General features: G+C 39.0%; 55 protein-coding genes, 2 tRNA genes and 3 pseudogenes (1 of these 60 running past the window's edge). 35 read left to right on the forward strand and 25 right to left on the reverse strand.

Annotated elements, in window-relative coordinates; genetic code table 11:
* Positions 1 to 371, forward strand: a pseudogene (locus tag C4E06_RS05480) (pyruvate kinase alpha/beta domain-containing protein); the annotation flags it as partial.
* On the opposite strand, the gene trxA reads toward C4E06_RS05480, so the two are convergent.
* Positions 368 to 685, reverse strand: coding sequence for a thioredoxin (trxA, locus tag C4E06_RS05485; RefSeq protein ID WP_107667140.1), 318 nt, complete (start codon positions 683 to 685; stop codon positions 368 to 370). The pseudogene C4E06_RS05480 and the gene trxA sit on opposite strands and share 4 nt — an antisense overlap.
* 494 nt (positions 686 to 1,179) lie before the next feature.
* Between trxA and ggpS the strand changes: the two genes are divergently transcribed.
* Both ggpS and C4E06_RS27655 read left to right on the forward strand, forming a co-directional pair.
* Positions 1,180 to 2,691, forward strand: coding sequence for a glucosylglycerol-phosphate synthase (gene ggpS, locus C4E06_RS05490; protein ID WP_107667141.1), 1,512 nt, complete (start codon positions 1,180 to 1,182; stop codon positions 2,689 to 2,691).
* A 108-nt stretch (positions 2,692 to 2,799) separates the two neighbouring features.
* Positions 2,800 to 2,967, forward strand: coding sequence for a hypothetical protein (locus C4E06_RS27655; RefSeq protein ID WP_198648350.1), 168 nt, complete (start codon positions 2,800 to 2,802; stop codon positions 2,965 to 2,967).
* A gap of 85 nt (positions 2,968 to 3,052) precedes the next feature.
* On the opposite strand, the gene C4E06_RS27275 is transcribed toward C4E06_RS27655, so the two are convergent.
* Positions 3,053 to 3,214 (reverse strand): hypothetical protein, encoded by a 162-nt coding sequence (locus C4E06_RS27275; protein WP_157951116.1) that lies wholly within the window; start codon positions 3,212 to 3,214, stop codon positions 3,053 to 3,055.
* A 10-nt stretch (positions 3,215 to 3,224) separates the two neighbouring features.
* Between C4E06_RS27275 and C4E06_RS05495 the strand changes: the two genes are divergently transcribed.
* The gene (locus C4E06_RS05495) at positions 3,225 to 3,431 is read left to right on the forward strand and encodes a hypothetical protein (protein ID WP_107667142.1); all 207 of its coding nucleotides are present in this window, start codon (positions 3,225 to 3,227) and stop codon (positions 3,429 to 3,431) included.
* Positions 3,421 to 3,588: pseudogene (locus C4E06_RS05500) on the forward strand (putative toxin-antitoxin system toxin component, PIN family); the annotation flags it as partial. The gene C4E06_RS05495 and the pseudogene C4E06_RS05500, both read left to right, overlap by 11 nt.
* A gap of 145 nt (positions 3,589 to 3,733) precedes the next feature.
* On the opposite strand, the gene C4E06_RS05505 reads toward C4E06_RS05500, so the two are convergent.
* Both C4E06_RS05505 and C4E06_RS05510 read right to left on the reverse strand, forming a co-directional pair.
* A complete protein-coding gene (locus C4E06_RS05505) occupies positions 3,734 to 5,236 on the reverse strand; it encodes an NAD(P)/FAD-dependent oxidoreductase (RefSeq protein ID WP_107667144.1) in 1,503 nt (500 codons plus the stop codon).
* A gap of 63 nt (positions 5,237 to 5,299) precedes the next feature.
* Entirely contained in the window at positions 5,300 to 5,635 is a 336-nt protein-coding gene (locus tag C4E06_RS05510; protein WP_107667145.1) for a hypothetical protein, read from the reverse strand.
* 165 nt (positions 5,636 to 5,800) lie between these two features.
* On the opposite strand from C4E06_RS05510, the gene C4E06_RS27660 reads away from it, so the two are divergent.
* Positions 5,801 to 5,944, forward strand: a complete 144-nt coding sequence (locus C4E06_RS27660) for a hypothetical protein (protein ID WP_198648351.1) — start codon at positions 5,801 to 5,803, stop codon at positions 5,942 to 5,944.
* Positions 5,945 to 6,163: 219 nt separating this feature from the next.
* Here C4E06_RS27660 and C4E06_RS05515 read toward each other — a convergent pair whose 3' ends face one another.
* Entirely contained in the window at positions 6,164 to 6,436 is a 273-nt protein-coding gene (locus C4E06_RS05515; RefSeq protein ID WP_107667146.1) for a glutaredoxin family protein, read from the reverse strand.
* Positions 6,437 to 6,554: 118 nt separating this feature from the next.
* Here C4E06_RS05515 and C4E06_RS05520 point away from each other — a divergent pair, with 118 nt between their 5' ends.
* The 5 genes and pseudogenes from C4E06_RS05520 to C4E06_RS05535 all read left to right on the forward strand — a co-directional run bounded on the left by C4E06_RS05520 (position 6,555) and on the right by C4E06_RS05535 (position 11,782).
* Entirely contained in the window at positions 6,555 to 7,820 is a 1,266-nt protein-coding gene (locus tag C4E06_RS05520; protein ID WP_107667147.1) for an MgtC/SapB family protein, read from the forward strand.
* Between the two features lie 114 nt (positions 7,821 to 7,934).
* A complete protein-coding gene (locus C4E06_RS27280; protein WP_157951117.1) occupies positions 7,935 to 8,117 on the forward strand; it encodes a hypothetical protein in 183 nt (60 codons plus the stop codon).
* Between the two features lie 58 nt (positions 8,118 to 8,175).
* Positions 8,176 to 8,770, forward strand: a pseudogene (locus C4E06_RS05525) (sulfite oxidase-like oxidoreductase).
* Positions 8,771 to 8,830: 60 nt separating this feature from the next.
* The gene (locus tag C4E06_RS05530; RefSeq protein ID WP_198648352.1) at positions 8,831 to 10,957 is read left to right on the forward strand and encodes an FkbM family methyltransferase; all 2,127 of its coding nucleotides are present in this window, start codon (positions 8,831 to 8,833) and stop codon (positions 10,955 to 10,957) included.
* A 216-nt stretch (positions 10,958 to 11,173) separates the two neighbouring features.
* The gene (locus C4E06_RS05535) at positions 11,174 to 11,782 is read left to right on the forward strand and encodes a type IV pilin-like G/H family protein (protein WP_107667148.1); all 609 of its coding nucleotides are present in this window, start codon (positions 11,174 to 11,176) and stop codon (positions 11,780 to 11,782) included.
* A gap of 283 nt (positions 11,783 to 12,065) precedes the next feature.
* Here the strand turns inward: C4E06_RS05535 and C4E06_RS05540 are convergent, their stop codons facing one another.
* Complete coding sequence (locus C4E06_RS05540) at positions 12,066 to 13,754, reverse strand: alpha/beta hydrolase (RefSeq protein WP_107667149.1); 1,689 nt, start codon at positions 13,752 to 13,754, stop codon at positions 12,066 to 12,068.
* A 39-nt stretch (positions 13,755 to 13,793) separates the two neighbouring features.
* Positions 13,794 to 14,834, reverse strand: a complete 1,041-nt coding sequence (locus tag C4E06_RS05545; protein WP_107667150.1) for a hypothetical protein — start codon at positions 14,832 to 14,834, stop codon at positions 13,794 to 13,796.
* Positions 14,835 to 15,074: 240 nt separating this feature from the next.
* On the opposite strand from C4E06_RS05545, the gene C4E06_RS05550 reads away from it, so the two are divergent.
* From C4E06_RS05550 to C4E06_RS05565, 4 genes are all read left to right on the forward strand, one after another.
* Positions 15,075 to 15,578 (forward strand): DNA recombination-mediator protein A, encoded by a 504-nt coding sequence (locus C4E06_RS05550; RefSeq protein WP_107667224.1) that lies wholly within the window; start codon positions 15,075 to 15,077, stop codon positions 15,576 to 15,578.
* A gap of 632 nt (positions 15,579 to 16,210) precedes the next feature.
* Positions 16,211 to 21,832 carry a type I polyketide synthase gene (locus tag C4E06_RS05555; RefSeq protein ID WP_107667151.1) on the forward strand — a complete coding sequence of 1,874 codons (5,622 nt, stop codon included), beginning with the start codon at positions 16,211 to 16,213 and terminating at the stop codon, positions 21,830 to 21,832.
* A gap of 21 nt (positions 21,833 to 21,853) precedes the next feature.
* The gene (locus C4E06_RS05560) at positions 21,854 to 23,185 is read left to right on the forward strand and encodes an aminotransferase class I/II-fold pyridoxal phosphate-dependent enzyme (protein WP_107667152.1); all 1,332 of its coding nucleotides are present in this window, start codon (positions 21,854 to 21,856) and stop codon (positions 23,183 to 23,185) included.
* A gap of 526 nt (positions 23,186 to 23,711) precedes the next feature.
* A complete protein-coding gene (locus C4E06_RS05565) occupies positions 23,712 to 24,524 on the forward strand; it encodes an SDR family oxidoreductase (protein WP_107667153.1) in 813 nt (270 codons plus the stop codon).
* Positions 24,525 to 24,529: 5 nt separating this feature from the next.
* On the opposite strand, the gene C4E06_RS05570 is transcribed toward C4E06_RS05565, so the two are convergent.
* The 4 genes from C4E06_RS05570 to C4E06_RS05585 all read right to left on the reverse strand — a co-directional run bounded on the left by C4E06_RS05570 (position 24,530) and on the right by C4E06_RS05585 (position 27,900).
* On the reverse strand, positions 24,530 to 25,303 hold the full coding sequence (locus C4E06_RS05570; protein WP_157951118.1) for a PEP-CTERM sorting domain-containing protein: 774 nt from the start codon (positions 25,301 to 25,303) through the stop codon (positions 24,530 to 24,532).
* 146 nt (positions 25,304 to 25,449) lie between these two features.
* A complete protein-coding gene (locus tag C4E06_RS05575) occupies positions 25,450 to 25,809 on the reverse strand; it encodes an NAD(P)H-quinone oxidoreductase subunit M (protein ID WP_107667154.1) in 360 nt (119 codons plus the stop codon).
* A 124-nt stretch (positions 25,810 to 25,933) separates the two neighbouring features.
* Positions 25,934 to 26,446 (reverse strand): inorganic diphosphatase, encoded by a 513-nt coding sequence (locus tag C4E06_RS05580; RefSeq protein WP_107667155.1) that lies wholly within the window; start codon positions 26,444 to 26,446, stop codon positions 25,934 to 25,936.
* A 455-nt stretch (positions 26,447 to 26,901) separates the two neighbouring features.
* Complete coding sequence (locus C4E06_RS05585; protein WP_107667156.1) at positions 26,902 to 27,900, reverse strand: Gfo/Idh/MocA family protein; 999 nt, start codon at positions 27,898 to 27,900, stop codon at positions 26,902 to 26,904.
* Between the two features lie 413 nt (positions 27,901 to 28,313).
* Between C4E06_RS05585 and C4E06_RS05590 the strand changes: the two genes are divergently transcribed.
* Positions 28,314 to 28,613, forward strand: coding sequence for a ferredoxin (locus C4E06_RS05590; RefSeq protein ID WP_107667157.1), 300 nt, complete (start codon positions 28,314 to 28,316; stop codon positions 28,611 to 28,613).
* Positions 28,614 to 28,715: 102 nt separating this feature from the next.
* Positions 28,716 to 29,015, forward strand: a complete 300-nt coding sequence (locus tag C4E06_RS05595) for a ferredoxin (RefSeq protein WP_107667226.1) — start codon at positions 28,716 to 28,718, stop codon at positions 29,013 to 29,015.
* A 219-nt stretch (positions 29,016 to 29,234) separates the two neighbouring features.
* Here the strand turns inward: C4E06_RS05595 and C4E06_RS05600 are convergent, their stop codons facing one another.
* Positions 29,235 to 30,626 carry a 2-succinylbenzoate--CoA ligase gene (locus C4E06_RS05600; RefSeq protein ID WP_107667158.1) on the reverse strand — a complete coding sequence of 464 codons (1,392 nt, stop codon included), beginning with the start codon at positions 30,624 to 30,626 and terminating at the stop codon, positions 29,235 to 29,237.
* 259 nt (positions 30,627 to 30,885) lie between these two features.
* Positions 30,886 to 32,385, reverse strand: coding sequence for a helicase C-terminal domain-containing protein (locus C4E06_RS05605; RefSeq protein WP_107667159.1), 1,500 nt, complete (start codon positions 32,383 to 32,385; stop codon positions 30,886 to 30,888).
* 110 nt (positions 32,386 to 32,495) lie between these two features.
* Here C4E06_RS05605 and psb28 point away from each other — a divergent pair, with 110 nt between their 5' ends.
* The 4 genes from psb28 to C4E06_RS05625 all read left to right on the forward strand — a co-directional run bounded on the left by psb28 (position 32,496) and on the right by C4E06_RS05625 (position 35,087).
* A complete protein-coding gene (gene psb28, locus C4E06_RS05610) occupies positions 32,496 to 32,831 on the forward strand; it encodes a photosystem II reaction center protein Psb28 (RefSeq protein ID WP_008274784.1) in 336 nt (111 codons plus the stop codon).
* 121 nt (positions 32,832 to 32,952) lie between these two features.
* Positions 32,953 to 33,453 carry a molybdenum cofactor biosynthesis protein B gene (locus C4E06_RS05615; RefSeq protein ID WP_107667160.1) on the forward strand — a complete coding sequence of 167 codons (501 nt, stop codon included), beginning with the start codon at positions 32,953 to 32,955 and terminating at the stop codon, positions 33,451 to 33,453.
* Between the two features lie 268 nt (positions 33,454 to 33,721).
* Positions 33,722 to 34,162 carry a helix-turn-helix domain-containing protein gene (locus C4E06_RS05620; RefSeq protein ID WP_107667161.1) on the forward strand — a complete coding sequence of 147 codons (441 nt, stop codon included), beginning with the start codon at positions 33,722 to 33,724 and terminating at the stop codon, positions 34,160 to 34,162.
* 460 nt (positions 34,163 to 34,622) lie between these two features.
* Positions 34,623 to 35,087 carry a hypothetical protein gene (locus tag C4E06_RS05625; RefSeq protein WP_107667162.1) on the forward strand — a complete coding sequence of 155 codons (465 nt, stop codon included), beginning with the start codon at positions 34,623 to 34,625 and terminating at the stop codon, positions 35,085 to 35,087.
* A gap of 37 nt (positions 35,088 to 35,124) precedes the next feature.
* Here C4E06_RS05625 and pruA read toward each other — a convergent pair whose 3' ends face one another.
* Positions 35,125 to 38,097: an L-glutamate gamma-semialdehyde dehydrogenase gene (pruA, locus tag C4E06_RS05630; protein ID WP_107667163.1), complete on the reverse strand. Its 2,973-nt coding sequence runs from the start codon at positions 38,095 to 38,097 to the stop codon at positions 35,125 to 35,127.
* Positions 38,098 to 38,287: 190 nt separating this feature from the next.
* Here pruA and C4E06_RS05635 point away from each other — a divergent pair, with 190 nt between their 5' ends.
* Entirely contained in the window at positions 38,288 to 39,181 is an 894-nt protein-coding gene (locus tag C4E06_RS05635) for a DUF6429 family protein (protein WP_198648353.1), read from the forward strand.
* 62 nt (positions 39,182 to 39,243) lie between these two features.
* Here C4E06_RS05635 and C4E06_RS05640 read toward each other — a convergent pair whose 3' ends face one another.
* Positions 39,244 to 39,408, reverse strand: a complete 165-nt coding sequence (locus tag C4E06_RS05640) for a type II toxin-antitoxin system HicB family antitoxin (RefSeq protein WP_198648354.1) — start codon at positions 39,406 to 39,408, stop codon at positions 39,244 to 39,246.
* A 545-nt stretch (positions 39,409 to 39,953) separates the two neighbouring features.
* On the reverse strand, positions 39,954 to 40,535 hold the full coding sequence (locus tag C4E06_RS05645; RefSeq protein WP_107667165.1) for a Uma2 family endonuclease: 582 nt from the start codon (positions 40,533 to 40,535) through the stop codon (positions 39,954 to 39,956).
* 320 nt (positions 40,536 to 40,855) lie between these two features.
* On the opposite strand from C4E06_RS05645, the gene C4E06_RS05650 reads away from it, so the two are divergent.
* Positions 40,856 to 42,535, forward strand: a complete 1,680-nt coding sequence (locus C4E06_RS05650; protein WP_107667166.1) for a transglutaminase domain-containing protein — start codon at positions 40,856 to 40,858, stop codon at positions 42,533 to 42,535.
* 4 nt (positions 42,536 to 42,539) lie between these two features.
* On the opposite strand, the gene C4E06_RS05655 is transcribed toward C4E06_RS05650, so the two are convergent.
* Both C4E06_RS05655 and map read right to left on the reverse strand, forming a co-directional pair.
* Positions 42,540 to 43,520, reverse strand: coding sequence for a DnaJ C-terminal domain-containing protein (locus C4E06_RS05655; protein ID WP_107667167.1), 981 nt, complete (start codon positions 43,518 to 43,520; stop codon positions 42,540 to 42,542).
* Positions 43,521 to 43,657: 137 nt separating this feature from the next.
* Positions 43,658 to 44,524: a type I methionyl aminopeptidase gene (map, locus tag C4E06_RS05660; protein WP_107667168.1), complete on the reverse strand. Its 867-nt coding sequence runs from the start codon at positions 44,522 to 44,524 to the stop codon at positions 43,658 to 43,660.
* 258 nt (positions 44,525 to 44,782) lie between these two features.
* Here map and plsX point away from each other — a divergent pair, with 258 nt between their 5' ends.
* The 4 genes from plsX to C4E06_RS05680 all read left to right on the forward strand — a co-directional run bounded on the left by plsX (position 44,783) and on the right by C4E06_RS05680 (position 48,003).
* Positions 44,783 to 45,823, forward strand: coding sequence for a phosphate acyltransferase PlsX (gene plsX / locus C4E06_RS05665; protein WP_107667169.1), 1,041 nt, complete (start codon positions 44,783 to 44,785; stop codon positions 45,821 to 45,823).
* Between the two features lie 149 nt (positions 45,824 to 45,972).
* Positions 45,973 to 46,980: a beta-ketoacyl-ACP synthase 3 gene (locus tag C4E06_RS05670; protein WP_107667170.1), complete on the forward strand. Its 1,008-nt coding sequence runs from the start codon at positions 45,973 to 45,975 to the stop codon at positions 46,978 to 46,980.
* Between the two features lie 40 nt (positions 46,981 to 47,020).
* Positions 47,021 to 47,893: an ACP S-malonyltransferase gene (gene fabD, locus C4E06_RS05675; RefSeq protein ID WP_107667171.1), complete on the forward strand. Its 873-nt coding sequence runs from the start codon at positions 47,021 to 47,023 to the stop codon at positions 47,891 to 47,893.
* A 36-nt stretch (positions 47,894 to 47,929) separates the two neighbouring features.
* Positions 47,930 to 48,003, forward strand: a tRNA-Pro gene (locus C4E06_RS05680).
* Positions 48,004 to 48,021: 18 nt separating this feature from the next.
* Here C4E06_RS05680 and C4E06_RS05685 read toward each other — a convergent pair.
* The 5 genes from C4E06_RS05685 to C4E06_RS05705 form a co-directional block, all read right to left on the reverse strand.
* Positions 48,022 to 48,684 (reverse strand): class I SAM-dependent methyltransferase, encoded by a 663-nt coding sequence (locus C4E06_RS05685; RefSeq protein WP_107667172.1) that lies wholly within the window; start codon positions 48,682 to 48,684, stop codon positions 48,022 to 48,024.
* Positions 48,674 to 48,901, reverse strand: coding sequence for a sulfur carrier protein ThiS (thiS, locus tag C4E06_RS05690; RefSeq protein WP_107667173.1), 228 nt, complete (start codon positions 48,899 to 48,901; stop codon positions 48,674 to 48,676). Before thiS ends, C4E06_RS05685 begins: the two co-directional genes overlap by 11 nt.
* Positions 48,902 to 48,904: 3 nt before the next feature.
* Positions 48,905 to 49,924, reverse strand: a complete 1,020-nt coding sequence (locus C4E06_RS05695; protein ID WP_107667174.1) for a thiamine phosphate synthase — start codon at positions 49,922 to 49,924, stop codon at positions 48,905 to 48,907.
* Positions 49,925 to 50,018: 94 nt separating this feature from the next.
* Positions 50,019 to 51,191: a transaldolase gene (locus C4E06_RS05700; RefSeq protein ID WP_107667175.1), complete on the reverse strand. Its 1,173-nt coding sequence runs from the start codon at positions 51,189 to 51,191 to the stop codon at positions 50,019 to 50,021.
* A gap of 403 nt (positions 51,192 to 51,594) precedes the next feature.
* A complete protein-coding gene (locus tag C4E06_RS05705; protein WP_107667176.1) occupies positions 51,595 to 51,981 on the reverse strand; it encodes a hypothetical protein in 387 nt (128 codons plus the stop codon).
* Positions 51,982 to 52,183: 202 nt separating this feature from the next.
* On the opposite strand from C4E06_RS05705, the gene C4E06_RS05710 reads away from it, so the two are divergent.
* Positions 52,184 to 52,549: a hypothetical protein gene (locus C4E06_RS05710; protein WP_107667177.1), complete on the forward strand. Its 366-nt coding sequence runs from the start codon at positions 52,184 to 52,186 to the stop codon at positions 52,547 to 52,549.
* Positions 52,550 to 52,713: 164 nt separating this feature from the next.
* Positions 52,714 to 52,845 carry a hypothetical protein gene (locus tag C4E06_RS29185; protein ID WP_255412130.1) on the forward strand — a complete coding sequence of 44 codons (132 nt, stop codon included), beginning with the start codon at positions 52,714 to 52,716 and terminating at the stop codon, positions 52,843 to 52,845.
* A gap of 10 nt (positions 52,846 to 52,855) precedes the next feature.
* Here C4E06_RS29185 and C4E06_RS05715 read toward each other — a convergent pair whose 3' ends face one another.
* On the reverse strand, positions 52,856 to 54,025 hold the full coding sequence (locus C4E06_RS05715; protein ID WP_107667228.1) for a lipid-A-disaccharide synthase-related protein: 1,170 nt from the start codon (positions 54,023 to 54,025) through the stop codon (positions 52,856 to 52,858).
* A gap of 176 nt (positions 54,026 to 54,201) precedes the next feature.
* Here C4E06_RS05715 and C4E06_RS05720 point away from each other — a divergent pair, with 176 nt between their 5' ends.
* The 6 genes from C4E06_RS05720 to C4E06_RS05745 all read left to right on the forward strand — a co-directional run bounded on the left by C4E06_RS05720 (position 54,202) and on the right by C4E06_RS05745 (position 57,361).
* Entirely contained in the window at positions 54,202 to 54,558 is a 357-nt protein-coding gene (locus C4E06_RS05720; protein WP_107667178.1) for an iron-sulfur cluster assembly accessory protein, read from the forward strand.
* A gap of 81 nt (positions 54,559 to 54,639) precedes the next feature.
* Positions 54,640 to 55,065 carry a M48 family metallopeptidase gene (locus C4E06_RS05725; protein WP_107667179.1) on the forward strand — a complete coding sequence of 142 codons (426 nt, stop codon included), beginning with the start codon at positions 54,640 to 54,642 and terminating at the stop codon, positions 55,063 to 55,065.
* A 2-nt stretch (positions 55,066 to 55,067) separates the two neighbouring features.
* Positions 55,068 to 55,943 (forward strand): M48 family metallopeptidase, encoded by an 876-nt coding sequence (locus C4E06_RS05730; protein WP_107667180.1) that lies wholly within the window; start codon positions 55,068 to 55,070, stop codon positions 55,941 to 55,943.
* A tRNA-Leu gene (locus C4E06_RS05735) sits at positions 55,922 to 56,003 on the forward strand. The genes C4E06_RS05730 and C4E06_RS05735 overlap by 22 nt, the downstream gene beginning before the upstream one ends.
* 253 nt (positions 56,004 to 56,256) lie before the next feature.
* On the forward strand, positions 56,257 to 56,625 hold the full coding sequence (locus C4E06_RS05740; protein WP_107667181.1) for a metalloregulator ArsR/SmtB family transcription factor: 369 nt from the start codon (positions 56,257 to 56,259) through the stop codon (positions 56,623 to 56,625).
* A gap of 124 nt (positions 56,626 to 56,749) precedes the next feature.
* On the forward strand, positions 56,750 to 57,361 hold the full coding sequence (locus tag C4E06_RS05745) for a cation transporter (protein WP_198648358.1): 612 nt from the start codon (positions 56,750 to 56,752) through the stop codon (positions 57,359 to 57,361).
* Between the two features lie 60 nt (positions 57,362 to 57,421).
* Here C4E06_RS05745 and fba read toward each other — a convergent pair whose 3' ends face one another.
* On the reverse strand, positions 57,422 to 57,671 hold the final stretch of the coding sequence (gene fba, locus C4E06_RS05750) for a class II fructose-bisphosphate aldolase (protein ID WP_107667182.1). It continues 830 nt past the right edge of the window; only the last 250 of its 1,080 coding nucleotides appear in the window; its start codon lies beyond the right edge, outside the window — the gene reads right to left on this strand; the stop codon is at positions 57,422 to 57,424.

Genomic DNA, 57,671 nt, shown 5'->3' on the forward strand with positions numbered 1-57,671 from the left:
AAAGCTAACGCGTTAGCAGAAGCCCTTAATGCGATTGATAAAGTGTTGACCTTCACTGTATTGTCGCTTTTACTGAAACAGGTTACTCAGCCAAATTAGCAGCAGCGGAACGGCCGGGGGTGCCAGTGGTGGCTTTAACCCCCAACTTAGAGGTATATCACCGTCTTAATTTAGTTTGGGGAATACGTCCTGTTTTGTTTAAGTACGATGGGTTAACCTTAGAACAATTACTTCAAGAAATGGAAGCGGTTTTATTAGAACGGAATTTCGTCATGAAAGGGGATCAAGTTTTAGTTTTGGGTGGATTACCCCTCAGACAAACTAGAAGCACCAGCTTTCTCAATATTCATACCATTGGAGAAGAAAATTAAACTAAAAGATTGAGATGCTGCACTAATTGAGATGCTTGCATCGCGCCTTCAATCCTTTCTACTGGTTGTCCTTGTTTGAATAAGACTAAAGTGGGTAAAGATTGAATGCCATACTTAGAGGCAATTCCAGGATACTTATCGGTATCGATTTTAACCACTTGTACCCGATTTCTCATCTGAGTTCCCACTTGTTCTAAAATAGGACTCATCATTTGACAAGGACCACACCAAGTTGCATAAAAATCCACGAGAACAGGAACCGTTGACGTAGATAACATTTCTTCAAAACTGGAAAATTGTTTTTTAATTGTCATGATTGTTGAGAGAGATTCAGTTAACAATAATTATCGGTAGGAAAATATATTCCTTTTGGCAGAGACAGATAACTTTTTTCATTAATAATAGGTCTTGCACAGATAATTAATGGATGTTACTATCCTCAAAGTAACCATAGATACTAAAGATAAAACCATAAAAGGGACAAGGTTTCTTGATTTCTTAACATAATCTTTAATATTGCCGATAAAAATTTGTGTCCTTATCCCTATTCTAGTCTACAATTAATTTCTGCTGAAACTAGAAAATTTCATCATTCAAGGCTTTTTGAAGTTAGAGGTTTTCTAGTCCCTTGAGACAAAACAGCTTAACTATGATAGAGTAACCCTGATATCTAAATCATATCTCAACATACTTATGTTAGTATCATAAACAAAAGAATCACTCTTTAATGAGTTAATTTTCCCCTTTGTCTTTGATTTAGCTCAGGTTAAATCAATCAACTCAAGCAAAAATCAACAAAAAACAGCTTATGAAATCTTCTCTGGTTATTTTATATCACCGTGAACCTTACGATGAAGTAGTAGAAAATGGACAAGTAAGATATCTGCCTAAGAAAAGTCCTAATGGGATTGTTCCTACCTTAAAGAGCTTTTTTGCTGATGATAATAATCAAGGAACTTGGATTGCCTGGAAACAAGTTTCACCAGAACAAAAACATGAGTTTAAGAAAAACGTTATCGTAGAAGACGATGGTAATTATCGAGTTTCCCGTATTCCTTTGACCGCCGAGCAAGTCAGGGACTTTTACCACGTTACCTCAAAAGAAGCATTTTGGCCGATTCTGCACTCATTTCCTTATCACTTTACCAGTGAATCATCAAATTGGGAAAATTTTGTTAAAATCAATCGCCTTTTTGCTGAAGCCGCTTGCGAAGAAGCGGCCGACGATGCCTTAATTTGGGTGCATGATTATAACCTTTGGCTTGCCCCTCAATTTATCCGAGAGAAAAAGCCGGACGCAAGAATTGCATTCTTCCATCATACTCCTTTCCCTTCGGTGGATATATTCAATATCTTACCTTGGCGAGAAGCCATTGTGGATAGTCTGTTGTGTTGTGATGTGGTTGGCTTCCACATTCCTCGTTACTCAGAAAACTTTGTTAATGTTGCCCGTAGTTTGCGGCCCATTGACATCGTTGAAACCACCAAAGTAACGGGACATCTGACTTCGGTGGGTATTGCCTTAGCCGAACCAGAAGTTAACACCAAGTTAAAATACAAAAACCAAATCGTCAAAGTCGATGCATTTCCTGTGGGAACGAGTCCCCAAAATATTTTAGATGTCTTGCATACCCCAGAAGCCGAGGCCAAAGTCGCAGAAATCAGAAAGACGATTGAGGGTCGTAAACTGATTATTGCAGCCGGTCGAGTAGATTATGTTAAAGGAAATAAGGAAAAATTAGAGGCGTTTGAGCGTTTATTAGAACGTCGCCCAGAAATACACGGTAAAGTTAACTTTGTTATGACTTGTGTACAAGCAGCCGCAGGAATGCAAGTCTATCAAGAAGCGCAACGAGAAATTGAGTATTTAGTGGGTAAAATTAACGGACGTTTTGCTGAGTTTGACTGGCTTCCCGTTCGTCTATTTACTCAACCCATTCCTTTACTGGATTTATTCTGTTACTATAAAGCAGCCGATATTTGCTGGACAACGCCTTTACGGGATGGCTTAAATTTAGTGGCCAAAGAGTATATTGTTGCCCATGAAGGAAAAGACGGAGTATTAGTTTTATCTGAGTTTGTTGGGGCAGCCGTTGAACTTCCTCAAGCGATTTTAACTAATCCTTACTCCGTTAAATTAATGGATGAAGCCATTGATAAAGCTTTAGATATGTCCCCTGAAGAACAACAGGAAAAAATGGCGAAGATGTATGACACGGTGACTAAATACGATGTTAAATACTGGTCTGACCGTCTCTTGAACTACTTTGCTAATATGACCCGTGAATTTGTCGATGACAAAGAACCTGCATTAAACTAAAAGTTTGCTCCCTGATGACCCTCAGTAAGTTCCGTTTCCCTACATTGATATGTGGGGATTTTTTCTTATAATAAACAAATAAGAATCTTTTTAATCAATTTATAAGTTATGATATCGTCCTTAGAAAACAATCAAAAAAATTTACAAGAAACAACCAATCAACAGGAAGTAGAAAACACTCTAAACCAAGAACCTATTTTATGTCCTCATTGTAAACGGACAACCAGTAATGGTATTAAATGCAAAGGAATATGTGTCGCTGATGATGATTATTAATTATTTATTTATTTCAAAAATTAAATTGCAATTAGAACTCAAGAATAGAAAAATGGTTGATAGCCTATCATTTTGAGATTGGCTATTATGTCCAAGGAGAAATTATTTCTATTTTAGTTTCAAGTTTTTCTATTAGTTGACAAATTTTGTTTTCATCAACCTCATTATCATTCAGACCGTTATTTTGAAAATATTTTTTGAGATGTTCATTACATTCTTTTTGTGCATTTTCTTTTGAATTATCCATAGAAACCATTATGAAACAAGTAATCAAAAATCTTAGAGTATCAGAGATTCCTAATGTAATTGCTCAATTAGGACTATCTCCTGACCAAGAAGTGAATTTAACCATTGAAGAAACATCAGATGATTTACTCTCTATTATGGATAACATAGGAGAAAAAGCTCAAGCTAAGGGATTAACAGAAGAAAAACTAAACGAGTTATTAGCTGATGAATCGTGATCGTATTGTAATAGATACTAATGTCTTTATTAGTGCCTTATTAAGTCCTCGTGGAACACCTAAAAAAGCTATTAATTTAGCTGTTAATCAATTTATCATACTTCACAGTGAAGCAACTTATCAAGAATTAAAAACCAGACTTAGTAAAAACAACTTCTGACTTCTGACTTCGTTAACACACCTATTAGTTTTCTTTCTTTGGTTAAAGATAACTTTAAATAAGAACCAGTTGACTAATGGATAATTAACAATGTTAGGCATTATTTACATGACTTTAGAGTGCGTAAGAAATACACCTTTTTCTATTTTGTAATTTCCTCTACTTTTTGAGGAGAAACTAACGTATTCGCGCACAAAATACCGGAACCAGCAACCGCCGGAACCCCAATACCGGGTAAGGTACTATCTCCCACTCGATAAAGTCCTGAAATGGGAGTATGACAACTAGGAAACATCCCCTTTCCTGCGGGTATCGCAGGTCCATAGGTTCCTTGATAACGACGGAGAAAGCGACTATGGGTTAAGGGGGTTCCTATTAATTCTAAAACCACTCGTTGACGAATATCAGGGATTACCTTTTCTAACGCTTTATATAAAGATTGCGATCGCTGTTTTTTCTTGTTTTCATACCCTTCATTTTTTTCCCATCCTTGATAGGGTTCTAAAGTGTAAGCGTGAACCACATAATGACCCTCAGGGGCTAAATGTTTATCCCAAACCGACGGAATAGAAATCATACAAGTATTACCAGGAACGGTAATATCTTTATTACTATCATGAACCACTACATGATGACCGGTTAAATTGTCTAAACCCTCTGCTTTTATGCCTAAATGAAGGTGCATAAAACTTTCAACGGCAGGGGTTTCTATTTGTTCTTGTCGGTAACTTTTAGGTAAATCTTCTGCATTTAAAAGATGTTGATAGGTATCCCAAAGGGTAGCGTTAGAAATAACAATAGGAGCGTTAATTATATCTCCTTTCTTGAGTTTAATTCCTGTTACCTTGCCTGATTTGACAATTATTTTATCGACATGGAAATTTAGATATAATTCTCCGCCGTATCGCTTTAAACCATTAATCAAAGCGTCAACAATGGCTGCACTTCCACCGATGGGATATTCAACACCAGCGCGAGTTCTTTCTCCCAACATAAAGGCAATTTCTGGGGCAACGGTTCCCTTAGCTTTTAACCCTGAGAGCAAGAAACATTCAAGATCAATTAAACGACGAACCCAGGGATCTTTTACCGTTTTATCCATCACATCCCCTGCTGATCCGCTAATTATTCCCGCTTGAAACAAACTCTTAATTAAAGAGGGAAAATAACGAGTGACTAACACAGGAAATAATTGCCAATCTGACCGTAAAGCAATGGTAGGAATGTCTCTTAAGCAGTCATAAAGCCCTAACATTTTTGACTCAAAATCAGCCAATTCTTTAGCCCCTTGAGGAGTGATTTTAGCGACGGCTTGACGATACTTTTCTAACTCGCTAAAAACAGGAAACTTCCCCTCTGGAAAATGATAATGACCCAAGGGATCATAAGGAATAACCTCTAAACTTTCCCCTAAAGTATTTAATACCTGTTTTAATGGATTAAGAGAAGGCTTATCATTGCCTAAACCACAGTAAAAAGAGGGACCAGAATCAAAGATAAACCCTTGACGAGTGAAGGTGTGGGCAGCCCCACCAGGGATAGAATGACTCTCAAAAATAGCCACCTTTTTACCATATTTGGCTAATAAAGATCCTGCGGTTAACCCACCGATGCCACTGCCAATGATAACAACATCAAAACTCATTATGAAACTCTTATATCGGTTGATGGGTTTAGCATTGCTAAACCCCTACAAAGTGTTTAAAACTTATAATTCAGAGTTAGATTTATTCTGGATTAATGCGCGATATAATCCGTAAAGAATGGCCCCTAAAATTCCAACAACAATCAAAGAGGTGACTAATTTTAAAATGCCATTGAGAATAGATAATCCGACTATTACCCCAACCACAGCAACGCCAACTTTTGCAGGGGTTTGTAAACCCTGATACCAAGCAGCAACACGAGTTAATATCCCATTACTGTTGTCTTCATTGGGGTTAAAAGGGCGTACTGGAGTGGTTTGATTATTTATTTCTGCTTCGAGATCCTTAAATTTCTGTTCTAACTTTTGTTCCCAGTTGGGACTATTGCGATCGCTCATAAAATAATTATCCTAATTAAGTAACCATCTATACTATTTATGTTAATGCAATTTTGGAGTTTACGGCCAACTCTATCTAAGTCATCACTTTGCTGTAACGATGACATATAAAAGACACAGACAAATGTAACTATAATGAGTGACCATTAAATTGCTCAAATTACTATGAAACTTACGGTTATTCTTATTCATACTGTCATTGTCGCTTCCTTCTTGACTGGTGTTGGACTTACCTTAGATAAAATAGAAACCGCTTCTTTATCGAATCCTTTTAGAGTAAGAACCGCCCAACTTAACAAAACTCATTAATTCGATTTAACCTATTTGGGTCACTCTTTTGGGGGAAGTGTCAAAGGAATAGTTCAGATATGTTTGTAACATATTCTGAATAACAAAGCCGAAGAGATTGGACAATGAAGAAAACAACTGAAATCAAAAACTTCCAACTATTTATTACCACGTTTGTTTATACGTTTTCGTTGTTTCAATCTTTTCTTCCTCAAAAAAAAGTTAAGCAATAATTAATCTTTATTGATTATTCATTGTTTCTAGATATTTTTCTAATTTTTGGGCTAATCTCTCTACGGAAATACGAGGAGAAAACCGAGGAATGGTTTTCTCTCCTTGGGGTAACTGTAACCGTAACACAGGAATTTCGTATTGATACGCATGAAACCAATCGTCACGGGTGGTAATGTCTCTTATTTCTAAGTCAAACGGTAGGGTTTCTATTTGTTTTAATTTCCCCTCAAGTCCCTCACATAAATGACATCCTGGTTTGCTATATAAAATGAGTCGCATAGATTAATCAAGAAACAATAAGATAAAATGTCAGCGATCAAACTCTTGGCTCTAATTCGTTAATGTAGAAATAACTGATATTTAAGAATATTATAAATCTTGAGACGATATTTACACAATGGATTTAACCGTTGCGACTCAATTGGCGATCGCTTTAATCTTGGGCTTAATTATTGGCATAGAACGGGGCTGGAAAACCCGTCAAGACCCCGATGGACTAGGAGACGGAGGGATTCGTAACTTTGGTTTAAGTGGTCTATTTGGGGGCATAGCTGCCGTCTTAGCGGATAAATGGGGCATCGGTATATTAGCGGTGATTTTTTTGGGGTTATCTCTGGTGATTGTCACCTCTTATGCCTTAACGGCCAAAAAATCTAAAGATTATGGGACTACCACAGAAATAGCCCTCTTGATGACCTTTAGTTTAGGGGCTATGGTAGTGAGTGGTTGGATGATAGAAGGAGTCGCGATCGCCGTTATTGTAGCGTGGTTACTGGGCTTAAAAGAAGAGTTAACTCGCTATTTATCATTACTCCAACGTCGAGAATTAATCGCCACTTTACAATTATTATTAATTGCGTCCGTTTTTTTTCCCCTTTTACCCAATGAAAATCTAGGTCCCTGGGAAGCGATAAACCCCCGTTCCATTGGTTTATTAGTATTATTAATTTCAGGAATTTCCTATTTGGGTTATTTTTCCATTCGCATCTTAGGTAATAAAGTCGGGTTACTATTAACGGGCTTTTTCGGGGGAATTGCTTCATCGACGGCCTTGACTTTAGCCTTTTCTCGTATGGCAAAAACCCGTCAAGATATTACGATTTTATTAGCGGCTGGCATTGCGTTGGCCAATGGCATGATGGCCCCCAGATTATTAATAGAAATTATGGTGGTTAATGGTAGTTTAGCCCAACAATTAATCATACCGTTAATCGTATTAGCGATTATTCCCTTAGTTTGTGCCGGTTTATTAGTTTGGCGATTATCTCCTCCAAAGTCGACCACTCCCGTTAAGTTATCGAACCCAGTCGAATTAGGTGCCGCGTTACAATATGCCGCTTTATTAGCTATTTTATCCGTATTAGTTCGTGCCGCTCAAAGTTGGTTTGGAGATGGTGGTGTGTATCTATTATCAGCGATTTCTGGCCTGGTTGATGTGGACGCGGTAGGTATTTCTTTAGCTAAAGCGGCTAATGATACCATGGCCCCACAAGTTGCTATGATTGGCACGTTATTAGCCGTTACCATGAATACCATTGTTAAAGTAGGAATGACTGCTATAATCGGGGGGAAAGTGTTAGCTTATTGGTGCGGTGGGATTCTTTTTGGTTCCCTGGCATTGGCTATCATTATTGTGATAACTAATTTTTCAGTGATCAGTTAACAGTTACCAGTGATCAGTGGTCAGTTACCAGTGATCACTGGTCAGTAAACAGTGATTAATCATTCATCAACAATGATCAATAATTTGGTAACAGTTATCAATGATTTAATAACAATGATCAATGATTCAGTAACAATGATCAATGATTTGGTAACAGTGATCCATGATTCAGTAACAATGATCCATGATTTAATAACAATGATCAATAATTTGGTAACAGTGATCAATAATTTAGTAACAGCGATCCGTTATTCATCAACAGTAATCAATAATAAAGAAACCATGATCAGTAATTAATTATTGGTCACGGTTCACTGATCACTGTTTTTAGTTTGTTGTTAAAAGTTACATTATTATGGCTTTAAAATTCTTTCAAAAACCCGAACCCGATAATAGCGATCGCGTTCCTCCAGGACAATATTTAGCCAAAGGGTTTCCTGTTTTAACCTACGGTGACACCCCACAAATAAGTACAGATAATTGGCAACTGAAAGTCTGGGGTTTAGTGACACCAAAAACCTTTTCTTGGTCAGATTTTATGAGTTTACCCCATCATGAATTTACCAAAGATTTTCACTGTGTTACTCGCTGGTCAAAATTAGATGTGAAATGGACAGGAATCAAAATTACCGACTTTATCAATTTATTAGACGTTGATCCCAAAGCAACCCATGTCATGCAACATTGTTATGGAGGTTATACGACTAATTTACCTTTAAAAGATTTTGTTTTAGAAGATAACTTTTTTGCTTTTAAACTATTAGGAGAACCCCTACCTCCTGATCATGGGGGTCCCATGCGTACCGTTATTCCTCATCTCTACGCTTGGAAAAGTGCAAAATGGATTAATGGGTTAGAATTTTTGCCGAAAGATGAATTAGGTTTCTGGGAAAAAAAACGGTTATCATCGACGGGGTGATCCCTGGAAAGAAGAACGATATGGAGGGTAAAAATGTAGAATGTAGAATGTAGAATTTAGAATTAATTAAATATTCTTCATTCTAGTTACCATGATGGTTAGAAAAGAAAGTTTACCTTATTCTGTTAGTCTTGTTCTATTTACTCGTTATCCCGATCCAGGAAAGGTAAAAACTCGTTTAGCGTGGGATATTGGCGATCGCACAGCATCCGAGATCCATCGTTATCTTATGAGTCAAATGTTGAGACGATTACTCCGTGAGATGGATGGGGTTAATATTATTGTTAATTACACAGGAGTCGATAGTGTTAACACAATGATCGACAGTTTTGATCCTGATTTACGATTAGATATTAACCAAGGAATTAAGTCTGGTATTCTTTCGTTTATTCAACAACCGTCATCCTCTTTTGGGGAACGAATGAAGGCGATCGCTAAACAGTTAGGAAAAGTAATAATAATTGGGTCTGATATCCCAGGAATTACTGCTGATATTTTAAATGAAGCTATCGATTGTGTAAACCGAGAAGAAGCAGCGATCGCTTTAACCGAAGATGGGGGTTATTATCTGATTGCGTTACCTTATTATCGTGATGTGTTTACCAACATCAATTATAGTTTAAAAAATGTTTACCAACAGACCTATGATTTGATGCAAAAAAATTATGCTTCTGCATCTATTCTTAATCATACTTTACTGGATATTGATGAGATTAACGATCTTAAATCTCTGGGTTTAACACAGTTAATCAAACAAAATCAAATTGAGATTTCCGTTATTATTCCTACTTTAAACGAAGTTAATGCTATTTATGAGACATTAGTTAATGTCGTCAAACAAGCTAAAACAGTAAATAAAATAGAAATTTTAGTCATTGATGGAGGAAGCAAAGATAATACGTTACAACGGGTTAAAGACTTTAAAAAACACTATCCCCATATTCTGATACAGTGGTTAACTATATCCTCTTTAGGTCGTGCTTTTCAGATGAATATAGGGTTAAGACATTCATCAGGAAAGTATCTGGTTTTTTGTCATGCAGACACCTTATTACCCTCAGAATGGGACAAAAAAGTCGTATCAGTATTAAGCAATGAAAAGATTAAATTAGCTTATTTTGACTTGCAATTTAACGCCGATCATTTAGGATTAAAATGGGTTGCTTGGACTGCTAATCAGATCAGGCGATCGCCTTATGGGGATCAGGTATTTTGTGTCAGACGAAATGATTTTAAAGAAATCGGGGGGTTTGACTATCTTTCCTTGTTAGAAGATGTTACTTTATTTGACAATAAAATTGATTATCAACACTGTCAAAGAATTCCTAACCCAGTTATCACCAATGCACGTAAATATAGTAATAAAAAAGAAAACTATACTTACTTATCTATCTTTAAAAATGTCGGTAAAAATTGCGCGATCATGCTAGGGAATAATTTATTAAACTTACCTGCTTGTCAATTAAGAAAAATTCCCTATGGTTCATCTCCTAACCATGAATTATTAGAAGTTCCCTTTCAAGAAAAAATCTATACATTTAAGTACCATTTTCCTAAACAATTATTTCATAAACTTTTAATCTGGAACAAGGTATATTATCAACAATCGATGAATCAATTAATCCCTAAAATTTTAAATTATTGTCAAGGTGATGATATTTTTATTGATATTAGGGCTAATGTCGGTATTATTAGCTGTTTACTGAGTATGGAATTAGCTAAACATCGCATCAAAACTGATATTATTGCCTTTGAAACTGTTCCTTATCTGTATCAACTCTTTAAAGATAATTATTCTCTTTATATTAATGAAACAAGAAATAAAATTTATCTAGAAAATATAGCGATAGGGGATCAAAAAGGAGAGTATCCCTTAAAATTAGACGATAAATCATCTAGTTATATTGACCAAAAAGAAGAGGATAATATTATCAAAGTGAAACAGATAGCCTTAGATAAATATGAGTTTCCCATTGAGAAAAAGATTAGCGTCATTAAACTAGAGTTAGACGGAAATCAATTGAATGTTATCAAAGGAATGATAAAAATAATGAAACAACATCAACCAATTTTATTGTTAACCTCATCAATTGCTCATTTTCCCAATGCACAAGATGATGCTAACAATAATCTTAAAGCTATCATCAACTTACTTAATAATTTAAACTATAAAGTAGATAAATGGAGTTCAATTGATTACATTGCTTATTCTATCTAAAATAAAGTTATCTTGCCTCTTTCCTCTTGTCTTTTGCCTACCCCCCTGCCCCTTACCCCCCCTGCCCCCCTTATAAAGGGGGGTGTGGGGGGTGTGGGGGGTTTAATCGAAGGTGCAAGATGTCAGTGATTGATATTAGCGGATTTTTTACTTTTATCTGGTTTGGTAGAGACATTAAAGCCATTGGCGAACTAACTTTAAGAAGGAGAGTAAGGGATGATGCAACCATTGACGAACCAACAGAGATGGATAACTGGAACCCTCGCCGGTTTAGTTTTAGGAACGAGTTTAATGGGAGTTGCTGTTACAACCCAAGCACAAGAAGAAGTGAAACCAGAACCAGAAGAACAAGAGCAGGTAATGAGTAAAGAGGAGCAGGCCAAACAAGCGCAAGCAAAGGCCCTCGAACTCGTCACTAAAATGACCGAAGCACAACGGTCTTATTACGAAGAAAATGGAGAATTTCAGGTTGTTATTGATGAAATCGCCGAAGACTTAGACCTGACTTTACCCTCTAGCTTTAATTACGGTATTCGGACCAGTTTTCAAGGCGCTTACATTTACGTTTTACCCTCTAAAAGTCCCCTTGCTGATCAACTAAAAGCTTACGTTGGGGGAGCTTTTATTAAGTCTCCTCAAAAAGAGGCAGAAAATAAAGAGCAGAACCAAGAAATCGTTACTATCATCTGTGAAACCACCGAAACAGGGCGCAGACGACCAGCCGACCCCCAAATAGCCAGAGCTAAGGATGTTAACTCAAACACCGAACCCTCCTTATCCTGTGCAGATTCTACCGTACCGGCCCCCAAGTTTAACCAAAAGTAATCCTTATTCTTTGATACATATTGTAGGGGTCAACGGCCGTTGACCCCTACAAGACCATTTTTAAGAAATTGATGATCCGTTTTTAGTTCGAGTCCGTATTAATTACAGAACGAACAAAAAGGATATCAATCATCACCACTCAAGCTATTGCCAACATCTTAAACACCCTCCATAATTCTAACTGCTCACCCCATTGAACAGGGTGGAGGGTGTAGGGGCCAGCGAGCATTCCCAAGTGCCAGAAGTCGGCACGGGGTCTCTCGTTCAAATTTCAATACAGCTATCAATTTTCACTAGGAATGGTGATGTTATTCTGTCTGATAAATTGCTCAATCTCTCGACCTAACTTAAGGGAAGATTCTTCGGTAATGATATAAGTTTTAAATTCCTGACCTTGACTTAAATATTCCCCATAAGCTGGCTGTAGAAAAGGACGATATTGAGGATTATTTTCGATATAAACTTCAAAGAAAGATAACATCATTGAGTTGGTATAATCATCTAATAATTGAGGACTGGGAAGAGTTAACTTAGTGGTTTTTTGTAATGTATCAATAATCCCTGCATCTAGCTGAGAAAAATCTACATGAGCTTGTCCTTCTTGTAATTGGAGGTATTTGTCAGGAACTTCAAGGCGAGGAAAAGAAACAGCTTGTTCAAAAATAAAAGGCGTTGCTGGATCATAACTTCCAGCAGAAATAAAGACAGGAATATCAATTTTTGCTAAAGATTTACTGCCAAAAAGACCTGAATTAACAGGATTGACTACGAATAGGGCCGTAACTCTTTCATCTTTAAAGTTATAGTCTTTTCTTTCTAATTTTAAAGCTCGACATTGCAACAATAAAGCTGTATTTAAGTCCCCTATTTCCAGGTCACACATTTGTTTTAACCGTTCAAAGTCAGGAGTTGCACCAGCCACAGCTAACACCGTATAACCTCCAAAAGAATGACCCATAACACCCACATTATTAAGGTCTAATTTCCCTGAAAACCAGCCCTCATTGCGTCTTTCTAATTCATCAATGGTATAACTAATATCGAGGGGTCGATCAATAAATTCCTCGCGAATAAAAATTTGTCGAGATAATCCTTCTAAAAAGGCTTTTGTTTGTTGAATATCGCTGCCTGGATGTTGAGGGACTGCCACCACATAACCATAGGAAGCTAAATGTCTAGCCCATTTTCCAAAGTCTTCGGGACGAGAGGCTAACCCATGAGAAATCACCACCACCGGAACCGATTCATCGGCTAAGGTTTGGGGTTGATACATTTCCACATAAAAGGCGCGATCGCGATTTCTATCAACTAAGTTCCACCGATAATTTTCCACTGCAAAAGGACCGGGTTGACGGGGATCGGTTAATTGAGAATAATCAACCTTTGGATCTTGTTTCGCTTCTATTTCAGCTAATTTCTGCACTTCTTCCGTAAATAAATAAGTCCCCTGAACAATCAATTCTATTTCTCGGGATAATTCGATGGCTTTTTTAACATCAATTTGTACATCTGTGGCGAGTCTATTTAAGAAATTAATTAAGCTTAATCCGGCTGGATTAAAAGCAGCTTGAACTAAAGCCCCTCTAATCAGATACTTACCGTTTCTTCCGCCTTGAATATTAAAAACTTTACCCACATAATTTAAGATTCTTTCCCCTTCATCGGTATTTAATAATCTAGATAAGTCTACAGGATTAACCTCAACTGGGGTCGATAAAGCTTCTCGAAAGGCTTGTCTTTCTTCTTCGCTGGTTCCTGCTAAGTTAAAATATTGACGTAATTGTTGGGTTAATCTTCCTTCATTTGCGTAAATTTCTAAGGAGCGAACGGGAATTGAAACAATTAAAGAATCATAAACAAAATAGATTTTTTCGGCCGCATTGGTTGGTAAAGTTAAGGTTAAGGAGGCTAAGGTTCCTAAACATACCGAAGTTAAACCGTGTAAGGATTTTTTGAGGGCAAACAATTTCATAGATATGATGGTTAAACAGTCAAAAAGATAAATGCTATCTTAATCAGCAGAATCGGTCAATATTCTCAGTCTAACGGTTTTTTCCCCTGCTTCATCCAGTTGCACTTCAATCACTTCCCCACTCAAAGATTCTAAGGAGGTTAACATCGATCGCAAATGGGGATTACTGGCCCCTGTATCCACATATAATCTATCCGATAAACTCCCCAATCGTTTCCACGTTGTGTATAATTTTCCGACAATTTGTTCTAAGCTTGACGCTTGTTTAACTAAATCTGCTGCTGTATTTAAACATTCTAATCTTACCGCTTCATCTAAGGCCATTTCTAAGTCTAACGGAGTCTTTTTTAGGGTTTGAACTTGGGCTGCTGCATCGAGATATTTGGCCAAGTTTTTAGCATCGGTGGTTAATAGTTTTACCGTGTCTACATCAGGATTTTGGGCGACTTCTTTTTGAATGGTTTCTAAGTGTAACTCCGGCAATTTTTCCATTTCCCGAACCAAGGGGGCTAAATGTCGGGGGGGTAATGTCCCTTCTTCTGCCTTTTCCTTGACCTCTGAGGGCAATAAATCAGAACTCATAGCAGTCCATTCATCTGATAGCTGTTTCACCTCTCTACGGGTGATTCTGTCGCCTTTTTGTGCCGCTTCACTGACTAATTTTTGGACTTCAGGATCGGATTTGGCGGTTTCGACAAAGGCCCGTTTACTAAAATTATTGATGGCATCCGGGTCTAATATTCCTTCTGCTAGGAGGGTATCGGCACTATTTGCTAACTGAATCAAAGCATAGGCTTGACTTTTGGTGATTTCTCGTTTTTTTAACCAATTTAAGAAGCCTGTTCCTCGTCCTTCTCCCCCCTTTTTTTCGCGATCGCGGATCGCCCGTAAGATGCGACCGCGCCAAATATCCGTTTGTAGATCAAAGCGATCGCAAATTTTCCAAACTGTATCTAATTTTTCTTGAAAGTCAAACTCTTCGATCTCGTCATCTTCAGGATCAGGCAATTCAAAATTAAAATCAACTGGAGTTTCTAAAGCGTCACGAATATCATCAGGAGATGGAGGAACGGCAACCATAAGAGTTATCGACTGATCAACAATTAACTGAACGACAAGATAGAATCTTAATCATATCAGAGTCTAACCTATCCGATGAAAGCTATCTTTATTACTATTATCTCGAAACAAAAAACTTGATTAAAAATTTTTCCAATATGAAAATCACAGGAGAATTAAGAAAAATTATAAAATTTGTCCCATAATCGAGAAACCTTTGTTAGAATAATTTACGGTCATTTGCAGTCTACGAGAGAATCTTTGAGTCAATCAGTTGATATTCCTACCCTAGATACTTTGGCGCAGGAACTCGCTGCTATACAGCAAACGGGTTCAAAACGTATTGCTTTATTAGGTTCGCGCCATGTTCCCATTACTCATCAGCAGTTAATCGAAATGATGAGTTATGCCCTTGTTTTAGGTGGTAACCGTTTGATGACATCCGGTGCCACAGGAACCAATGCAGCAGCCATTAAAGGGGCAATGCGGGCTGATCCCAATCTATTAACGGTAATTTTACCCCAGAGCTTGACCAAACAGCCTAGAGAGTCAAAAGACCAACTAGAAAGGGTCATTCATTTAGTGGAAAACCCTGAAAATGATGGTTTATCCTTGGGAGAAGCCAGTGCTTTATGTAACCGAGAAATTGTGTCTCGTTGTCAGCAGTTGATCTGTTTTGCTTTTCATGACAGTCATACCCTATTACAAACCTGCGAAGAAGCAGAAGAACAACGAAAACTGGTCACATTGTTCTATTTTGATTAGTTAATAATCAGGTGAGTTCAGGGCATGATCATCGATTATGCCTGAGTTTGTCTAAGGTAAAATTATAACTAGAGATCAAGGAAAAAGAATATTAATTAAGTCTGTAGTAACGTTTGAGAAAAAGAAGAAAGTAGAATAACTATTAGTCCTATCAAAAAACGAGAAAGTTAAAATCCCTTCCCCGTTCCCTGTTGCGGAATTTCCTTCTCTTAACGTGTTAGTTGGACATGACAGGTTCGGTAGAACCTAATATTATTAACTAAAAAAACGTTAAAAAATCCAGCTTTTGACAAAAATTATCTATGTTCCCTTGAGAGCTAAATCTATAAACTATAAGTTAATTGTAATCAACTTAAACTAAATTTTGAACACCCTTCAGGGTAAGAAGTTTCGGAGTTTCCGAATCCAGAAGTCAGAATTAAAAATTAAAGCCTCTTTTTTCATAACTTTCTTCTTACCCAATGGGGTTGAATCGTTGATCTTCTACTATTGCATATCTTAAATCCGATGGAAATCAAAACCCATTTGTTTTGAAACAGATTTGGGATCTTTGTTGATAATCAACGCAAAAATTACTGTAACCCTCTAATAATCAACCCTAGAAAGATGCGATCCTCAAGGAGAACTTTTAGATGAAATCTCAATCACTAACCCCTTTACAAAAAGCGATTATTGCCCTTAAAGAAGCCCGAACAAAAATAGAATCTTTGCAGCACAAAGACAACGAACCCATTGCCATTGTGGGAATGGGGTGTCGATTTCCAGGAGATGCCAACACACCCGAAAGCTTCTGGGAATTATTGAGCCAAGGAAAAGAGGCCATCGCCCCTATCCCTTCCAACAGATGGGACACAGAAACCTATTATGACGAAAATCCTGAGGTTCCCAATAAAATCTATACTCGCTACGGTGGCTTTATTGAAAATGTAGATCAGTTTGACCCCCTATTCTTTGGGATTTTCCCCAGAGAAGCCATTTCCATGGACCCCCAACAAAGACTATTGTTAGAAGTCAGTTGGGAAGCCTTAGAACAAGCAGGGGTGATTCCCTCAACCCTCAAAGGAAGCCAAACAGGGGTGTTTATGGGCATTGGCACTGACGATTATGCTAAATGGCAAGTGAAAAATCATCTCCCTATTGACACTTATACCGGATCAGGGAATGCTCCTTGTTTCGCCTCAGGCCGTTTATCCTATGTATTTGGACTACAAGGGCCGAGTATTTCCATTGATACGGCTTGTTCGACCTCTTTAGTCACGGTTCATTTAGCTTGTCAAAGTTTACGCAGTGGGGAATGTAACTTAGCCTTAGCCGGAGGGGTGAATTTAATGTTATCCCCCGAATCAACCTTGTATCTGTGTAAAACCAAAGCATTAGCCCCGGACGGCCGTTGTAAAACCTTTGATAAAGACGCTAACGGTTATGTGCGAGGAGAAGGCTGTGGGGTGATTGTTCTTAAACGTCTTAAAGATGCGATCGCCGACCAAGATAACATTTTAGCCGTCATTCGCGGTTCTGCAGTGAACCAAGACGGGCCCAGTAGTGGCCTCACCGTTCCCAACGTCAGCGCCCAACAAAAGGTAATTCGTCAGGCACTTGAAAATGCAAAAGTCAATCCTGAACAGATTAGTTATTTTGAAGCTCACGGCACCGGAACCGCGTTAGGAGACCCCATAGAAGTGCGAGGAATTCATGACATTTTCGCCCCTGGCCGTTCCCCCGACAATCCCTTAATGATTGGTTCGGTGAAAACCAATGTGGGTCATTTAGAAACCGCCGCCGGCATGGCTAGTTTATTCAAAGTGATTCTATCCTTGCAACATCAAGCCATTCCTCCCCATCTCAATTTTAAAGAACTCAACCCGAACTTAGCCGAGTCAGCCCAATTCCTGAAAATCCCCACCTCCCTTACCCCCTGGGAAACAAAAGATCAGCCGAGAATGGCAGGAATTAGCGGTTTTGGTTTAAGCGGAACCAATGCCCATTTAATTATTGAAGAAAGCCCTCAAGGGAATTATCAAGCTTCCTCTGTCTCTCGTCCGCTTCAAATGGTTAAATTATCGGCCAAAAGCGAACCGGCTCTGAAAACCTTAGCTCAAAAATGGACTAACCATTTACAGAAGCATTCTCATATTAAAATCAATGATTTAGCCTTCAGTGCCAATACAGGTCGAGGGGACTTTAATCATCGTTTGGCCATGGTGGTGTCTTCTACTGAAGAGGTGAAGGAGAATCTGGTTGCGTTTAGTCACGAGCAAATGTCCCCCAATGTCTTCAAGCAAACCGTAGAACCTGGAAAACTAGGTAAAATTGCCTTTTTATTCACTGGCCAAGGATCTCAATACGTGGGAATGGGGCGACAACTGTATGAGACGCAACCCACCTTTCGACGAATTTTAGATGAATGCGATCAATGGCTACGCTCAGAGTTAGAGCAACCTTTATTGTCGGTTCTGTATCCTGACGACGAAGATAATAACCTGATTAACCAAACTGCCTATACCCAACCCGCTCTATTTGCCATTGAATACGCCTTGGCTCAAATGTGGCTATCTTGGAATGTCAAACCCGATGCAGTGGTGGGTCATAGTTTAGGAGAATATGTGGCCGCTGCTGTGGCTGGTGTGTTCACCCTTCCTGAAGCCCTAAAATTGGTTGCACGACGAGGTCGTCTCATGCAGCAATTGCCCCCTAACGGTCAAATGAGGGCAGTGATGACCGATGTAGACACCATCAACACCCTGATTGCTGCATCGGGTTTGAGTGAAGAGATCGCCGTCGCTGCCGTGAATGGTCCGTTGGCGGTGGTCATTTCTGGAACCACTTCTGCGATGGAAAGTTTCAGTGAAACCTTAAGTGAAAAAGACATCAAAACCACACAACTTCAGGTGTCCCATGCTTTTCATTCTCCGTTGATGGAACCGATGATAACAGAGTTTCGGGAATTAGCGAATCAGGTTAATTATCAAGTTCCTCAAATTGATATTATCTCTAATGTCACAGGAGACGTGGTGGATCAAGACATTGCCAGTGCCGACTATTGGTGTAATCATATTCGTCAAGCCGTCCAATTTGCACCAGCGATCGCTACTTTAGCCCAAAGCAACTATAATATTTTTGTCGAAATTGGACCGAAACCCGTTTTACTCGGGATGGCCAATCAATGTATTCCCCAACATCAAGCTCAATGGCTTCCCTCTTTACGTCCAGGGAAAGAAGACTGGGGACAAATCTTAGAAACCTTAGGGAAATTATATGTGTCAGGAATTGAGGTTAATTGGGACAATTTTGAGGCTGATTATGACCATCAACGGCTGTCTTTACCGACTTATGCCTTCCAACGTCAGTCCTATTGGCTCGATCTGACTTCGGCGCAACCTCAACCCAAATCCTCTAGTTCTACAGCTAAACTCCATCCCCTCTTAGACAGACAACTCAACTCTCCGTTATTAGAGAAAACCCTGTTTGAATCTTATTTAGGGGTTGATGGGTTACCTTTTTTAGCAGATCACAAAATTTATGACCAGTTGGTGGTTCCAGGCGCGTTTCATCTCTCCTTACTGTTAGAAGCCGGTCAGATTACCTTTAAGCATCCCCGATGTACTTTAGAACAGGTGGTGTTCCCCGAAGCATTAGTCATTCCTGAAGAGGGAGGCCGTTTAGTGCAACTGGGAATTACCCCTGACGAGCATCAAACTCAAGGAAGCTTTCAACTGGTGAGTTTAGACCCTAATTTTAATTCATCAAGCCGTAATTCTTGGAAAGTTCACGGCACTGGCCGTATGGTTAGTCAAACCACTTCCTCTGACCCTGAATTTAGTTATACTATCCCCGCTCAAATCAAATCGCGATCGCAACAAATGATCACAGGAGCAGAACTCTACAGCCATTTGAAACAACGGGAAATTCATTTAGGCTCAACTTTCCGATGGATTCAATCGGTTTGGAAAGGGGAAGGAGAAGTCCTGGGACAAATGCAGATTCCTGCTAGTTTAACGGATACATCGGTTTATCAATTACATCCGACCTTGATCGATGCTTGTTTTCAAATGTTGGTGGTGATGTTAGAGGAAAACGTCGAACCAGGAACCACCGTGATTCCCTTTAGTATCGAAAAATTAGAATTCTTTGATCGTCCGCAGGGTTCTCAATTATGGTGTTACGCTCATTACCGTAGCACCTCAGATATTAATCCCAAAGAAGGAGTCCTTGATATTGAACTGTTCGATGAGCAGAATCAACTCATGGCTAAAATTACAGGGTTTCAAGGAAAACAAATTCCCCGTCATGTTCTGCAACAAAGCTTACAGTCGAGTTCTGATAACTGGTTATACCAAGTCCATTGGCAACCTCAAAAGAGGATCGAGTCTCAGCCAACAATAGACAAGGAAACACAGGGCAATTGGTTAATTTTTGCCGATTCGTCCTCAGTGGGAAGCCAACTCAGCCAAGGATTACAAGGGCAAGGATATCAACCGTTGATGGTCGTCTTTGGAGAAGGGTATCAACAAATCGACCCTTGCACCTATACCCTTAACCCCACTGAACCGGAACAGTTTAAGCAACTCCTACAAGATATTGGCAAACATCAATTACCCTTACAAGGGGTTGTGCATCTTTGGAGTTTAGACACCGATGAACTTACCCTTTATGATGGGGAATCCTTACAACAGTCACAAATGTTTAGTTCTGGTAGCACCCTTTATTTAGTGCAAGCACTGAACCAGATGACCCTTCCCCAAGACTTTCGTCTTTGGTTGATCACCCGCGCAACACAGAAAATTGGGACGCAAACCAGCCCTACCCATCCCCACCACAGTGGGTTATCAGGACTAGCGAGAGTCATTAACTTAGAACATCCTCAACTACACTGTTCAACCTTAGACTTAGCACCAGAACAACCCGTTAACGAAGTCGAGATGTTGCTACAAGACATTTTGACTCCCAGTCATGAAGATAGAATCGCCTATCGTCAAGGCGATCGCTTGGTGGCTCGTTTGGTTGCCTCTCCTTCTTCTCAACCGACTATTCTTAATGGAGTGGATCACCATCACACCTATTTAATTACTGGTGGTTTAGGATCGTTGGGTATACTAACCGCTCAATCGTTAGTCGAACAAGGGGCAAAACATCTGGTTTTAATTTCCCGTGGTGATCCTAACCCTGATGTGGCTACATCCTTAGAACAATTAAAAGCGCAAGGAGCAACCATTACCTTAGCTAAAGCAGATGTTTCTAACTATCAACAGTTAGCAAAAGTCTTTGAACAAATTCAAAGAGATTTACCGCCGTTACGGGGAATTATTCACGCGGCGGGGGTGTTAGAGGATGGAACCTTAGCAACCATGACTTGGGAACGGTTTAACAAGGTTCTCTCTCCTAAAGTGGCGGGTGCTTGGAACTTGCATCGTCTCAGTGCCGATTTAACTTTAGACTTCTTTATTAATTTCTCATCGGCTGCTGCTTTAGTGGGTTCTCCGGGACAAGGAAATTATGCGGTTGCTAACGCCTTTCTCGATGGATTAGCCCATTATCGTCAAAGTTTAGGCTTACCTGGAATCAGTCTTCAGTGGGGGCCTTGGGCAGAAATCGGTATGGCCAACCGATTAGGAGAAAGCCATCGTCTTCGTCTAGAAAAACAGGGAGTCAGTCAAATTACCCCCGAAAAGGGTTTAGAACTCTTGCAAAGGTTACTGCAATCTGAGCAAGACTGTTTAGGCATTTTATCGGTTAATTGGACTCAATTCGCGCAAGAATTTCCTTTAGGGACTCAAACCCCCTTTTTCTCGCAATTAATTGATCAGATTACCCCTTCTGCCCCCCAGAAGCATCAGTCCCTTGGAGTTGGTCAGGTTTTAGGACAGTTAGAAACGGCTACCGTTGATAATTATGACGAGGTTTTACTCGATTATGTGATCAATACTGTCACTAAAATCCTTGGTTTAGACCCCTCTCAATTGCAAATGAATCAACCTTTAGACGAAATCGGACTGGATTCTTTGATGAGTGCTGAACTAAAAAATAGCCTCAGTTCTGGTTTAAAAATCGATATTCCCATGGTGTTATTCATCGAAGGGGTGACGATCGCCAATTTAATGGCTGAAATTAAACAACTATTAGGAGATACACAGGCCAGCGCATCCATTCCCACAGAATCGACTCCCCAAGAGGACCTTTCTGCTCAACTTTTAGATAATCTCGATCAACTCAGTGATGAAGAAGTTGAGAAACTTCTCAGTTCCATGATGGCTTAAATTTATTACCGGAGACTATCCATGACCTCACAATCTCAACAACTAGCTGGTTTATCTGCTCAAGAAAAACGGGCCCTTTTAGCCCAACTGTTAGCTAAACAAAACGCCTCTACTCCCACTAAACCCGAAATTCCCACAGAATACTATGTTTTCAAGGATTTTCCTGAGTATATTGGTTTAGAAAAAATGCTTCATGAATTTGAAGCTAATGGACAATCTAATCCTTATTTCAAGTCTCATGAAGGGATTAATAAAGATACCACCCTAGTGGAAGGCCAGGAGTTCATTAACTTTTCAAGTTATAACTATATCGCTATGTCTGGCGATCCTATGGTCACTCAAGCAGTACACGAAGCTACGGAAAAGTATGGTAGTTCTGTCTCTGCGAGTCGTTTAATTTCTGGAGAAATCCCTTTACATCAAGAATTAGAACAAGAAATTGCCGATCTCCTCGGTGTTGATAGTTCGATTGTTTATGTAGGAGGACATTCTACCAATGTCACCACCATTGGTCACTTATTTAAGGCCGACGATCTGATTCTTCATGACTCTCTCATTCATGACAGTTCTTTTCAAGGGGCAGTCCTTTCTGGGGCGACTTGTCGGGTTTTTCCCCATAATAGTTGGCAAGCGTTAGATCGCATCCTTGAAGAAGAACGACATAAATATAAAAGAGTCGTTATTCTGATTGAAGGGGCTTATAGTATGGATGGAGATATTCCCGATTTACCCAAATTTATCGAGGTTAAAAAACGACATCGTGCTTTGTTGATGATTGATGAAGCTCACTCAATGGGAACTATTGGCCAAACAGGGAAAGGTATTGGAGAATATTTTCAGATTAATAGTCGTGATGTGGATCTCTGGATGGGAACCCTAAGTAAGTCTTTTGCCAGTTGTGGGGGTTACATTGCAGGGTGTCGAGAGTTGATCGACTATCTCAAATATACTGCACCTGGATTTGTTTATAGTGTAGGTATTTCTCCCCCTAATACCGCTTCTGCTTTAGCTTCTATCCGTTTACTCAAAGCCCAACCCCAACGGGTGACTCGTCTGCATCAAAGCGCACAACTCTTCCTAGAGTTAGCTAAAGAAGAAGGGTTAAACACTGGGGATAGTCAAGATACCCCCATTATTCCCATTATTGTTGGTCAGGCCTTACCTTGTGTTCGACTCTCTCAAGCTTTGGTGAGTCGTGGGATCAATGTGATGCCGATGATTTATCCTGCAGCCCCAGAAAATGGCGCTCGTTTACGCTTTTTCCTCAATTGTACTCATACCGAAGAACAGATTCGTTTTACGGTGAAAACCTTAGCCCAAGAGTGGTCTAAAATTAAAAGCTCTCAACAATAAAGAGCATTGTGAAGTACCCCAACTTGCTTCGCTGAAGTTGGGGCTTCCAACAACAACTAAACTCAAGGACGGTTTTATTCGTCTTCGAGGCTTCCCGTCTCACTGGCCGTTGCCTCCATAAGACGAATCTTATCTCGGTCTTATACAGCCTCCACAGGCAGACTCCCTGCTTCCCAAGGAGTAATTACTTTTTGTCGAGATTGCACTTTGGACTTACGTTATTACTGCCTACTTTCTTATTCTTGTACAATCTTTTCCCTGATCTGCCGCCGAGTACATACTTTATCCGTCTTGCGGGGCCTCTTAGTCGGTCAGGTGGGTCGCAACCAGCACTCAGTATAACACAAACTACGAGAAAGTGGCGGCTGCGCCGTTTATGCGTAGGCCCTTGCATTCATCCCTAACCTGTAGAGGATAAGGGAATTCTGCCCGACATTCGGTTAACGATTTGTGACTAGGAAAATGGGGCATAAGGCATGAAAAACCTGAGCCCTATTTATCTATTCTTTACCTGAATTCAACGAATATGGATTTTTATCAACAACACGCCATTATTACCGGTGGTTCAAGTGGCATTGGAAAAGCGATCGCCATCATGTTAGCCAAAGAAGGGGCAAATCTTTCTCTTATTGCTCGCCGTGAAGACATTTTATCCCAAGCCAAGGCAGAAATTGAAGCAGCTAAAGCGTCTCCAGAACAAAAGGTGATTTGTTTATCGGCTTCGGTGACACAGTTTGATGACATTCAAACCGCTATTAACCAAGGGATTGAAGAATTAGGCCCACCTGATTTGCTGATTACTTCGGCCGGTATGGCCCATCCAGGGTATTTTCAGGAACTTCCCCTCGAAGTTTTTGAAGACACCATGAATGTTAACTATTTTGGAACACTCTATGCCATTCAATCGGCTTTACCCTCCATGATCAAACAGCAACAGGGACACATTGTGATGATCTCTTCTGTTGCTGGATTAGTGGGTGTTTATGGTTATACTGCTTATAGTCCCTCTAAATTCGCTGTTCGTGGGTTAGCAGAGTCCTTACGAGGAGAACTGAAACAGTGTGGCATCGATGTTTCTGTTGTTTATCCTCCTGATACCGATACCCCTCAGTTAGCTGCTGAAAATTTGATCAAACCTGAAGAAACCAAACGAATTACACAGAGTACGAAAATATGGACGGCTCAAGAAGTAGCAGAGGTGATTGTAAAGGGAATGAAAAGAAGGGAGTTTGCCATTACACCAGGTGTAGAAGCTAAAATGATCCAAAATTTCCATAGTTTACTCACTCCCATCACTCACTGGTACTTTGATCGATTAGTCAATCAAAAAGGAGACTAAAGGACTTAATTGCTTTTTCTTTTCCTTAGAGAAAAGGCTGCCAATCCAGTCGTTAAAATAGCTGTTATCATACTCGGTTCAGGAACAGAGAGTAGAACAAAGGTGCGATCGCCTCTCGCTTCAGCAAACGGTACACCAGCAACGGATTGAGAAGCGCCGGCCGCTACCAAAAAATCACTTAATTCTTGGGATATGACAATTTCAATATCTTCAAGAAACCATGTCCCCGTAGTAAGATCAACGTTAGGAGGGCGATCATTGGCAACTTCCAGGGCAGGAAACAAAGGAGGAAGAGAAATGCCTGATGTATCTCTGATTACAGTCGTAAAGGTTTCATCAAAAATATTGGAAAAATTCCCAAACACAAACTGAGAATCAAGACCAGGAAGCAGATTGTTATCAACATCAAACACAAGAGTTCCTAAAAATTCCTCTGTGCCAGAGACAGGGAAATAAAAACCATCATCATCATCATATAAAAAGACTGCGGTGGTTCCACGAACTCCAGGGGTTGAACTAGGAGGCAACATTAAAGCGCCAATATCAAACCCAGGTTTTGGTGTAGTGGTGCTATTGGCACTATTTAAAGTTAAGCCAATACCTTCTAAAATAGCTAATCCGTTGGGATCTAAGTTAAGACTTTCTTGCCCTCCTGTTTCTAGATAAAGACGGGGTTCGGCTACGGCAGGGGTATTAATTGTGACAGTGGCAAAGGCTGTTAATCCCATTAAACCCATGAGATAATGGGGCTTTTTTTCTTGATTAGCCAAAATAGTCATTCGTTCTCCTCAAAATACTACAATCATTCAAGGTAAGTGCTATAGACTCGACTCAATTGTAGGTTGAGGTCAAATTAACCCTAATAAAATCTCAACTTGTCTTAATCCCGTCTGCTAATCCAAAATTACTTGTTCTTTCACGAAAGCTATAGATTATATGCGCCTTCGGTTTCTGGACTTTCAACTTTAGGCAGTCCCATACTATAATTAAGGACACGACTTTTCAAATTGTAACTAATTTCACCTTTTTGCAGAAGATTGCGGACAAAATGCTCTAAATCTGAACCAATACGACGTAAATTATAATCGCTTAATTCTTCTCCACTGGCAGCTTCTACTAACTCATCAAATTTCCGATACACTTTCTGTAAAGCGTCTTCGTCCCAGTTGAATTCGTTATCGGGATCAACATCTAAAGTGAGCATATTATCACTTTCTACCAGTTCATTCTTCTGAACTTCGGCTGCATAAATACGAATATGTCGAGTTGTGGATTTAACAAACATAGTAAGCTAACAAAAATAGAGCGTATATTTAGATGGTAATGGTTTCTCTTTTAAAGAGCAATTAAGCCATGTTAAAACTATATTCGGGGGATAAGGACAATTAGCCATTATCCCCACTCAATCATTATTTACTTCCTGCTTTGACACATTGCTCAACTAAGGGCATAACTGACTCAACATCTTTCCACCCTAAGATTTCTGTGACTTTTTTCTCAAGATTTTTGTAGGTGCGGAAAAACTCAGCAATTTCTTCTAAATGGTGAGGTGCAATATCTTTGAGAGATTTTACCTCAGCATAGCGCGGATCTTCTTCAGGGACACACAATACTTTTTCGTCGCGATCGCCACCATCGATCATTTCTAACATACCAATGGGACGGGCAGCAATCACACAACCGGGGAAAGTCGGTTGATCCATGAGTACCATTCCATCTAAGGGATCACCATCATCGGCTAAGGTATTGGGAACAAACCCATAGTCATAAGGATATTGTACCGAGGCAAATAAAACGCGATCAAGAGCAAAGGCGTTCATATCCTTGTCATATTCGTATTTATTCTTGCTCCCTGCGGGAATTTCAATTAAAACATTAATTAGGCCAGGTTTAGGTTGAGCAGGAATGAGTGATAAGTCCACAATTTTCTCCGAATGCTTACTAATTACTGTGATTAAGGAATATAGCACTATTATGGGTTCATCGAGGGAATATTGTCCCTTTTTTAGTCCATAATCGTTCCTTCGCTGCTTATTTTACAATGAATTTTGTCCAAAGGTTGATAACAATCACATTTTCCCTGTGATCACTGCTACGGGAGATCAGACAGAAACCGAACATAATAGATACAGGATTCAAAAAGCGGGTGCATACAACAGCCAGGGGTTATTTATTGTTTTTAGCAGTAAATAACCTCTTTTTTTTGTTCTTTTTCCCTTGATAATTATCACTTTTTCCCTGTGATCACTGCTACGGGGGATCAGACAGAAACCGAACATAATAGATACAGGATTCAAAAAGCGGGTGCATACAACAGCCAGAGGTTATTTATTGTTTTTAGCAGTAAATAGCCTCTTTTTTCATATTGTGAGAAACATCAACTATCAATGTCTATTAGCTTTCCTGAAATAGCAGATTGATAAGCAGCTTCTCCAATTTTTAGGGCATATAAACTGGATTCTGGATTAAGATAAAGGGGGTTCTGATTAAATAAATGGTCTAAAACGATTTTTGTATCTAAAGCAAATAAACCCCGACGACTTTCTAATTGAATTGCTTGGGTTCCTTCTTTTGTGATTAATTTTCCTTCCATACCTTCAAAAATTATTTTACCTTCTTCTCCATGAATTTCAAAGGTGCGATCGCTTTCTATAAAAATATCTCCTTTTCCATAAATTAAATCAACAATTAACCCATTTTTAAAGATTAATTGAGCGTCGCATAAACAGCCATGATAATAGTCGTTTTCTTCTCTACTCCAATACTTTTGATGACAATTCACTGTTTTAACTTCCCCACATAAGTCGGTGAAACGGTGAATCCTGGGTAAAGCTGCTTTAAAAGGAAATCCAAACAATTGATGATTAAACGTCCATTTTATTGGGGCAGGATTTTTACTATCAATGGTTGTATAACGTCCATAAAAAACCTTACCAATTTTCGGTAAATGTTTCTTGATCGCTTGGTGCATACCTCCTAAAATTTCGATGTGTTCAATATGTAATAATTTATCTTTCTTTTTAGCTAATTGTAATAGTTCGACGGCTTCAGTATAGTCTAAAGATAAAGGATATTCGACGATAACATTTTTATTATTTTCTAAGGCGAGTTTAGCCACTTGTCCATGAAGTTGATTCACATTACAAATAATGACTAACTCTAAACTCTCATCCGTTACTAAATCTTCCCAGTTATCATACGAGGAAATATTGTAAGACTGACAAAAATCAACTACATTCTCACGAGTATATCCTGTCACACAACAAAGCTGCGACCGCTCATCTTCGATCAAGGTTTCGGCCCGTCGTTTGGCTGCGTACCCGGTGCCAACAATACCAACTTTAATGGGATGCGAAACCCCAGAAGTAAGAGACATCTTTACCCTACCTCAATAAATATTCAAAGGTCTATTATCCCACTTTCTCGATACCAAGAAGCTGATTAGGAAGACTATTTATCCACTTAAGTCATGAATGAGTATGATAAATATAACTAATACTAATAAGTTGGGAGATAGACGGGGAAAACTTGAGGGGGGGATTTCCTGTGAAGCACTATTGACCATAGGTTATAGAGTATAGAATTTTGATAACATTCTTCATCCCTTCCTCCGTATCAATATATAAGTAAAACTTATTTTAAGTTTGTTTAAGAATTTCATTACTAATGCCTCATTGACTGGGGGTGTTTTTACCTTAGTATCAAAAATGAGCTTATTGTTGAGGCTTATTGATTTAAGCTTCACTGTCAACAACAATGGTTTCATTACTTTAAAAAGAGGACAAAACTATGGCAACTTATAAAGTTACCTTAAAGAACGAAGCAGAAGGCATTAACACCACCATTGATGTACCTGAAGATGAGTACATTCTTGATGTAGCAGAAGAAGAAGGGATTGAGTTACCTTACTCTTGTCGTGCCGGTGCTTGTTCTACCTGTGCTGGTAAGCTCGTTAGTGGTAGTGTCGATCAAGGTGATCAATCTTTCTTAGATGATGATCAAGTAGAAGCAGGATTTGTTTTAACTTGTGTTGCTTATCCTACCTCTGACTGCACCATCGAAACTCACCAAGAAGAATCCTTGTACTAAGTCTTGTGATTTAAGATTTTCAGCAAAGTATTGATCACGATGCTCAAAGATGCTTTGCACTCCAGTCAACTCATTTATTTCATTGAAAAAGAGGACAAAATTATGGCAACTTACAAAGTTACCTTAAAGAACGAAGCAGAAGGCATTAACACTACCATTGATGTACCTGAAGATGAGTATATTCTTGATGTAGCTGAAGAACAAGGTTTAGACTTACCTTATTCTTGCCGTGCTGGTGCTTGTTCTACCTGTGCTGGTAAGCTCGTTAGTGGCAGCATTGATCAAAGCGATCAATCTTTTCTCGATGATGATCAAATCGAAGCAGGATTTGTTTTAACTTGTGTTGCTTATCCTACCTCTGACTGCACCATCGAAACTCACCAAGAAGAATCATTGTATTAAATCCAGCTATTTAATACAATAGCTGGATTTTCCAGGGAATTATTGCAGGGGCAGAAATTGAGCGTCCCTGCTTTACTGTTATAAGTATTGTGACATACTTCTGCTGTTAGGCGAGAAACTTCCTGGGCTGAACTTGCCTACAAGTAGGTCTTATTTATTCATATCTCCCTAGGCGTAGATTTCGGGATGCCCTCCCGTATTTGCTAGTATTCTAGCATATTACCTCCTAAAGGATGGGGTTTTAGACCCCTGATTTTTCGATAAATAATTTTCTTGTTTCGGGTAGGTTGTAGCAATTTTTTGTAATGTTTGATAGTTTAACTTGCCCTGTTGATTTCGGGGTAATTGTTTGACTCGAATCCAATGCTTTGGCTGTTTTACAGGACTTAATTGTTTTTTGATTGTTTCTTGAATAAGCGTTACATCCACTGTGTTGTTTTGGGGAACGTATATTGCTGTTATCGCTTCTCCCCATTGTTCATCAGCTATCCCAATAATCGCAATATCTTTAACTAAGTTCGTTTCTAAAATAATAGTTTCAACTTCTTTCGGAAAAACATTTTCTCCCCCTGTAATAATTTTTTGACTATTTCTCCCTAAAATATGTAAATCATTTTTATGATCAAAATAGCCTAAATCATCAGTGATCAAATACGGTTGCGGTTCGTAATGGGGATAATAACCAAAATAGAGAGACTCTGCTTTAATTTTAATAATTTTATCTTCATTTATTTTAATATCAGCATGGGGTAAAACTTTTCCTGTACTGTTGTTTCCTTGTTTAAAATCCTCTGGTTTTAAAGTAACAATTTGTGAGGCGGTTTCTGTCATTCCATAGGTAGGGGAAAGATTGAGTTGATAGTTTCTAGCTTCGGTAAGTAAGGAATTCCAAGGGGGTGCGCCTCCTAATAAAATTGTTTTAAATTGTTGTAAAAATTTGGGGTTTAACGTTAACAATAATTGTAACTGTGTGGGAACTAAGGAGATAAAAAAATCTTCAAAATTGAAGGATGGCAATATATTTTTTTTTAGCTTACTGTAGGGATAAATTATGATTTTTCCTTGGGTTAAAAAAGAGCGCATAAACTGCATTAAACCACTAACATGATGTAAGGGTAAAATACAAAAAGAATTAACTTTGTCAAGATGAAAAAAATGTGTAAACCCTTTAACTGATGCTGATAATGTATGCCAAGTATGGATAGAAAAACGAATTTTTCCTGATGTTCCTCCTGTGGAAATCATAATTAAACTCTTATTAGGTAAGGGGAAGTTATTCTGATTACTTTTGATAGTATAATTTAAATCAATTCCTAATATTAAATGAGGGTTAACCAAGTTACAAACTTCTTCCCATTCCCTTTCTTTCCATCTTTTGTCACCTAAAAAAACGTGACAGTTAGTGATAACAGTAGCCAGAAAAGCCGCTAAAAAATGATGATAGTCTTCATGGGTTTCTACTAAAATGATTCTGGGATTATTAGTAAGTTTCTTTAATTGTGTCAATTGCTCAATATAGTTTTGTATCAGTTGATAAAAATAGTGAGAATGACAACCCATTATCCATTCTTGGTGTAATCTAGTTTCAATTATTTCTAAAATATTGTTCATTTTTGATTCTTTTTTATCTAAAAAAAATTGATTTAATCAAGTTGAAGCTATACAAAATTAATACTATTCTAACTATTCTTGGGTAATTTTCCTTTCATAATATAGGGTTTTTTAGTCTAGTGAGGTACACTCTTAATTTCCTGCCATTGCCACCCCCTCTAACTCCCCCTTTTGTGAGGGGGAGAACCCTTGCCTATTCCCTAAAACTAGAAAACTTTTTACCTCACAAGTATGGGAAGTGCTATAGCTATTTATAAGCTCAAGAATTTAACCAATTTTCATCAATATAGTCAATTTTAGCATAGGGTTCTAATGCTGTTAAGATTCGATTACCGTAACTTCGATAATTAACTCGATTGTCTAATAATGCTACAATTCCTTGAGATTCTCTTAAGGGCATAACTGCTCTTTGTATCTCCTTTAAAGCAGTGGGTAAAAGATAAAATCTAAACCAATCTTTATGCTGTCTTTTATAATAATTGACTTGGGCAGCCACCAAGGGATTTTCTAGGGAAGGAATGGGTAAAGTGGCAATAATAAATAATTGAGGTTTCGGTAATTTATTTTGATGTTCGTGCCAAAATTTCCAGCCACTAATTAAAATGCTATTATGATCAATATTTGCCTTTTCAACCTTAACTTGTGAGCCAAACTCCGCAGCCAAAAAAGTGGCAACTTGGGCTTTAGAGGGAACATCATCCACAATAATAGTAATGGGTTTTAAGCTTTCATAACCCCCAAAAACTAGCTTTCTAACTTCTTCAATTAATATTTTTTGAAATTCAGGAGTATTCGGCATTGGCAAGCGATCGCGAATATATAAATTGATTAATTCATTTTGACGATGAGGGGAAAATTTTAAACATAAAATATCCTGAGTTAAGCCAATGGTTTTCCGATAGGTGGGGGCTGTTTTTTGACTATCAAGAAATCCCCCCATTAAAACAATAGTCGAATTTTCTAAATTAGGAGATAAAATAGAAGCAATATCTAGGGGACTGACATGAATAAAAAAAGTATTTTCTTCTCGATTAATAGATGCCCATAAAAGTTGATTATGATCATTAAGAGATTGGGCAAAATTTTGTAACAAAGGATCTTGAGCAAGGGTGGCACAAAGATGGGATAAACTCTCTTTTTCTTCTTGATCGAGTAGGCAACATTGATAGGGACTATTAGGATGACTAAAAATTGATTTTTTTAAGAAAAACCTAACTTCTTGAATTAAGTTACCATAGGCAGGATATTGTTGTTGTAATTGTTGCCAATCATCAGGAGAAAGGGTGATAGTTAAATAATCTTTGGTCCACTCCTCTAAATAATCAGCTTGATCGATCAAAGTGACAAGATCATGAGGAAACTGACCCTTATTTTCCAAGCGATCGCCTAACCAAACATCAGGAGAAACAATTAATAATCCTTTAAAGGTTTCAAAATCAACGGTTTGGTCTTGATGAGCAATGGTTTTATTGGTATTTAACCATCTTTGAAGATAGGGAATATCTTGTTCAATTAATTGTTTTTGAATCTCCATAGGAACCACTAACAAAATAGGGCGATCGCTCAACAAACAAGGCATTAAATAACTTAACCCATAACGAGAAAACGTGCTTCCCGTTTGAATTAAAGCAGATCGATTTAAACGTAAAGCACGAGACACCAAACGGGCCATGGTCAAATGGTGATCCCATAAGGGTTCCCCCTGATCCCGTAAAAATTCTCGTAACGAAATGTGAACTTCTGCTTCTAAGAGAGTCATAGACAATAATTTGACAAGAATACATAGCACTTAGGCAATGATCTCTATACCTAGGAGTTGATGAAATGATAAATTGAGGATCATGTAAATTTAATTTCAGGATAACAAGCATGGCTCAAATACAATTTTCTCGTGGTGTTTCTGAACCGGTTGTTCCCGAAGTGCGTTTAACTCGTGCTAAAAGTGGAAACAGTGGAACTGCAACTTTTCGCTTTGAATCTCCTACTATTCTAGATGCTGAAAGTACCGATGACATTACCGGAATGTATCTCGTCGATGAAGAGGGAGAAATCGTCACTCGTGAGGTGAAAGGAAAATTTATTAACGGAAAACCCACCTCAGTTGAAGCTATTTTAATTATGAACTCTCAAGATGAATGGGATCGCTTTATGCGTTTTATGGAACGTTACGCACAAGAAAATGGGTTAGGATTTTCTAAAGCTTAATTTTTTTCGAGGAGTCAGTAGGGGCTTAATATTATTAAGCCCGTACAGCAGTTAGAGATTTAGATATTGATTCGTTATCTTGCTCCGTTCCCCTCATCACCAGTTATTTTAAGTTAAACTCATGTCCCTTCCCCATCCCGATCGCCAACCCGTTAGTCTTGCCTGTGCTATTGTTACGGTGAGTGATACTCGCACCCCCGAAAGCGATCGCAGTGGGCAACTTCTTAACCAACGTTTGACAGATGCGGGCCATCAAATTATTAATTACGACATCCTTAAGGATGAACCCCAGGACATAATCGCCCATATACAGCAGTTAAAACAAGAGAATAGGATAGATGTCATAATCCTCAATGGAGGCACTGGAATCGCCCCTAGAGACACCACCTACGACGCATTAGAGGGGTTATTAGATAAGACTTTGCCAGGGTTTGGGGAATTGTTTCGCTATTTAAGTTATCAAGAAATTGGTTCACGGGCCCTGGCCTCACGGGCGATCGCAGGGGTTTATCAAAATATTTTAATCTTTTCTCTGCCAGGATCATCGAACGCGGTTAAGTTAGCTTTAGATAAATTAATTGTCCCCGAATTGATACATTTAACGAAACAAATACGGGGTTAAGGTTGGAAATGTTGAATAAATGGTTGTGACAAGTCGTTTTTGTCAATTAAACGCTTTAGTCCCACAATTAATAGTTTTTTTGTTCCATTATCAAAAATCTTTATATTTCGGATATTGCGAATATTTCAAATAATGGATATACTCGGAGTGGAACTAAAAGCAAATAAAACAATAATAAAATTACAGTGAGGCAGTTGATCTTGTATCATTAGCCTCTCTATTAACATATAGAGAATCTTTATTGTCCTTGCAATAACAGGAGTTTGTCATGTCTACTACTCGTTCACCTCAATATTCACAAAGTCCCCTAAAGAATGAGCAGAAAGGAGATAGTGGTTTATCTTCAAAAGATGCTGACTATTCCTTATTAGGGAAAGGACACAAAACTCCTCTATCGAAGGATGAATATGAAACCGTCTACAATATTTTAACAGTTTTGCGACAAGGGAATTCTGTTAATGTTGTTTCTGATGAAAGTTATATGACGACTCAACAAGCTGCGGATGTTCTCAATGTTTCACGACCTTACCTAGTGCAACTTTTAGAAAATCATCAAATTCCTTTCATTAAAGTTGGCAACCGTAGAAAAGTATTAGTAAAAGATTTACTCGCATACAAAGAACAAAGAGATACAGAACGCCGTCAAATTATTCGTGAATTTTCAGCCAGTATTTATGAAGATGGGTTAGATGAGTTAGACTATGAATAAGCTAGTCAAATCATCAATTGAAAATTAATTCTTGCTGTGGAGAAACCCATTGTAGTTCTTGATGCCTGTGTCCTCATTCCCATGCCGCTCTGTGATACTCTTCTCAGAGCGGTTGAACAATATATGTATAGATTTTATACCTCTCCGAAAATTTTAGAAGAAACAGAGAAAAATTTAGCAAAGATTTTAAAAAAAAAAGAAAAAATTAGATTCAACTGAAGCAGATAAGAAAGCTAAAAAACGAATAAATCAAATACAAAAAGCGTTTCCAGAAGCTTTAGTTTATCCATCAGAAACTTTAATCTCAACCCTAGATAATGACCCTAAAGATCGTCATGTTTTAGCTGCTGCTATAGAAGCTCAGAAAATCAATAATGATTCTAGATTTAATCATTTAGTTTTAATTGTTACTCATAATCTCAAAGATTTCCCTAATGATATCTTATCCAAATATAATGTTATGGCTATTTCTCCTGATGAATTTCTTCTGAAGTTAGTCGACATTTATGATTCTTCTTTATTATTTAATATTTTACAACAACAAGCAGAAGATAATAAACATGAAGTGGTTGATCTATTAGAAAGATTAGAGAAGGGGAATGTTAAGAAGTTTGTGAGGGAAATTATTAATGACTACTATTTTGATACAACTATAGCAATCATAAAAGACCTTAAAAATATTCTTAATAGATTTGGATGGCAAGATAATGAAAATAATAAATTTCTCATTGGCGAGTTTTACCACTTATCTACAAACAACCAAACATTTAAAGTTAATCATCATACAGATGGGGTATTAATTGAGCTAAATTCTCATTCAATTTCTCTAGATAATCTTTCTTGCCAACATCTCAAAAATCTCCAATCTTTTATCAATCAGGCCTACAAGATAACTTGTTCTCATTTAATTGATAGTACAAATTAAACAAAATAGGTAAGGTGGGCAATGCCCACCCTACAGGTTACTCAGCCCCTTCTATGGGTGCAAACCCTTGACGCTGGATATTTTCGCTAATATGACGAGGTTCGAGGAACTGTAATAAATAGTCTGGTCCTCCTGCTTTGGAACCCACACCGGACAACTTGAACCCACCAAAGGGTTGACGGGCAACGATCGCACCGGTAATCGTACGATTAATGTACAAGTTCCCGACTTCAAACTCTTTCTGGGCCTGTTCGATGTGTTCGGGACTCCGGGAATATAACCCACCGGTTAAGGCGTAGTCGGTTCCATTAGCCACTGCTAACGCTTCCTTAAAGCTTTTTACTCGCATCACAGCAACCACTGGGCCAAATATCTCTTCTTGGGCGATAGTATGGTCGGGTAACACATCCCCAAAAATGGTGGGACCCACATAAAAACTGTTGTCAGGGGCTTCCATTTGCAAGGCGAGGGTTGACTCTTGTTTTGCGGTTTCAATGTACTCTAAAATGCGTTTTTGCGCCGTTGCGTCGATGACGGGACCCACTTGAGTAGAGGGTTCATCCGTTGGCCCAACATTGAGGGACTTGGTAGCGTCTACAAACCGTTCTAAGAAAGCGTCGTAAACCGGGTCTAAAACGATGATACGGGAGGCTGCTGAACATTTTTGACCCGTATAGCCAAAGGCAGAAAAGACAGCCCCGGCAACCGCTTGATCCAGGTCAGCACTTTCATCGACAATAATAGCGTTTTTACCGCCCATTTCTGCAATAACCCGTTTTAGGTGTTTTTGTCCGGGTTGTAAAATAGCTGCATCAGCATAGATACGACATCCCACTTCTCTCGATCCGGTAAAGGCGATCAAATGTACGTCAGGATGTTTCACCATATAGGCCCCGACTTGGGACCCTTTTCCAGGAACCAGTTGAAAGACTCCTTTAGGAATACCAGCATCCACTAAGATTTCAGCAATTTTAGCCGCGATCACGGTAGAGGTTTCGGCTGGCTTTAATAAGGTACAGTTTCCTGTCACTAACGCTGCTACTGTCATCCCTGTTGCAATGGCAAAAGGAAAGTTCCAGGGAGAAATAACTAAGGCGATGCCTCTGGGTTGATAATGATAACGGTTGGTTTCTCCTGCTACATCGTAGTTGTAACCCTTGTCTAACCGTTCCATTTCATCGGCATAATACCGGCAAAAGTCGATCGCTTCGGAGACTTCTGCGTCTGCTTGTTGCAATATTTTACCCACTTCCACACAGATCCAAGCGCATAACTCATGACGGCGTTCTTCCATGAGATCGCCAGCTTTTCGTAGTATTCTCGCTCTTTCTGTGGCTGGTGTTTCTTTCCACCCTTTAAATGCTTCTTTAGCTGCGTTTAATGCCTGTTCTGCCTGAGAAACAGAAATTAAACCAATTTGTCCCACCACTTCAGAGGACTTAGAAGGGTTCACAGAGTCGATAATAAGATCGGTTTGTACATATTCCCCATTAATTAAGGGTAAATAGGTTTTACCGAGACTATTTTTTACACTTGCTAAAGCTTGCTCTGCTTTTTGCCGTAATACTTCCCTAGAATAATCGGTATCAGGGGCATTGACAAAAACTTCTTTTTGTGCTATACGTTCCGTACTTCCCGAAACTGTTGGGGGTGCGATCAATTCTTCGATGGGTCTTTCTTCTAAATTTTGCCGTAAGAAAGAACTATTAGCGGTATTTTCCAGTAAACGGCGGATTAGATAGGCCATTCCTGGTAATAAGTTACCGTAAGGCGCATAGACTCGTACACGATGCCCTGTTTTCACTAACGCTTTGGCTAACTGATCCCCCATGCCATATAATACCTGCATCTCGAAGGCGCGGGAGGGAACGTTTAAGGTTTCTGCGATGGCGATCGCCCTTGCTTGCGATCGCACGTTATGGGACCCGATCGCAGCGTATAAATATTGATGATTTTCCAGCAATAACTGGGTCATCTCTTCGTAGTTAACATCCGTTGCTGCTTTTTGGTTATATACCGGTTGTGGCCAGTGATTTTGCTCAGATTTAATGGTTTCTTGATCCCAGTAGGCCCCTTTAACTAATCTTACCGTGATCGGGTTGCCTCGTTGTTTGGCCCAAGCAATGAGATCATGTAAGTCTTGTTGAGAGTCTCTAAGATACGCTTGTAGCGTGACACCAATATCAGTCCGGTGGCGAAACTCTTCTTCTAACAAGAGTTCCTTGAGGATAGCTAGGGTGAGATCCTTGTAAACATATTGTTCCATATCGAAATGGATGGCAACCCCTAACTCTTGGGCCCGACGGAGAAGGATACGAATGCGATCGCAGACTTTTTCTTGACTTCCTTCGGGATCGATGGGATCAAACTGGGAATAAAAAGCGGTCAATTTAACCGATACTTGAACCTTAGATAAGCTTTCGTCTCCTGCTTGGTCAATTTGTCCTACATTTGACCATTTTTTCGACTGATCGGCTAATTTTTCCATCAAGTCGAGATAACTATCAAGATAAGCTTTGGCCTCGCTTTCGGTAATAACTGCTTCCCCTAATAAGTCGATAGTAAACCCCATTTTCTCTTTTCTGAGGCGTTCGACGGTTTTTATGACTTGAGGAATCGTTTCACCCGAAATATACTTAAATGCTAAGGTTTGGACCGCTTTACTGATGGTTTCGGCTGCTATTTTCGCCGGAAGAGAATTATAGTCAGTAAAGTTAAGGATACCTTTTAACGCGCCGGGTAATTCTACGGACTCGTCCCCTAAGTATTGTTGCAGATGATGAGCAATTTCTGCATTACTTTGTAGCGCGGGTAAGGTATCGATAAAATGGAACAGTTGAACCCTTAAACCAGGGTTACTCATCGCAAAATCGAGCAGTTTATCATCCCAACGCATCTGATCGCCGATTTTCGACCATAATGAGCGTTTTTCACGGGTTTGGGCGATTAATTCTTTAGCTATTTCCTGGGTTCGTTGTTCGTAGGTTTTAGAATCTAGTTGTACTACCAAAATTTAATACTCTCCTATCATAGTGTGTGAAGCGTGTAGCAATTTTTAAGGGTAATGTTAAGTAAAAGTCTCTAATTTTACTTTCTTCCTTAATTTTACCTTAAGAGAGTACCCTCAATACACAGTAAGAATAATAACCGTTAAAATCATTAAAGTGAAACTTTTTAATGATATAGAAGATTAACTTATTATGGATGCTAGAAAAAATTTTGAAGCCTATACTAGCTTAAAACCTCTTAAAAAAAACGCTGTTCAACTTTGTGGTGAAGAGTTCATAAAGTCTTTAATAAACAAAAAAATATATGCTAAAGCTGATGAGTTTTGGATAGAAGTTAATAAAAACTTAAGTATTCCAGATGATTATTATGAACAAAAACAAATACAACAGCAAAAAGAACAAGACAAAAAACAGCAAGAAGAAGAAACTGAAAAACAAAGATTAATGGATCAAAAAGAGTTAGTCAAACAAGACAACAGAATAAGAGATAATTGGATTGTTAAAGTTTTTCAACTTCCTAAATCAGAAAGATTAAAAGATTTAAGTCAAAAATATTTAGCAGAAGGAACTTTAATCGGTGACGACCAACTGTTATTAAGTAGTCACTTTTCAAGTAATATGTATGAAGCCAGAAATCAAGTCATTAATAGTATTGATAATTTTGAACGTCAACAAAGAAAAGAATTATCATTTTTAAAACACTATAAAGTTCTTAAACAGATTTACATGATTTTTTTGTATCTCTCAGGTTGGGATAATTATAATAAATTTTTAAGTCAATCTCAGGAAAAAAGATGTAAAGAAAATTTTACAGGAGTAGAAAGTTGGATAGGTTTAGAGTTTTCTATTTTAGATAAACTTGAAGAAGAAGGGTTACTCGAACAACCGCAAACAAAAGGTAATAATTATAAAAAAAGGACTTACGTTCAATTGACAAAAAAAGGAATAAGAATGACTAGAGAATTACTTAAAAATATTGATTTAGAGGGAGTAGATGAACTTTTAGAAGATAGAGAGTATCATGAAGAATATTTACACTATAAAACCTCTATTGATTTAAGGAGAGAACAAGAATCAGGAGATTGATTCAAGTATAATTTTAAAAGTGATTTGATTGTTTCGTTCATCTTGAATTGTTGACATTAAATTCATAAGTTATTTTTTTCTAAAGCAGTAATATAACCTTTAATAGCTTCTTTTATGTTAGCAAGAGCTTCTTCTTTTGTCTTTCCTTGACTGACACAACCTTTAAGACTTGGACATTCAACAATCCAATAATTATCTTCATCTTTGTATAAAATAACTTGTCTCATAGTTTGACTTATTTCTGATGTAACCTAGAGTGTATCTTAAAAAGATAATAACACAAAATACAAAAAAATCATGATTTATATATCATCTAATTGTTTAAAGCTTTTAGTAGTTAACAAGTAGGGTGGGTTAGACGGCTATAATCTAGATTATAACTAAGATGTAAAAATCCGTCGTAACCCACCAATTCATGAATTATATTCGTTAAAAATTGGTGCATTACACTACGTTAATGCACCCTACGAAATTCTATTTTTTGCTTCTTTTTAATACTAATATTCCTAATAAACCAAACATACAACAGTATAATCTTTAATTCTAGTAGATAGCCAAGTTAAGAAGTAGGGTGGGTTAGACGGCTATAATGCACGATTATAACTAAGATATCAAAATCCGTCGTAACCCACCAATTCATTAATGATCTCTGTTATGATGTGGTGCATTACACTGCATTAATGCACCCTACTAAATTCTATTTTTTGCTTCTTTTTAATGCAAAAGGACAAGACCTAACTCTTTTGACTGTGATAAGATGGCCTTAATATTATTAAGTCCCTACAGAGTTCTGAAAAAGCTGTGATGCAGATAAATCTAATTGAGGAAATTGAGAGGATTTCACTTTATCATCGGCTGAAAACTCTCCTACTTCAATATATATTTTATCTTTCAATTCTAAGACTAATATGGTTTGATTTTCAGGGTCAATAATCCAATATTCAGGGATGGCACAATCTTGATATTGTATCCGTTTAGCAATATAGTCTCGATGCCGTTGTAATTCTCCAGGACTAACAATTTCTACTACTAATAAAGGAGGTGGCATCAATAAACGAATAGTATTACGTTTTGCTAATAAATTGATATGTTCTTCTCTGATTATAGTAAGGTCAGGATAACGGTTTCTGGGTTCCCCTCTCACTTCTAATTCTAACCCTTGTCCCCTAACTTGATCAGTGCCTAATAAAAGAGCAAAAATAAGAAATAAACGATTAGCGATTTGCACATTGATTCCTGATTCGGGAGGTATCTCAATTAATTCTCCATTAAATAATTCATACCATTTATCCCTGTTGTCATCGTAAGCAAGATAGTCCTCAAAAGTCTCAAATTTTGGCTTAACTTCTAACATAATTATTAATAATTTGACTAAAATTGTATTTTAATTATATCTAACTGTAAGGTAAGTGAGACGGCTATCATTAAACTGATGACCGCAACTGATCAGGATTGGTTTCTAGCATAAACTGGCTACCATCAGAGAAAAATTAATGAAAATAAAAGATTTTAAGCTAATAATTGGTTCAAAATAAGCATTTTTTAAGGGTTTATTCTGCTAAACTTGATAGACTAGAGAAAGCCAGTAATAATGAATGATTCATGAACAATTTTTGATAACTGTTCACTGGTAACTGATAACTGTTCACTGATAGAGATCCTTAAGCATAAAACATGATTTCTGATACCCCTTTATCTGTCTCCCCACAACAACAGTTTAATGGCGCAACCATTCGCCCCATTGCAGCCTCAGAAATTCATGGAATCGCTTTCTATAATAAGAAATTATATGCCTTAGATAATCGTAATGGTTATCTCTTAGAAGTCGATCCCATTACCCATGACACCAAAATCCTCAATAGCCATCATTGGGAAGATTTTATCGGGGCCACAGGACTAGCGATCGCCGATAATCAACTCTGGTTTACAACTCGTTATAGTGTCTATTACTGTAATTTAGATGATCCTGACTTCAAATGTGAACTATTTACCCGACTTCCCGATCCGGCTAATGGTGTGGCCATCTGGGAATCAACGGTTTATATTTCCTCCCAAAAAGCCGGAACCATTTCCGTTTTTAATCGAGAAAATGCCCAAGAAATTACCCGTTTATATTCCCCAGGAATTGGCATCGAAAATATTACCGTAAAAGGAGAAGAATTATGGGTTAGTGATACCTTAGAACAGAGTGTTTATTGTTTGGATCGGGCAACAGGAAAACAAAAATTTAGTTTATTAACCCCCTTTGAATGTCCCACCGGTATCACCTTTTATCACGATCCCAACACGGATCAAGACATTTTATATGTCTCTTACGTCAATAATGAACCCTACATCCGTGATAATCCTAACGCTGATCCTAACCACGAACTCCTCTATCGCGTTGAAACCTTTATCCATCCTTTATATTTTCGCTACTATGCCGATGATCATTATGCCCTGTCTAATGGTTATCTCATAGAAATGTCCTACGTTGAAGAGTTAGCCCCCCTTGATCCCATTGAACTGAAAAATTTAGAATGGCGCATGGCCCTACCGGCCGAAACCCACCGTCAAAAAGTCCGTCAAGTCGAAGCCGTTGGCCTACCCTTCACTGAAATAGAAGAAAATGGGCAACGGGTGGCCGTGTTTAAATTTGATACCTTAACAGATAATACCCGTTGTATTTTTGGTTGGAAAGCCTTAATTGAAGTCTGGGGTATTAAATATAACTTGACCCCTCGTGACTGTGAAACTGTTTCAGAAATGCCCCCAGAATACGGCGATCGCTATTTAGTGGATAATGATAACCTAGCGATGGATACGGAGATTATCCAACGGGCTGCAGCCGAAGCAGTGGGACGAGAAACCAACCTTCTCAGAAAAATTTATAGTATTCGTAACTACGTCTATGATCGCCTATCTTATGGTATTAAACCCCATATCGATACCCCCGATATTGCCCTGAGACGGGGTGTAGGGTCCTGCGGTGAATATGTTGGTGTGTTACTGGCTTTATTCCGTTTAAATGGTATTGCTTGTCGTACCGTGGGCCGTTATAAATGTCCTGCCTCTGCGTTAGTTCGCCATCTCCCTCTAAAACCCGATTATAACCATGTTTGGCTAGAGTTTTATATCCCTGGTATTGGTTGGTTGCCCATGGAATCAAACCCTGATGATATTTACGAAGGGGGACCTTATCCCACACGGTTTTTTATGGGGTTAGCTTGGTATCATGCAGAAATGAGTAAAGGGGTTCCCTTTGAACGGTTAATGATTGACGGAACTGTTTTAAATAAACAACAGGTTTCTATCGGAAATTTAGCCATTAATCATGTACAGTTCACTATTTTAGAGGAATGTTCCCCTTCTTAACCCCTCATAAACTGATGTGTTGTAGGTGTTGACGAGGTTGATAAGTGCGACTATCACGAATTTTTTCGTAATAAGTTCGTTCAGTTTCACTGAGATTTTGGGGTGTATCAATGGTGATTTTTACAAATTGATCCCCTCTTCCTTTTTTCGGTGTTACCCATCCTTTGCCTTTTAACCGTAAAGACTGACCGGAACGAATTCCAGGGGGAACTTTAACCGTTACCATGCCATCAGGGGTGGGTACATCGATGGTGGTTCCTAAAACCGCTTCGTCCGGGGTGATAGGAACTTCACACACTAGGTTATCCTCTTCAAACTTAAAAAAGTTATGGGGCGTTAGTTCGACATTAAGATACAAATCTCCTCTATTTTGACTATAGGGACTACTTCCCCCTTTCCCCCGAACACGGATACGACTGCCATTTTTTGCCCCTGGTGGGATACGGACCTCAATAATCTCATTGCCTAGGTTCAGGCGTTTTTGTACCCCCCGAAACGCTTCAGAAAACGTAAGCTTGAGGGTCGCTTCTCGGTTTGAGGCCGGGGTTTGATTGCCAAAACCTCCACCAAAGTCATTAAAATTGCTACTATAACCGCCTCCTGGACTACTATAACTATAACTTCTCGCTCCTGCGCCCCCTGGCGTAGAGAAACGGCCTAATAATTCATTGATAAATTCTTCAAAGTTACCATACTGACTGAAATCAAAGTTGCCCATATCCACGTTAGCACCGGCACCGGGCCAGGTGCTTTGGCCTGCTTGTTTCCAGTATTGGCCAAACTGATCATATTTTTTCCGTTTCTCAGCATCGGACAATACTTCATAAGCTTCGCTGATCTCTTTGAAACGTTCTTCAGCTTGCTTATCATCAGGGTTTCTGTCAGGATGATATTTTACCGCTAGTTTGCGGAAGGCTTTTTTGATCTCGTCTGCGCTGGCACTTTTATTGATGCCCAATGTAGCATAGTAATCTTTGTAATCCATATCTCCTGTGGAATAATCCTTAAAAATATTGTCCTATATCTTAATATTAATGGATAGAATACCTATCAGGCTTCGGTGAAAGGTAGGGAATGCCGAAATTAGATTAATTGTGATCATTCAATTTTCTCAGTCTACCCTTAATTAAGGTGACTTCTATCGGTTAAGATTTCGTAGCCGGTTGCTGTTACTAATACCGTATGTTCAAACTGAGCTGATAAATTATTATCCACCGTTACAACCGTCCAGCGATCGCGTAAGGTTTTCGTATATTTTGACCCCTGATTGACAATGGGTTCTATGGCTAATGTCATTCCTTTTTTTAGTTTAATGTTGGGAATTTCTTGGGTTCGATAATTAAAGACGGCCGGTTCTTCATGTAGGTTTTGTCCCACTCCATGACCGGTATAATCTTCTACCACCGAATAGCCGTATTTGTTAACAACATCTTCAATGGCTCCTGCAATATCTAATAAATAATTTCCTGCTTTTACCTCACTAATTCCTGCATATAATGCCTCTTCTGCTGCCCGAATTAAACGAGCGGTTTTAGAAGAAACTTTATCCACGGCAATGGTGATACAAGAATCCCCATGATAGCCTTGATAATAGGCGCCTGTATCGACTTTTAAAACATCCCCTCGGCGAATTCTTCTTTTAGCATTCGGAATGCCATGAACCACTTCATGATTAATGCTGGCACAAATGGAGCCAGGAAAGCCATAATAACCTTTAAAACTGGGTTCTGCTCCCATTTCTCTGATTCTTTGTTCGGCATAACTATCTAAATCTCCTGTGGTCATTCCGGGTTTAACTATTTCTTGAATTTCTTTAAGAACCGTGGCCACAATTAAAGAAGATTGACGCATAATGGTAATTTCTTCGGGAGATTTAATCTGTATTCCTCGACGACCTTTTCTCGTCTTCGGTAATCCAATTTGTTGCGTTTTTTTGGCTGTTTTTTGGGTGGCTTTGTCCGCAGAAAAAAGATTAGTCAAAAAATTCATCTTTTAAAATGTTATGTTACAAAGATTATTTTATCCTAAAACCACGATCCCTTTAAGAATACCTAGACCCTACAGCAAAGATTGCCCATTGCCCATTGCCTATTCCCTTTAACTGAATTGCATCTATGCAATAATTTAAGGACATTATGGGGTTAAGTCATAATCATTATGAGTGTGAGGAGGGAAAATAGTCAGGATTCATTTCAAAATTGTTCAAGGCTTCTGTTAAAATCTTGATGGCTTCTATCGTTTTGAGCAATGGCAGGAAATCGCGCAAGAATAGCAGTGGACGCTATGGGGGGAGACCATGCCCCTCACGAAATCGTCGCAGGGGCGATCCGAGCGTCAGAAGAGTTGGATGTAGACATTTTATTGGTGGGCGATCGCCCATCAATAGAAGCATCCCTTCAAAATCATCACCCGTCCCCGACTATAGAGATTGTGGACTCAGAAGGGGCGATCGAGATGCACGAAGGCATTAGCGAACTTCGACGCAAACCCAAAGCTTCCATTAATGTGGCTATGGATTTGGTGAAGAAAAATCGGGCCGATGCCGTGGTATCGGCGGGCCACTCTGGGGCTGCCATGGGAGCAGCTACCCTGAGATTAGGTCGTCTCAAAGGCATTGATCGTCCCGCCATTGGCACCGTATTTCCCACCCTATTAGCAGGAAAATCGGTAATTATTTTAGACGTGGGAGCCAATGTGGATTGTCGCCCCAAATATTTAGAACAATTTGCCCTAATGGGAACCATTTACAGTCAATATGTAATGGGAGTTAATGACCCGAAAGTGGGACTGTTGAATATTGGGGAAGAATCGAGCAAAGGTAACGACCTCGCCTTAGCGACCTATCAATTATTAGAAAACAACCCAACCATTCCTTTTATCGGTAATGCCGAAGGCCGAGACGTGCTTTCGGGTAACTTTGATGTAATTGTCTGTGATGGTTTTGTGGGCAATGTTCTGCTGAAGTTTGCTGAGGCAGTAGGAGAAATTGTCTTACAAATTATGCGAGAAGAATTACCCCAAGGGTGGCGTGGGACTTTAGGCACGGCTATCCTTAAACCCAACTTGAAAAAACTCAAACAACGGATCGATCACGCTGAACACGGAGGAGCCTTATTATTAGGGGTGGCCGGTGTTTGTATTATTAGTCATGGTAGCTCTAACGCTCCATCGATTTTTAATGCCATTCGTCTGGCCACTGAAGCGATCGATCATCAAGTATTAGACAGAATTAAAGCCTCTCAAGACAATCCTATCCCCGATAGTGTAGAAACTTCGGTGGAAAAATAATGGGATAATGAGACAACCAGAGATAAATGGGGATCTTTTGATCATCCTCATTACCCAACCAACCTAACCAAAGATCAAAAGAGGTAATGAAGATTGAGGTCACCATCAAGTCTCATCGATTAGTTAGCAACACTTAGGGGGAAAGGTTATTGAAAGCCATCGGGGTAAGCATCATAGGTTGTGGTTCTGCTGCACCCAAGCAGGTGATGACCAATGAGGATTTAAGTCTTTTGGTCGACACCTCTGACGAATGGATTCGCACCAGAACAGGAATCCGAAAGCGACATTTAGTCACAACAGATTCCTCCTTAAGCGATCTCTCCGCTCAAGCCGCTAAAGAAGCGATCGCTATGGCAGCACTAGACCCTGGGGAGATAGATTTGATTATTTTAGCCACCTCGACGGCCGACGATCTCTTTGGGAGTGCAGCTAAAATACAACATATGTTAGAGGCGAATCAGGCAGTGGCCTTTGATTTAACCGCCGCTTGTTCGGGTTTTGTGTTTGGACTAATTACTGCGGCCCAATTTATTCGCACCGGAGTCTATAAAAATGTCTTAGTCATCGGGGCCGATATTCTTTCCCGTTGGGTTGATTGGTCAGATCGTAGCACCTGCGTTCTGTTTGGAGATGGTGCCGGGGCAGTGGTCTGTCAAGGCACCACAGATGACGATAATTTGTTAGGGTTTGCCATGTACAGTGATGGCAAACAACATGATGCCCTAAATCTTGCCTATCACGGCAACGACACAGCCTTAAAAGAGGGCATCACCATCAATCAAGGCACCTATCAGCCCATTACCATGAAAGGACGAGATGTTTATCGTTTTGCCGTAGAAAAAGTGCCAGAAGTGATAGAAAAGGCACTGTTTAATGCTCAGTTAACCACCGATGATATTGACTGGTTAATTTTACATCAAGCCAATCAAAGAATTATTGATGCAGTGGCCAAGCGGTTAAAGATTCCTCCCCAGAAAGTTATCGCCAATTTAGATGAATATGGTAATACCTCGGCCGCGTCCATTCCCCTTGCTCTTGATGAAGCAGTTAGACAGGGAAAAATAAAGCCTGGGGAAATTGTAGCGAGTTCCGGGTTTGGTGCCGGTTTAACTTGGGGAGCAACCATTTTTCGCTGGGGTATCTCACCCCAATCATGAAAACGTTGATAAAACAGTTGATACATAGGTAAGTAAAATGATGAAAACAGCATGGGTATTTCCAGGACAAGGATCACAAGCGGTGGGGATGGGAGAAGATTTGATCAAAACCCCTATGGGTAAAGGTCGTTTTACAGAAGCAGAAACCATTTTAGGTTGGTCGGTGTTAGATAAATGTCTTGGAGATGAACAGGAGTTAGCAAAGACTTTATACACTCAACCCTGTTTATATGTGGTGGAAAGTATTTTAATTGACTTATTAAAAGATCAAGGTCAAAAGGTGGATTTAGTCGCCGGTCATAGTTTAGGAGAATATTCCGCTTTATATGCTGCTGAAGTGTTTGATTTTGCCACAGGGTTAAAGTTAGTGAAACGTCGGGCCGAGTTGATGAGTGAAGCGGCCGGGGGCAAAATGGTGGCGTTGATGAAGTTCGATCGCTCTGGGTTAGAAGAGGCGATCGCAGCGATTCCTGATGTGGTATTAGCCAATGACAACAGCGATCAACAAGTGGTCATTTCTGGAACCCCCGAAGCAGTGGATCAACTCACCTCTCAAGTGAAGAGTAAACGGGCTATCCCTTTAAAAGTATCCGGGGCGTTTCATTCTCCGATGATGGCCCAAGCAGCAGCAAAATTTAACGAGTTATTAGAAGAAGCTACCTTTACAGACGCAAAAATTCCTGTACTTTCCAATGTTGAGCCAACTCCTAGCACCTCAGCAACTATCTTAAAAGAACGTTTAACCCAACAAATGACTGGGTCTGTGCGTTGGCGCGAGATTATGTTAGCCTTGCCTCAACAGGACATTACTCGTGTTTTAGAAGTGGGACCGGGTAAAGTGTTAGCTGGTTTGATTAAACGGGGTTGTTCTGAGGTTGATGTGAGTAATGTGGCAAGTCTTAATGATTTTTAGTCTTCAATTTTGGTACAATTAAGATGCTATTCTTAACGGGATGTAGCGCAGCTTGGTAGCGCACTTCGTTCGGGACGAAGGGGCCGCTGGTTCGAATCCAGTCATCCCGATTTTAATACAAAATATTATTATTTCTTCAAGGCTAATGTTAACCCGTCGGCAATAGGAACTATACTTAAGGCAATTCTAGGATCTTGATGCAATTTTTGATTAAAGTTTCTAATTTTTTCCGTGCGATTATCCTTAATGTCGGGATCAGCCACTTTTCCTCCCCATAATACATTATCAATGGCAATCAATCCCCCTGGTTTCACTAACCATAATGCTTTTTCATAATAATTATTATTATTACTTTTATCGGCATCAATAAAAGCAAAATCAAAGGTATTGTTTTCTCCTTGGGCTATTAAGTGATCTAAGGTTTCTAAAGCCGGTGCAAGCTGTAAATTAATTTTATGACTGACTCCTGCTTTTTGCCAAAATTGTTGGGCTATTTGGGTCATTTTTTCATCAACATCACAGGCAATGACTTGACCATCAGATGGTAATGCTAAGGCAACCACTAAGGCACTATATCCTGTAAAAACACCAATGTCTAAGGTTTTTTTTGCTTTCATTAACTGCACTAATAATGCCATAAATTGACCTTGTTCGGGGGCAATTTGCATTCTAGCCGTTGGATACTTTTGGGTTTCTTCTCGTAACGCTTTTAAGATGTCTACTTCTCTGACAGAAACCTGTTGAAAATATTGATATAAGTTTGAATCTAATCCTAATGTTTTATTGGCCATTGCCTCCCCCTACAATGGTAACAATTTCTAAGCGATCGCCTGTTTTTAAGGTGGTATTCTCCCAATATTGTCGATGTAAAATTTCTCCGTTATATTCTACTGCCACTAGGCGAGGATTGAGTCCCATTGTTTCTAAAAATTGAGGTAAATTATGTCCCGATAAACAGGTTTTTTCTTCCCCATTGACTTGTAATTTTATGGTTTTTGTGCTATTCATTGATTATTGTAGGTTTAATTTTTTCAATAATTCTTGTGTGGTTATTTTGGGATCATCTGCTTCCATAATAGCACGAACTAAAGCCACTTGAGTTGCCCCGGATGCCTTCACTTCAGTGACATTCGTTTCATCAATTCCACCAATGGCAAACCAAGGAATGGGAGAGGTTTCGACGGCATATTTCACATAGTCTAAACCCGCTGCTTTTTTATCCGGTTTGGTTGGGGTAGCATAGACGGGACCCACTCCAATATAATCAGCTTTTTCGGCGATCGCTTTTTCCATTTCTTGGGGGTTTGTGGTGGAACGTCCGATAATTTTATTTGGTCCTAATATCCGTCTGGCTAGGGCAATGGGGATATCTTGTTGTCCTAAATGAACCCCGTCTGCATCTACTGCTAACGCAATATCAACCCGATCATTGACAATAAATAAAGCGTCATATTGATGACATAATTCACATAATTTTTTGGCTATATCTAAGCGAATAATATCATCTATTTTTTTCTCTCTATACTGAACTAATGTTAATCCCCCTTGTAAGGCTGACTCTACAATTGTTAATAAATTTTCTGTTGCAGAGGTGACTAAATATAAGGGAGATTGTTTTAACTTTTGATAACGATTATTTTGTAATAATTCACTTTCTAAGGTATAAACTTGATAACGAATTTTCTTACAAGAACTTCCCATCTTAGGATCATACAATTTCCCATATTCTTCTAATACCCTTAACCCTTCTTGAACCCGACATAAATTAGCTTGTAAAAGTTGATTAATTGTTTCTCTTTTTTCTTCTTGAGGATGGGATAATTCTATTCCTGGATCATTCGGCGTATCCCTAGCCATGCGTAATTCCGATGTATGCCAATGGGCAATTTCTTGACGCATTTGTTTACAAGTATCAGCCCACTCACTATTTTCTAATCCTAACCGACACCATTCTTCAACGACTCTTAAGCCTTCCCTGACGCGATCTAAATTAGCATCTAAAATCCGAAAAATTGCTAAATTTTTATCCATGTTTTCTCAATGGTATTATTATATTATTTACGCGGGATAAAGGTGCGATACTGAGTAACGCACCTTCTCTAAATGAGAAGCCAAAAAGAAGAGATTAAGCTTCAACTAAACGGATGGCAGCCCCTAAACCAGCAGCCATTTCTTCAGGAGTAATTTTACCATCATGATTAACATCAATGGCATCAAAAACAAGATCCGTTCCGGCCCATTCTTCACGGGTAATAAAGCCATCGCCATCTAAATCATAGACGCGGAAAATATCGGCGGCCGCATTATTAACTTTGGTTTCCCCTTCGATGCGAGTTAAGCGATCTTTGAGCATTTCTTCGAGGGTTTCTAAGGCTTTGGTAAAGCCATTAATACCTTCATCTAGCTTGTCGTAAGCCATTTTATCCTCTTGGTGCATCTTATCAAAAGTTGCTTTATCCATAGGGATCTTTTCGATATCCATCTTAGCAGCAACTTCGGGATCTAGCTTACGGGGTAACGTTTCTTCAGTGGAATTTAACTGCTCTAATAACTTAGGAGAAATGGTTAATAAATCGCTACCAGCTAACTCACAAATTTCTCCAATATTACGGAAACTTGCCCCCATAACTTCGGTTTTATAACCGAATTTTTTGTAATAGTTGTAAATACTGGTAACTGATTGAACGCCAGGATCTTCTGTGGCTGTATATTCTTTTCCTGTTTCTTTTTTGTACCAGTCTAAAATACGACCCACGAAAGGAGAAATTAAGGTAACATTAGCTTCTGCACAAGCGATGGCTTGGTGCATTCCAAACAGTAAGGTTAAGTTACAGTGAATTCCTTCTTTTTCTAAGACTTCGGCTGCTTTAATACCTTCCCAAGTGGAGGCAATTTTAATTAAGATGCGATCGCGGGAAACGCCGGCTTTTTCGTATTCAGAAATCAAATAACGGGCTTTTTCGAGGGTTCCTTCGGTATCATAAGATAAACGGGCATCCACTTCCGTTGAAACGCGGCCGGGAATAATTTCGAGAATTTTTAAGCCAAAAGCGACCGCTAAGCGATCAAATGCTAGGGTAACCACATCCGACTCATCGGCCTCTTTTCCTAACTCTTGTCTAGCGGTTTTGAGGGTATCATCCACAATGGACTGGTATTGTGGCATTTGGGCTGCTGCGGTGATTAAAGAGGGGTTGGTTGTGGCATCACGGGGGGTAAAGGTTTCAATGGCTTGAATATCCCCTGTATCAGCAACAACAATGGTAAATTCTCTCAATTGTTCTAATAATGTTGCCATATTTGCTCCTTAGGATAATGGTAAAAATTCCACGATTTAAGCAGATAACTTAAGTTCAATCAACCCTGATCATGCTATCTTTTTAACCATATCAGCTACGGCTTGTCTCCCTTGATAATTTCAGGAATTCCTAATCATTTGAGTTTCTTTTTTGCCCTTAGTTATCAGTAGTTAGGTTAGTCCGAATCTCGTCTAATCTTGACTCAAATTGTAGAGAGTATCCCAAGGTTTTTCAGGCAAAAGGCAAGGGTTCTTCCCCTAACAAAAGGGGGAGTTAGAGGGGGTGGCAATAGGCAAGAGTGAGAGGATTGGCAAGAGAATCTCTTTTTGTCTAAAAACGAGAGATTCTCCTGTGCAAATCCCAGGAGGAAAAAAGCAAAAACTAACACAGTAGAGCCATTTTTTAAGATTCTGTCCTCACCGTTTGACCGGTTTGATCGGTACGATAAACCCAAGTGGTTTGACCATCGGTTACGGTGATTCGCCATCCTTCTACTAAGGCTTGGGTACACATTTCATCGGGTTTGGCTAATCCTAAACAACCATCGGGCCAAGTGTTGGCCTCGGTTTGTGTGACCTGTAAGTTCTCAGACTCAATGGTATTGTTGCTAGTGATATCATTAAAGACGGCATCAATAACGGCTTGAGGGGCTTCGGTGTTCTTATTCATAGTTTCTTGATTTATAGTGGGTTCAGAGGTGGGTTGAGTCCCATTAGAGGTGTCTGAGGATTGACACCCCCAAACACTAATAACGATAACTAAACAACAACAAAGACAAAACTTTCTCATTGACTTCTCCATAAAAGCCTCGGTCTCACCATCATACTTTAGAGGTTATTCTTCGAAGGTTCGTAAGGGTTGTTTCGATGCTATGGGACAGAAGTTGTTTTTTCGGATAATTTAATTTTTTTTGAAATTTTTTAATATTTTTTGATAAACTGTAACATATAGAAACACTTGACTCATAAAAGCGTTAGGAGAGCAAAATCCAATGGCAGGATTTTTTGGACTATTTAGTGGCCGTAAAGCAAAGTTTGTTGACGAACCTGATAACACACCGACTCAACCCAAGAAAAAAGAAGCCTTTTTCTTAGATAATGATTCAGCAAAAACTCTAGGAGATACTGAGTTTATGCGTAAACCCATTACCATTAGACGGACCTTTGCCAAAGGGGGTGAACTGGTTCAAGATATCTCTTCTATGGAAAAGAAAAAAGCAGGCAGTAATGGTACTGCTTCTAATAAAGCTAACCAAACCAGTGCCTCTCAAGGAACAGCCTCTGCTAATACAGAACGTCGTAAAGCTGATAGTAGCATGGATATGTTCCGTAACATGGCTCGTGATATGAAGAAATAAAGCTTATTATTTGGCTAGAACAATTAGCTAAAAATTCGTTGAGGGCTTAATATTCTTAGGCCCTTTTTTATAGCAACCAGTTTGTAAACTGTCCCAAAGTATTCAGATCAATTACCAATTACGATAACATTGTATCTAAACTAAAATTGAACTGACTAAGGATCATGCTCTGTAATCGATGTCAACAACAAAGTTCCTGTTTAGCTTATAAATTAGCTTCGGTGGATCATAAAATCCAAGATGCTTTAAGAAAACTTAAAAGTTGTACTCAACAATTATCGGCTAAATCAAAATAAACCTTAAAGGTTAAAGCAGTCGAGCGATCGCCTTAGCAAGATTGAGCGCTCCCCCTGGTTTGCCTACCCTTTCTAGTCCATTTTGTCTACAGTTTTGTAAATAATCTTTATCTTTTAAAATAGTTTGAATGGTTTGGGCTGCTTCGGTAAAAAGATGGGGATTTTTATGACTTTTTCCAATGGTTTTAACGGATAATCCTAATAATCTCATTTGTGCTTCGGCAAAAGCATAGGTAAATTGTGGGCCTTTTCCGGGTAATTGAATCACCGGTTTACCTAATCCTACGACCTGTTCAACGGCAGTTCCTGCCATGCCGATCGCTAAATCACAATGGTTAATAATGTCAGCAAAAGCTTGATAATAACATTCAATTTTAATGGTATTTTTAACGAATCTTCCTAAAGATTCATATTGCCATCCTAGTTTTTTAGCTAACTTTTTTAAATCCGTTTCTTTAATAGCTTGAACTAAAGCGACTCGAAATTGTACCCTTTCTAAAGTAGCAAGAGATTCACAGACCTTTAACAATAATTCTAAATTATCTAGAGCTTCAGGAACACGACTTCCCGGTAATAAAGCAAGGGTGGGTAGATTATCATCAAGCTGTAAATTTTTGCCCGTTGGCGTTAAAATATCCATGATAGGATAACCTAAAAAAGAAGCATTTTTAAATCCTTGTTGCTGTAAATCTTCTGCTGTAAAAGCATCTCTGGTATAGATAGCTAAACAACGAGGCGATCGCAAACAAAAACGGGTTAACCAAGGAAGTTTTAATCTGCCTTCATAATAACTAGAAGTGGAGACCAAAAAAGCCACAAAAGGACGACCGGAAATATAGGCCATGGTGACAGGAAAAATATCCCCAACCGCGACAATTAAATGATAACGAGAACAATATTTTAAAAGGGTACGAATTTGATATAAGGTTAAACCAATTAAACCGGCAGATACATCTTTTAATAATGTCAGGGGATTCATATAAAAAATGCCCCCGGATGGTAAATTTTTAGGTTGTCCGATCAAAGGTAAATTAAGAGAAAGATAAGCATTGCCTTCTCCCACTAAAGGCATGGCGGTAATGGTAAGATGGGGCGCAATTTTCCGCAATTCTTGGAGAATGAGACGACTGTTAAGGTCTTCTCCATGACCATTACTCATAAATAAGACTTCTTTGTTCATTAAATTAATAATTGTCATTAAATTAATAATTAATAATGAATCATTACTGCTCTATGGTAAACATAGGTAACGGTAAAGGATAATGATTTCTTAAATAATAGGTTAATCAGGGGAAGATTATCCTAAAATAGAAACAGGCTGAAAATTATTGTAGCTTTTAGGAGTCACCACAACCGATGACACAAGCCACTCAAAACCCCACCAAAGGAATTCAACTTACTGAAACAGCCCTTAAGCACGTTTTAATGTTACGGGAACAACAAGGAAAAGACCTGTGTTTGCGTGTTGGGGTTCGTCAGGGAGGATGTTCCGGAATGTCTTATATGATGGACTTTGATGACCCCAGTAATATTGGCGAACAAGATGAAGTCTTTGATTATGATGGCTTTCAAATCATTTGCGATCGCAAAAGCCTTCTCTATCTCTACGGCCTCGTTCTCGATTATAGCAACGCCATGATTGGAGGGGGTTTTGAGTTCACCAACCCCAACGCTAACCAGACTTGTGGCTGTGGTAAGTCTTTTGGTGTTTAATCTAACAATATCGTGTATGTTAAATAATTGGGGCAGAAATCAATTTTTCTGTCTCTTTTTGTCTTCATTCTATTACTGAAAATGACTGAAACTGCTGCAACTGCTTTTGAACAAGGATTAGAACGTTATAAACAAGGGGAGTCTGTGGAGACACTGATCCCCCATTTCAAACAAATCTGCGATCGCGCCCCGAAAAACCCCACCGCTTGGGCCTGTTTAGCTTGGTTATATCTCTTAGCCGATAAACCGGAGTTGGCTCTCAAAGCTGCCAAAAAAAGCGTTAAAATTGATAGTAGACCCCCTCAAGCGCGGATTAACTTAGCTTTAGCTATGTTAGACACCGGCGCGAAAGGCGTACGGGATCACATTGAAGCGGCCCAACAAATGATGTCCCTTGACGAAGAAATTCATCAAGACATCGTGGAAAACATCGAAGATGGATTAAGCCGTAAACCAGACTGGAAAAGTCTCCAGCGTGTTAAAAAATGGTTATTATCTCCTGAATAAGAATGCAATTATCAAAAACCCAGTTAATCGGATTAAAAGCAGATGATTTTCGTCATCCTTTAGATTTAGAAGCCACTCAAACGTTAAAACAACTTCCCGGCCTTGATATGATCGTTAGGAGTTTACTGGGTTCTGTGGCCGAACAGTTTTTCTATCTCAATAACATTGCTTCGTCGGTGTTGGTGAGTGAAAAACAACTCCCCCATCTTCACAAGTTATTAGTTGAAGCAGCCAGAGTTCTCGATTTAGAACCCCCACAACTCTATCTGCAACAAAACCCCGTACCTAACGCCTATACCTTCGCTATGCAAGGAAAACAACCCTTTATGGTGTTGCATACATCTCTAGTGGAAATGTTGACCCCCGAAGAAATACAAGGGGTGATGGCCCACGAGTTAGGACACCTCAAATGTGAACATGGGGTTTATTTAACCTTAGCCAATATTATGGTCTTGGGTGCGAGTTTACTGCCCACCTGGGGAACAGCGATTGCTCAATCGTTACAATCCCAAATGTTGCAATGGGTGCGCTGTGCAGAATTTAGTTGCGATCGGGCTGCTTTATTGGTGGCACAAGATCCTAAAGTGGTCATGTCCATTTTAATGAAATTGGCCGGCGGTTCTCCCACCATTGCCCCCCAGTTGAACCTAGAGGCATTTATCCAACAGGCACGGGATTATCAAGCCATTAGCAACACTGCTTTAGGAGAAATGTTAAAACAGGCGCAAACGGAACAACTCACCCATCCAGTGCCAGTATTGCGGGCTAAGGAGATCGATCATTGGGCTAGTTCCCAAGATTATCACCACTTGTTAGAACAAGGCAAAACAGAGTATAATCAAAAAGCTAAGACCAAGGGCGGATGGCGAAATTGGTAGACGCACCACACTCAAAATGTGGCGGCTTCGGTCATGGGGGTTCGAGTCCCCCTCTGCCCATAGATTGAGTAAGTATCATTTGAGCATAGATAAAATATAAATCAATGAAGCAAAATGTTACTTTAGCACTAGAGTTATACTTCTGATGTTATACACAGACGCACATCGCCGCTCTTAGCTATGTACCAAAGTTTATGCTTATATGGATGCTCCGTAATTGAGCAAGTTGGTCGCAATTCATCTCACCCCTAACCTGTCGGTGTAGCAGGAGTCCTCTTGCTACCTTTAAGATAGATTTAGCCGTTACCCTTAAATGCCCGTGAGTAAAACCAAAGCAGAGGATATTTGTCAGGTAAGATGTTTCAATACCGAGCTAGTTACTCAAATCCGAGAAACTTTACCCTCAGAAGATACTTTAGAGGAAATGACGGTTATATTTAATACTTTAGCCGATCGCTCGCGGATCAAGATCCTTTATGCCCTCAGAAACGGTGATGAGCTTTGTGTTTGCGATATTGCCGCCATGTTAAATGTCAAGATCGCTACGGCTTCCCATCATTTACGGAAAATGCGAGATTTGAAATTACTTAAATATCGAAATGATGGAAAATTAGCTTATTATTCTCTAAAGGATGAGCGTATAACTGATATTCTTACTTATTCTTTACCAAGCTTTATTTAAAGACTATTTACTGTTTTTTAGCTTTTATTAATTTAATTAATTTTACATTCTAATGTTCATTTGAACGTTTAAAAGATATCATAAACATTATTCAAACATTCATTTGAACGTTAAATCAAAAATCATGGCAGAACACTGTTGTCAAAACAAAGCCAAGGAATTACAAAAGCTGCAAGAACGTCAGGGTAAGGTATTGTGGATCATTTTGGTAATTAATGCAGTAATGTTTTTAGTGGAGTTTAGCGGAGGCATTAAAGCGTCTTCGCTCTCTTTAACCGGGGATTCTTTAGATATGCTTGGTGATGCTTTAGTTTATGGCTGTAGCCTTTACGTCCTTCAAAAAGGGAACAAAGCCCAGGCCAGAGCCGCAATACTTAAAGGCGGTATTATGTTTATATCAGCGATCGCTGTATTTACTAGAGCCACCCATCAATTATTTACTCAAACAGTCCCCGCAGTACAAGTAATGAGCAAAATTGGGCTTTTAGCTTTGATAGCTAACTTAATCTGCTTTTTACTGTTAATTCGTCACCGTGATGACAATATCAATATGTCCTCGGTTTGGCTGTGTTCTCGTAACGACATTATTGCCAATACTTCAGTATTGCTGACTGCTGGCTTAGTTTTTTTAACAGGTTCTTTTTGGCCAGATTTTATCTTAGGACTATTACTTACTGTCGTTTTTGCTCAATCTGCGGGCAAAGTTCTTACTCAAGCTAGACAAGCATTAAAATAAAAAACTGGGTGAGTAAACCTCACCCAGTTTCTTAGTTCTCAAGGATAATCAGAGGTTGAATTAAACAGCAGCAGTTTTCTTGGTGTTTGCGCTTAATTCACCACTAGCATACTTAGCAGCATACTCATCAAGGGTCATTTGCTTGATCTTACTGGCATTTCCAGCCGTCCAGAATTGCTGATAACGATCAGAACAAACTTGCTTCATGTACTTAATAGAAGGCTTCATGAAGTGACGGGGGTCAAAGTTAGAAGGATCTTTAGCAGCAGCTTCACGAATGGCTGCAGTAATAGCTAAACGGTTATCAGTA

It is taken from the genome of Cyanothece sp. BG0011 (assembly GCF_003013815.1).
Lineage (GTDB): Bacteria > Cyanobacteriota > Cyanobacteriia > Cyanobacteriales > Microcystaceae > Crocosphaera.

Coding starts and splice junctions, on each gene's coding strand:
- trxA (WP_107667140.1), bottom strand. CDS start 685: ATGACAATTAAAAAACAATTTTCCAGTTTTGAAGAAATGTTATCTACG.
- ggpS (WP_107667141.1), top strand. CDS start 1,180: ATGAAATCTTCTCTGGTTATTTTATATCACCGTGAACCTTACGATGAA.
- C4E06_RS27655 (WP_198648350.1), top strand. CDS start 2,800: ATGATATCGTCCTTAGAAAACAATCAAAAAAATTTACAAGAAACAACC.
- C4E06_RS27275 (WP_157951116.1), bottom strand. CDS start 3,214: ATGGATAATTCAAAAGAAAATGCACAAAAAGAATGTAATGAACATCTC.
- C4E06_RS05495 (WP_107667142.1), top strand. CDS start 3,225: ATGAAACAAGTAATCAAAAATCTTAGAGTATCAGAGATTCCTAATGTA.
- C4E06_RS05505 (WP_107667144.1), bottom strand. CDS start 5,236: ATGAGTTTTGATGTTGTTATCATTGGCAGTGGCATCGGTGGGTTAACC.
- C4E06_RS05510 (WP_107667145.1), bottom strand. CDS start 5,635: ATGAGCGATCGCAATAGTCCCAACTGGGAACAAAAGTTAGAACAGAAA.
- C4E06_RS27660 (WP_198648351.1), top strand. CDS start 5,801: ATGAAACTTACGGTTATTCTTATTCATACTGTCATTGTCGCTTCCTTC.
- C4E06_RS05515 (WP_107667146.1), bottom strand. CDS start 6,436: ATGCGACTCATTTTATATAGCAAACCAGGATGTCATTTATGTGAGGGA.
- C4E06_RS05520 (WP_107667147.1), top strand. CDS start 6,555: ATGGATTTAACCGTTGCGACTCAATTGGCGATCGCTTTAATCTTGGGC.
- C4E06_RS27280 (WP_157951117.1), top strand. CDS start 7,935: ATGATCAATGATTCAGTAACAATGATCAATGATTTGGTAACAGTGATC.
- C4E06_RS05530 (WP_198648352.1), top strand. CDS start 8,831: ATGATGGTTAGAAAAGAAAGTTTACCTTATTCTGTTAGTCTTGTTCTA.
- C4E06_RS05535 (WP_107667148.1), top strand. CDS start 11,174: ATGATGCAACCATTGACGAACCAACAGAGATGGATAACTGGAACCCTC.
- C4E06_RS05540 (WP_107667149.1), bottom strand. CDS start 13,754: ATGAAATTGTTTGCCCTCAAAAAATCCTTACACGGTTTAACTTCGGTA.
- C4E06_RS05545 (WP_107667150.1), bottom strand. CDS start 14,834: ATGGTTGCCGTTCCTCCATCTCCTGATGATATTCGTGACGCTTTAGAA.
- C4E06_RS05555 (WP_107667151.1), top strand. CDS start 16,211: ATGAAATCTCAATCACTAACCCCTTTACAAAAAGCGATTATTGCCCTT.
- C4E06_RS05560 (WP_107667152.1), top strand. CDS start 21,854: ATGACCTCACAATCTCAACAACTAGCTGGTTTATCTGCTCAAGAAAAA.
- C4E06_RS05565 (WP_107667153.1), top strand. CDS start 23,712: ATGGATTTTTATCAACAACACGCCATTATTACCGGTGGTTCAAGTGGC.
- C4E06_RS05570 (WP_157951118.1), bottom strand. CDS start 25,303: ATGACTATTTTGGCTAATCAAGAAAAAAAGCCCCATTATCTCATGGGT.
- C4E06_RS05575 (WP_107667154.1), bottom strand. CDS start 25,809: ATGTTTGTTAAATCCACAACTCGACATATTCGTATTTATGCAGCCGAA.
- C4E06_RS05585 (WP_107667156.1), bottom strand. CDS start 27,900: ATGTCTCTTACTTCTGGGGTTTCGCATCCCATTAAAGTTGGTATTGTT.
- C4E06_RS05590 (WP_107667157.1), top strand. CDS start 28,314: ATGGCAACTTATAAAGTTACCTTAAAGAACGAAGCAGAAGGCATTAAC.
- C4E06_RS05595 (WP_107667226.1), top strand. CDS start 28,716: ATGGCAACTTACAAAGTTACCTTAAAGAACGAAGCAGAAGGCATTAAC.
- C4E06_RS05600 (WP_107667158.1), bottom strand. CDS start 30,626: ATGAACAATATTTTAGAAATAATTGAAACTAGATTACACCAAGAATGG.
- C4E06_RS05605 (WP_107667159.1), bottom strand. CDS start 32,385: ATGACTCTCTTAGAAGCAGAAGTTCACATTTCGTTACGAGAATTTTTA.
- psb28 (WP_008274784.1), top strand. CDS start 32,496: ATGGCTCAAATACAATTTTCTCGTGGTGTTTCTGAACCGGTTGTTCCC.
- C4E06_RS05615 (WP_107667160.1), top strand. CDS start 32,953: ATGTCCCTTCCCCATCCCGATCGCCAACCCGTTAGTCTTGCCTGTGCT.
- C4E06_RS05620 (WP_107667161.1), top strand. CDS start 33,722: ATGTCTACTACTCGTTCACCTCAATATTCACAAAGTCCCCTAAAGAAT.
- C4E06_RS05625 (WP_107667162.1), top strand. CDS start 34,623: ATGGCTATTTCTCCTGATGAATTTCTTCTGAAGTTAGTCGACATTTAT.
- C4E06_RS05635 (WP_198648353.1), top strand. CDS start 38,288: ATGGATGCTAGAAAAAATTTTGAAGCCTATACTAGCTTAAAACCTCTT.
- C4E06_RS05640 (WP_198648354.1), bottom strand. CDS start 39,408: ATGAGACAAGTTATTTTATACAAAGATGAAGATAATTATTGGATTGTT.
- C4E06_RS05645 (WP_107667165.1), bottom strand. CDS start 40,535: ATGTTAGAAGTTAAGCCAAAATTTGAGACTTTTGAGGACTATCTTGCT.
- C4E06_RS05650 (WP_107667166.1), top strand. CDS start 40,856: ATGATTTCTGATACCCCTTTATCTGTCTCCCCACAACAACAGTTTAAT.
- C4E06_RS05655 (WP_107667167.1), bottom strand. CDS start 43,520: ATGGATTACAAAGATTACTATGCTACATTGGGCATCAATAAAAGTGCC.
- map (WP_107667168.1), bottom strand. CDS start 44,524: ATGAATTTTTTGACTAATCTTTTTTCTGCGGACAAAGCCACCCAAAAA.
- plsX (WP_107667169.1), top strand. CDS start 44,783: ATGGCAGGAAATCGCGCAAGAATAGCAGTGGACGCTATGGGGGGAGAC.
- fabD (WP_107667171.1), top strand. CDS start 47,021: ATGAAAACAGCATGGGTATTTCCAGGACAAGGATCACAAGCGGTGGGG.
- C4E06_RS05685 (WP_107667172.1), bottom strand. CDS start 48,684: ATGGCCAATAAAACATTAGGATTAGATTCAAACTTATATCAATATTTT.
- thiS (WP_107667173.1), bottom strand. CDS start 48,901: ATGAATAGCACAAAAACCATAAAATTACAAGTCAATGGGGAAGAAAAA.
- C4E06_RS05695 (WP_107667174.1), bottom strand. CDS start 49,924: ATGGATAAAAATTTAGCAATTTTTCGGATTTTAGATGCTAATTTAGAT.
- C4E06_RS05700 (WP_107667175.1), bottom strand. CDS start 51,191: ATGGCAACATTATTAGAACAATTGAGAGAATTTACCATTGTTGTTGCT.
- C4E06_RS05705 (WP_107667176.1), bottom strand. CDS start 51,981: ATGAGAAAGTTTTGTCTTTGTTGTTGTTTAGTTATCGTTATTAGTGTT.
- C4E06_RS05710 (WP_107667177.1), top strand. CDS start 52,184: ATGGCAGGATTTTTTGGACTATTTAGTGGCCGTAAAGCAAAGTTTGTT.
- C4E06_RS29185 (WP_255412130.1), top strand. CDS start 52,714: ATGCTCTGTAATCGATGTCAACAACAAAGTTCCTGTTTAGCTTATAAA.
- C4E06_RS05715 (WP_107667228.1), bottom strand. CDS start 54,025: ATGAACAAAGAAGTCTTATTTATGAGTAATGGTCATGGAGAAGACCTT.
- C4E06_RS05720 (WP_107667178.1), top strand. CDS start 54,202: ATGACACAAGCCACTCAAAACCCCACCAAAGGAATTCAACTTACTGAA.
- C4E06_RS05725 (WP_107667179.1), top strand. CDS start 54,640: ATGACTGAAACTGCTGCAACTGCTTTTGAACAAGGATTAGAACGTTAT.
- C4E06_RS05730 (WP_107667180.1), top strand. CDS start 55,068: ATGCAATTATCAAAAACCCAGTTAATCGGATTAAAAGCAGATGATTTT.
- C4E06_RS05740 (WP_107667181.1), top strand. CDS start 56,257: ATGCCCGTGAGTAAAACCAAAGCAGAGGATATTTGTCAGGTAAGATGT.
- C4E06_RS05745 (WP_198648358.1), top strand. CDS start 56,750: ATGGCAGAACACTGTTGTCAAAACAAAGCCAAGGAATTACAAAAGCTG.